This is a genomic window from Salarchaeum japonicum (assembly GCF_049705945.1).
GTDB lineage: Archaea > Halobacteriota > Halobacteria > Halobacteriales > Halobacteriaceae > Salarchaeum > Salarchaeum japonicum_A.
Genome location: NZ_JBNAMV010000004.1, coordinates 753,493 through 809,011, shown reverse-complemented (window position 1 = coordinate 809,011; position 55,519 = coordinate 753,493). Strand labels below are relative to the sequence as shown.

At 63.6% G+C, this 55,519-nt stretch carries 54 protein-coding genes and 1 tRNA gene (2 of these 55 running past the window's edge); 26 read left to right on the top strand and 29 right to left on the bottom strand.

What is annotated here, in order from left to right:
- On the bottom strand, positions 1–2,387 hold the 5' portion of the coding sequence (mutS, locus tag ACOZ4O_RS06000) for a DNA mismatch repair protein MutS (RefSeq protein WP_424524406.1). Its footprint begins 196 nt before the window's first position; the window shows 2,387 of its 2,583 coding nt (coding positions 1–2,387); the start codon lies at positions 2,385–2,387; its stop codon lies beyond the left edge, outside the window.
- A gap of 90 nt (positions 2,388–2,477) precedes the next feature.
- Here mutS and ACOZ4O_RS05995 point away from each other — a divergent pair, with 90 nt between their 5' ends.
- The gene (locus tag ACOZ4O_RS05995; protein ID WP_424524405.1) at positions 2,478–3,239 is read left to right on the top strand and encodes an NAD+ synthase; all 762 of its coding nucleotides are present in this window, start codon (positions 2,478–2,480) and stop codon (positions 3,237–3,239) included.
- Here the strand turns inward: ACOZ4O_RS05995 and ACOZ4O_RS05990 are convergent.
- Positions 3,236–4,480: an MFS transporter gene (locus tag ACOZ4O_RS05990; RefSeq protein WP_424524404.1), complete on the bottom strand. Its 1,245-nt coding sequence runs from the start codon at positions 4,478–4,480 to the stop codon at positions 3,236–3,238. The two genes, ACOZ4O_RS05995 and ACOZ4O_RS05990, sit on opposite strands and share 4 nt — an antisense overlap.
- A 459-nt stretch (positions 4,481–4,939) precedes the next feature.
- Here ACOZ4O_RS05990 and ACOZ4O_RS05985 point away from each other — a divergent pair, with 459 nt between their 5' ends.
- Together ACOZ4O_RS05985 and ACOZ4O_RS05980 are read left to right on the top strand one after the other, a co-directional pair.
- Positions 4,940–5,146: a cold-shock protein gene (locus tag ACOZ4O_RS05985; protein WP_424524403.1), complete on the top strand. Its 207-nt coding sequence runs from the start codon at positions 4,940–4,942 to the stop codon at positions 5,144–5,146.
- Positions 5,147–5,318: 172 nt separating this feature from the next.
- Positions 5,319–5,669, top strand: coding sequence for a thioredoxin family protein (locus ACOZ4O_RS05980; RefSeq protein WP_424524402.1), 351 nt, complete (start codon positions 5,319–5,321; stop codon positions 5,667–5,669).
- A gap of 43 nt (positions 5,670–5,712) precedes the next feature.
- Here ACOZ4O_RS05980 and ACOZ4O_RS05975 read toward each other — a convergent pair whose 3' ends face one another.
- The gene (locus ACOZ4O_RS05975; RefSeq protein WP_424524401.1) at positions 5,713–6,354 is read right to left on the bottom strand and encodes a DsbA family oxidoreductase; all 642 of its coding nucleotides are present in this window, start codon (positions 6,352–6,354) and stop codon (positions 5,713–5,715) included.
- Between the two features lie 116 nt (positions 6,355–6,470).
- On the opposite strand from ACOZ4O_RS05975, the gene ACOZ4O_RS05970 reads away from it, so the two are divergent.
- Genes ACOZ4O_RS05970 through ACOZ4O_RS05960 form a run of 3 tightly spaced genes read left to right on the top strand, consistent with a single transcriptional unit; the run spans position 6,471 to position 9,210 of the window.
- Complete coding sequence (locus ACOZ4O_RS05970) at positions 6,471–6,896, top strand: GtrA family protein (protein ID WP_424524400.1); 426 nt, start codon at positions 6,471–6,473, stop codon at positions 6,894–6,896.
- Between the two features lie 36 nt (positions 6,897–6,932).
- Positions 6,933–8,672, top strand: a complete 1,740-nt coding sequence (locus tag ACOZ4O_RS05965; RefSeq protein WP_424524399.1) for a MutS-related protein — start codon at positions 6,933–6,935, stop codon at positions 8,670–8,672.
- Between the two features lie 28 nt (positions 8,673–8,700).
- Positions 8,701–9,210, top strand: a complete 510-nt coding sequence (locus ACOZ4O_RS05960) for a CNNM domain-containing protein (protein ID WP_424524398.1) — start codon at positions 8,701–8,703, stop codon at positions 9,208–9,210.
- A gap of 7 nt (positions 9,211–9,217) precedes the next feature.
- On the opposite strand, the gene ACOZ4O_RS05955 is transcribed toward ACOZ4O_RS05960, so the two are convergent.
- The 6 genes from ACOZ4O_RS05955 to ACOZ4O_RS05930 form a co-directional block, all read right to left on the bottom strand.
- Entirely contained in the window at positions 9,218–9,793 is a 576-nt protein-coding gene (locus ACOZ4O_RS05955) for a 50S ribosomal protein L15e (protein ID WP_424524397.1), read from the bottom strand.
- Between the two features lie 140 nt (positions 9,794–9,933).
- Positions 9,934–11,058, bottom strand: coding sequence for a DUF5305 family protein (locus ACOZ4O_RS05950; protein ID WP_424524396.1), 1,125 nt, complete (start codon positions 11,056–11,058; stop codon positions 9,934–9,936).
- Positions 11,059–11,113: 55 nt separating this feature from the next.
- The gene (locus ACOZ4O_RS05945) at positions 11,114–12,265 is read right to left on the bottom strand and encodes a S26 family signal peptidase (RefSeq protein ID WP_424524395.1); all 1,152 of its coding nucleotides are present in this window, start codon (positions 12,263–12,265) and stop codon (positions 11,114–11,116) included.
- A gap of 174 nt (positions 12,266–12,439) precedes the next feature.
- Positions 12,440–13,792: a DUF1102 domain-containing protein gene (locus ACOZ4O_RS05940; RefSeq protein WP_424524394.1), complete on the bottom strand. Its 1,353-nt coding sequence runs from the start codon at positions 13,790–13,792 to the stop codon at positions 12,440–12,442.
- Positions 13,793–13,955: 163 nt separating this feature from the next.
- A complete protein-coding gene (locus ACOZ4O_RS05935; protein WP_424524393.1) occupies positions 13,956–14,507 on the bottom strand; it encodes a hypothetical protein in 552 nt (183 codons plus the stop codon).
- Positions 14,508–14,536: 29 nt separating this feature from the next.
- Positions 14,537–15,166 carry a hypothetical protein gene (locus tag ACOZ4O_RS05930; protein WP_424524392.1) on the bottom strand — a complete coding sequence of 210 codons (630 nt, stop codon included), beginning with the start codon at positions 15,164–15,166 and terminating at the stop codon, positions 14,537–14,539.
- A 595-nt stretch (positions 15,167–15,761) separates the two neighbouring features.
- On the opposite strand from ACOZ4O_RS05930, the gene ACOZ4O_RS05925 reads away from it, so the two are divergent.
- Both ACOZ4O_RS05925 and ACOZ4O_RS05920 read left to right on the top strand, forming a co-directional pair.
- Entirely contained in the window at positions 15,762–16,337 is a 576-nt protein-coding gene (locus ACOZ4O_RS05925; protein WP_424524391.1) for a DUF7344 domain-containing protein, read from the top strand.
- Positions 16,334–16,786: a hypothetical protein gene (locus ACOZ4O_RS05920; RefSeq protein ID WP_424524390.1), complete on the top strand. Its 453-nt coding sequence runs from the start codon at positions 16,334–16,336 to the stop codon at positions 16,784–16,786. The genes ACOZ4O_RS05925 and ACOZ4O_RS05920 overlap by 4 nt, the downstream gene beginning before the upstream one ends.
- Positions 16,787–16,992: 206 nt before the next feature.
- On the opposite strand, the gene ACOZ4O_RS05915 is transcribed toward ACOZ4O_RS05920, so the two are convergent.
- A complete protein-coding gene (locus tag ACOZ4O_RS05915) occupies positions 16,993–17,901 on the bottom strand; it encodes a serine/threonine-protein kinase RIO2 (protein WP_424524389.1) in 909 nt (302 codons plus the stop codon).
- 231 nt (positions 17,902–18,132) lie between these two features.
- On the opposite strand from ACOZ4O_RS05915, the gene ACOZ4O_RS05910 reads away from it, so the two are divergent.
- The 4 genes from ACOZ4O_RS05910 to ACOZ4O_RS05895 are packed head-to-tail and all read left to right on the top strand — an operon-like array spanning position 18,133 to position 22,634.
- Positions 18,133–19,134 (top strand): TAXI family TRAP transporter solute-binding subunit, encoded by a 1,002-nt coding sequence (locus tag ACOZ4O_RS05910; RefSeq protein ID WP_424524388.1) that lies wholly within the window; start codon positions 18,133–18,135, stop codon positions 19,132–19,134.
- A gap of 8 nt (positions 19,135–19,142) precedes the next feature.
- The gene (locus ACOZ4O_RS05905; protein ID WP_424524387.1) at positions 19,143–21,452 is read left to right on the top strand and encodes a TRAP transporter permease; all 2,310 of its coding nucleotides are present in this window, start codon (positions 19,143–19,145) and stop codon (positions 21,450–21,452) included.
- A gap of 41 nt (positions 21,453–21,493) precedes the next feature.
- Positions 21,494–21,811: a tRNA-binding protein gene (locus ACOZ4O_RS05900; protein ID WP_424524386.1), complete on the top strand. Its 318-nt coding sequence runs from the start codon at positions 21,494–21,496 to the stop codon at positions 21,809–21,811.
- Between the two features lie 28 nt (positions 21,812–21,839).
- Positions 21,840–22,634, top strand: coding sequence for a lipoate--protein ligase family protein (locus ACOZ4O_RS05895; RefSeq protein ID WP_424524385.1), 795 nt, complete (start codon positions 21,840–21,842; stop codon positions 22,632–22,634).
- Here ACOZ4O_RS05895 and ACOZ4O_RS05890 read toward each other — a convergent pair.
- Positions 22,627–23,163 carry a redoxin domain-containing protein gene (locus tag ACOZ4O_RS05890; protein WP_424524384.1) on the bottom strand — a complete coding sequence of 179 codons (537 nt, stop codon included), beginning with the start codon at positions 23,161–23,163 and terminating at the stop codon, positions 22,627–22,629. The two genes, ACOZ4O_RS05895 and ACOZ4O_RS05890, sit on opposite strands and share 8 nt — an antisense overlap.
- A 78-nt stretch (positions 23,164–23,241) precedes the next feature.
- Between ACOZ4O_RS05890 and ACOZ4O_RS05885 the strand changes: the two genes are divergently transcribed.
- From ACOZ4O_RS05885 to ACOZ4O_RS05875, 3 genes are all read left to right on the top strand, one after another.
- Entirely contained in the window at positions 23,242–24,075 is an 834-nt protein-coding gene (locus tag ACOZ4O_RS05885) for a deoxyribonuclease IV (RefSeq protein WP_424524383.1), read from the top strand.
- A 163-nt stretch (positions 24,076–24,238) separates the two neighbouring features.
- Positions 24,239–25,045: a class I SAM-dependent methyltransferase gene (locus ACOZ4O_RS05880; RefSeq protein WP_424524382.1), complete on the top strand. Its 807-nt coding sequence runs from the start codon at positions 24,239–24,241 to the stop codon at positions 25,043–25,045.
- Between the two features lie 52 nt (positions 25,046–25,097).
- Positions 25,098–26,186, top strand: a complete 1,089-nt coding sequence (locus ACOZ4O_RS05875; RefSeq protein ID WP_424524381.1) for an aminopeptidase — start codon at positions 25,098–25,100, stop codon at positions 26,184–26,186.
- Positions 26,187–26,297: 111 nt separating this feature from the next.
- Here ACOZ4O_RS05875 and rbcL read toward each other — a convergent pair whose 3' ends face one another.
- The gene (gene rbcL, locus ACOZ4O_RS05870) at positions 26,298–27,545 is read right to left on the bottom strand and encodes a type III ribulose-bisphosphate carboxylase (protein WP_424524380.1); all 1,248 of its coding nucleotides are present in this window, start codon (positions 27,543–27,545) and stop codon (positions 26,298–26,300) included.
- Positions 27,546–27,663: 118 nt separating this feature from the next.
- Between rbcL and ncsA the strand changes: the two genes are divergently transcribed.
- Complete coding sequence (ncsA, locus tag ACOZ4O_RS05865) at positions 27,664–28,632, top strand: tRNA 2-thiolation protein NcsA (RefSeq protein WP_424524379.1); 969 nt, start codon at positions 27,664–27,666, stop codon at positions 28,630–28,632.
- A 62-nt stretch (positions 28,633–28,694) separates the two neighbouring features.
- Here the strand turns inward: ncsA and ftsZ are convergent, their stop codons facing one another.
- The 3 genes from ftsZ to ACOZ4O_RS05850 form a co-directional block, all read right to left on the bottom strand.
- The gene (gene ftsZ / locus ACOZ4O_RS05860; protein WP_424524378.1) at positions 28,695–29,894 is read right to left on the bottom strand and encodes a cell division protein FtsZ; all 1,200 of its coding nucleotides are present in this window, start codon (positions 29,892–29,894) and stop codon (positions 28,695–28,697) included.
- 3 nt (positions 29,895–29,897) lie between these two features.
- Positions 29,898–30,062 (bottom strand): ribbon-helix-helix domain-containing protein, encoded by a 165-nt coding sequence (locus ACOZ4O_RS05855; RefSeq protein WP_145844010.1) that lies wholly within the window; start codon positions 30,060–30,062, stop codon positions 29,898–29,900.
- 158 nt (positions 30,063–30,220) lie between these two features.
- A complete protein-coding gene (locus tag ACOZ4O_RS05850) occupies positions 30,221–30,757 on the bottom strand; it encodes a double zinc ribbon domain-containing protein (protein WP_424524377.1) in 537 nt (178 codons plus the stop codon).
- A 118-nt stretch (positions 30,758–30,875) separates the two neighbouring features.
- Between ACOZ4O_RS05850 and ACOZ4O_RS05845 the strand changes: the two genes are divergently transcribed.
- Positions 30,876–30,949 (top strand) — tRNA-Tyr (locus ACOZ4O_RS05845).
- Positions 30,950–31,261: 312 nt separating this feature from the next.
- Here the strand turns inward: ACOZ4O_RS05845 and ACOZ4O_RS05840 are convergent.
- Positions 31,262–32,584: a M48 family metalloprotease gene (locus ACOZ4O_RS05840; protein WP_424524376.1), complete on the bottom strand. Its 1,323-nt coding sequence runs from the start codon at positions 32,582–32,584 to the stop codon at positions 31,262–31,264.
- A 73-nt stretch (positions 32,585–32,657) separates the two neighbouring features.
- On the opposite strand from ACOZ4O_RS05840, the gene ACOZ4O_RS05835 reads away from it, so the two are divergent.
- The gene (locus tag ACOZ4O_RS05835) at positions 32,658–32,960 is read left to right on the top strand and encodes a winged helix-turn-helix domain-containing protein (RefSeq protein ID WP_424524375.1); all 303 of its coding nucleotides are present in this window, start codon (positions 32,658–32,660) and stop codon (positions 32,958–32,960) included.
- Positions 32,961–33,407: 447 nt separating this feature from the next.
- Here the strand turns inward: ACOZ4O_RS05835 and ACOZ4O_RS05830 are convergent, their stop codons facing one another.
- The 5 genes from ACOZ4O_RS05830 to ACOZ4O_RS05810 form a co-directional block, all read right to left on the bottom strand.
- A complete protein-coding gene (locus ACOZ4O_RS05830) occupies positions 33,408–35,408 on the bottom strand; it encodes a hypothetical protein (RefSeq protein ID WP_424524374.1) in 2,001 nt (666 codons plus the stop codon).
- 405 nt (positions 35,409–35,813) lie between these two features.
- Entirely contained in the window at positions 35,814–36,545 is a 732-nt protein-coding gene (locus ACOZ4O_RS05825; RefSeq protein WP_424524373.1) for a M48 family metallopeptidase, read from the bottom strand.
- Positions 36,542–39,511 (bottom strand): type I restriction endonuclease subunit R, encoded by a 2,970-nt coding sequence (locus ACOZ4O_RS05820; RefSeq protein ID WP_424524372.1) that lies wholly within the window; start codon positions 39,509–39,511, stop codon positions 36,542–36,544. Before ACOZ4O_RS05820 ends, ACOZ4O_RS05825 begins: the two co-directional genes overlap by 4 nt.
- A gap of 2 nt (positions 39,512–39,513) precedes the next feature.
- Entirely contained in the window at positions 39,514–40,851 is a 1,338-nt protein-coding gene (locus ACOZ4O_RS05815; protein WP_424524371.1) for a restriction endonuclease subunit S, read from the bottom strand.
- Entirely contained in the window at positions 40,848–42,410 is a 1,563-nt protein-coding gene (locus ACOZ4O_RS05810) for a type I restriction-modification system subunit M (protein WP_424524370.1), read from the bottom strand. The genes ACOZ4O_RS05815 and ACOZ4O_RS05810 overlap by 4 nt, the downstream gene beginning before the upstream one ends.
- Before the next feature lie 629 nt (positions 42,411–43,039).
- Here ACOZ4O_RS05810 and ACOZ4O_RS05805 point away from each other — a divergent pair.
- Positions 43,040–43,525, top strand: coding sequence for a hypothetical protein (locus ACOZ4O_RS05805; protein ID WP_424524369.1), 486 nt, complete (start codon positions 43,040–43,042; stop codon positions 43,523–43,525).
- A 259-nt stretch (positions 43,526–43,784) separates the two neighbouring features.
- Here the strand turns inward: ACOZ4O_RS05805 and ACOZ4O_RS05800 are convergent, their stop codons facing one another.
- The 3 genes from ACOZ4O_RS05800 to ACOZ4O_RS05790 all read right to left on the bottom strand — a co-directional run bounded on the left by ACOZ4O_RS05800 (position 43,785) and on the right by ACOZ4O_RS05790 (position 45,839).
- Positions 43,785–44,312 carry a hypothetical protein gene (locus tag ACOZ4O_RS05800; RefSeq protein WP_424524368.1) on the bottom strand — a complete coding sequence of 176 codons (528 nt, stop codon included), beginning with the start codon at positions 44,310–44,312 and terminating at the stop codon, positions 43,785–43,787.
- Between the two features lie 109 nt (positions 44,313–44,421).
- Positions 44,422–45,444: a tyrosine-type recombinase/integrase gene (locus tag ACOZ4O_RS05795; RefSeq protein WP_424524367.1), complete on the bottom strand. Its 1,023-nt coding sequence runs from the start codon at positions 45,442–45,444 to the stop codon at positions 44,422–44,424.
- Positions 45,445–45,713: 269 nt separating this feature from the next.
- Positions 45,714–45,839 carry a hypothetical protein gene (locus ACOZ4O_RS05790; RefSeq protein ID WP_424524366.1) on the bottom strand — a complete coding sequence of 42 codons (126 nt, stop codon included), beginning with the start codon at positions 45,837–45,839 and terminating at the stop codon, positions 45,714–45,716.
- An 89-nt stretch (positions 45,840–45,928) separates the two neighbouring features.
- On the opposite strand from ACOZ4O_RS05790, the gene ACOZ4O_RS05785 reads away from it, so the two are divergent.
- From ACOZ4O_RS05785 to ACOZ4O_RS05755, 7 genes are all read left to right on the top strand, one after another.
- On the top strand, positions 45,929–47,083 hold the full coding sequence (locus tag ACOZ4O_RS05785) for a M24 family metallopeptidase (protein WP_424524365.1): 1,155 nt from the start codon (positions 45,929–45,931) through the stop codon (positions 47,081–47,083).
- Between the two features lie 39 nt (positions 47,084–47,122).
- Positions 47,123–47,896, top strand: a complete 774-nt coding sequence (locus ACOZ4O_RS05780) for a P-loop NTPase (protein WP_424524364.1) — start codon at positions 47,123–47,125, stop codon at positions 47,894–47,896.
- Positions 47,893–48,387: a hypothetical protein gene (locus ACOZ4O_RS05775; RefSeq protein WP_424524363.1), complete on the top strand. Its 495-nt coding sequence runs from the start codon at positions 47,893–47,895 to the stop codon at positions 48,385–48,387. Before ACOZ4O_RS05780 ends, ACOZ4O_RS05775 begins: the two co-directional genes overlap by 4 nt.
- A 54-nt stretch (positions 48,388–48,441) precedes the next feature.
- Positions 48,442–49,035, top strand: a complete 594-nt coding sequence (locus ACOZ4O_RS05770) for a thioredoxin family protein (RefSeq protein ID WP_424524362.1) — start codon at positions 48,442–48,444, stop codon at positions 49,033–49,035.
- A 102-nt stretch (positions 49,036–49,137) separates the two neighbouring features.
- Entirely contained in the window at positions 49,138–50,856 is a 1,719-nt protein-coding gene (locus ACOZ4O_RS05765) for a sugar-transfer associated ATP-grasp domain-containing protein (protein ID WP_424524361.1), read from the top strand.
- The gene (locus ACOZ4O_RS05760) at positions 50,856–51,107 is read left to right on the top strand and encodes a hypothetical protein (protein WP_424524360.1); all 252 of its coding nucleotides are present in this window, start codon (positions 50,856–50,858) and stop codon (positions 51,105–51,107) included. The genes ACOZ4O_RS05765 and ACOZ4O_RS05760 overlap by 1 nt, the downstream gene beginning before the upstream one ends.
- A gap of 213 nt (positions 51,108–51,320) precedes the next feature.
- Positions 51,321–52,700, top strand: coding sequence for a glycosyltransferase family 2 protein (locus tag ACOZ4O_RS05755; RefSeq protein WP_424524359.1), 1,380 nt, complete (start codon positions 51,321–51,323; stop codon positions 52,698–52,700).
- On the opposite strand, the gene ACOZ4O_RS05750 is transcribed toward ACOZ4O_RS05755, so the two are convergent.
- The 5 genes in view from ACOZ4O_RS05750 to ACOZ4O_RS05730 are tightly spaced (at most 31 nt apart) and all read right to left on the bottom strand, a layout consistent with a single transcriptional unit that may run on beyond the window.
- Positions 52,697–53,626 (bottom strand): glycoside hydrolase family 26 protein, encoded by a 930-nt coding sequence (locus ACOZ4O_RS05750; protein ID WP_424524358.1) that lies wholly within the window; start codon positions 53,624–53,626, stop codon positions 52,697–52,699. The genes ACOZ4O_RS05755 and ACOZ4O_RS05750 overlap by 4 nt on opposite strands.
- A 31-nt stretch (positions 53,627–53,657) precedes the next feature.
- Positions 53,658–54,170: a DUF7261 family protein gene (locus tag ACOZ4O_RS05745; protein WP_424524357.1), complete on the bottom strand. Its 513-nt coding sequence runs from the start codon at positions 54,168–54,170 to the stop codon at positions 53,658–53,660.
- Positions 54,158–54,559: a DUF7262 family protein gene (locus tag ACOZ4O_RS05740; RefSeq protein WP_424524356.1), complete on the bottom strand. Its 402-nt coding sequence runs from the start codon at positions 54,557–54,559 to the stop codon at positions 54,158–54,160. The genes ACOZ4O_RS05745 and ACOZ4O_RS05740 overlap by 13 nt, the downstream gene beginning before the upstream one ends.
- Positions 54,552–55,214, bottom strand: coding sequence for a DUF7263 family protein (locus tag ACOZ4O_RS05735; RefSeq protein WP_424524355.1), 663 nt, complete (start codon positions 55,212–55,214; stop codon positions 54,552–54,554). Before ACOZ4O_RS05735 ends, ACOZ4O_RS05740 begins: the two co-directional genes overlap by 8 nt.
- On the bottom strand, positions 55,211–55,519 hold the 3' portion of the coding sequence (locus tag ACOZ4O_RS05730) for a DUF7266 family protein (protein ID WP_424524354.1). The gene runs 135 nt beyond the window's last position; only the last 309 of its 444 coding nucleotides appear in the window; its start codon lies off the right edge, out of view; it ends in the stop codon at positions 55,211–55,213. Before ACOZ4O_RS05730 ends, ACOZ4O_RS05735 begins: the two co-directional genes overlap by 4 nt.

Here is a 55,519-nt window from a genome sequence, read left to right as displayed (position 1 = left end):
TTCACCACGTCGTCGGGGACGCCCGCGGCCTTCGCCACCTCGATGCCGTAGGACGCGGTCGCCGCGCCGTACGCCACGTCGTGCCGGAACGCCACCTCGTCGCCCTCCTGGGTCGCGGGGAAGTGGAGGTTCACCGCCTCGTCGAGATTGGTCGCGAGGTCCGTGAGTTCGTGGTGGTGGGTCGCGAACAGGGTCTTCGCCCCGGTCTCGTCGTGGATGTACTCGGTGATCGCGCGCGCGATGGCGAGGCCGTCCGCCGTGCTCGTCCCGCGCCCGACCTCGTCGAGGAGGACGAGCGAGTCATCGTCCGCGTCCCGGAGGATGTCCGCGAGCTCCGTCATCTCCACCATGAACGTCGAGCGGCCGCCCGCGATGTCGTCGCTCGCGCCCACGCGCGTGAACACACGATTCAGAACGCCGAGTTCCGCGGACTCCGCGGGCACGAAACTCCCGACCTGCGCGAGCACGCAGACCAGCGCGACCTGCCGCATGTACGTGGATTTCCCGCTCATGTTCGGGCCGGTGATGACCGCGATTCGCTCGTCGTCGCCGAGGTGGACGCCGTTCGGCACGAACCCGTCCTCCGTGCGCTCCACGACCGGATGCCGCCCGCCCTCGATGTCGATGGGCGCGCCGGCCTCCCGCATCTCGGGCCGCGAGTAGTCGTACTCGGCTGCAACCGTGGCGAGCGAGCACAGCGCGTCGAGTTCCGCGACCGCGGCCGCAACGTCCTGCACGCGCTCGGCCTCCGCCGCGACCGACTCCCGCACCGCGACGAACAGCTCGTACTCGCGGTCGTCCGCCCGCCCCTCCGCGCGCACGATTTCGTCCTCTCGCTCCTTCAGTTCGGGCGTCACGTACCGTTCCGAGTTCTTCAGCGTCTGCCGTCGCTCGTAGCTCTCCGGGACGTGCTCGGTGTTCGCCTTCGTCACCTCGATGTAGTAGCCGTGCACGCTGTTGTGCCCGACCTTCAGCGACTCGACGCCCGTGCGCGCTTTCTCCGACTCCTCGAGGTCCCGAATCCACTGCTTGCCCTCGCGCTCCGTCTCTCGGAGGTCGTCCAGTGTCTCGTCGTAGCCGTCCCGGACGACGCCGCCCTCCGTGAGTTCCTGCGGCGGGTCGTCCACGATGGCGTCCCCGATTTCCTCGCGCACGTCCGAGAGGTCTTGGAGGCGCGCGCGGAGGTCGCGGAGCTTCCCGGAGTCGGCGTCCGCGAGCAACTCGCGGAGCGTGGGAATCACGTCGAGCGTCGTCTGCAGCGACCGGAGGTCGCGGGCGTTCGCGCGCCCCCGCGACACCCGCGAAATCAGCCGTTCGATGTCGTACACGTCCCGCAGGGCCTCCGCGAGTTCCTCGCGCGTCCGGAGGTCGCCGCGGAGTTCCTCCACGCCGTCCAACCGGGCGTCGATGCGGTCTCGGTCGACGAGCGGCCGCCGCAGCCAGTCCGTGAGCTTCCGGCGGCCGAGCGCACACGAGGTCTCGTCCAGCACGTCCACCAGCGTCGTGCCCTCGCGGCCGTGCACGCTCCGCGGTTCGAACAGTTCGAGGCTGCGGAGCGCGACCGCGTCGAGCACCATGTAGTCGCGCGGGTCGTAGCGCGTGAGGTGGTTCAGGTAGTCGAGTTCGTCCTGCTGGCCGGCGCGCGTGTACTCCGCGTACGCGAGGAGCGCGCCGCACGCCCGAATCTCGCTGTCGCCCGCGAGGCGTCGTTCGGGCGCGCCGAAGTACGCGTCGAGCTTCTCGCGCGCCCGCGCGGAGTCGAAGGCGTCCTCGCGGAACCGCGTCACCATGCAGTCCGCCGCGAACAGGTCGGTGTCGACGCCCGGTTCCACCACGGCCTCCGCGGGCGCGAATCTCCCTACTTCGTCCCGGACCTGCTGTCGGGAGTCCGCGCTCGTCGCAACGAAGTCCCCCGTTGACACGTCGAGGAAGGCGAGCCCGTAGGTTTCGCCGCCGGTGAGCGCGGCGACGAAGTTGTTCTCGTCGCCGCCGAGGAGTTCGTCCTCCGTCACGGTGCCCGGCGTGACGATTCGGGTGACCGCGCGGTCGACGAGGCTATTCGTCGCGTCCGCGTCCTCCACCTGGTCGGCGACCGCGACCCGGTAGCCAGATTCGAGCAGCGTCTCGATGTAGGGTTCGGCGTTGTCGATGGGGATACCCGCCATCGGATAGGTGCCCGTGGAGTCCTCGCGGGCGGTGAGCGTGATTTCGAGCACGCGGGCGGCCTCCTCCGCGGCCTCGCAGAACGTCTCGTAGAAGTCCCCGACCTGAAAGAGGACGAGCGCGTCGTCGTAGCGCTCGCAGAGGTCGAGGTACTGAGAGAGCATCGGCGTCAGTTCCTCGCGGCGCTCCGCCATCTTCTCGGGAGCGCCGAGCGCCTCAGTCATACCCGGAACGCAGGGGGTTCGGCCGGAAATAGTCGTCGCACTCCCCCGATTCCACCCCAGACTTACGGACTGCGCGGTTCAGGGTGCGGTATGGACTACGCGCGCGTCGAAGCCCGCATCCACGACTTCCTCCGCGACCGCCTCGACGCCGCGGGCGCGGACGGCTACGTGCTCGGCGTCAGCGGCGGCCTCGATTCGGCGCTCGGCGCCCGGGTCGCCGCGGACGCCGTCGGCCCCGAGAACGCCCTCGGTCTGATTCTACCGGGCGCACCGAGTTCGACGGCGAACATGCGGGACGCCCGCGACCTCTGCGACTTCCTGGGCATTCCGTACGAGGAGGACGACATCCGGCCCGCGGTCGCGTCCATCCGCGACGGACTCTCTGGGGACTTCGACGAGACCACGGTCGGGAACGTCCGCGCCCGCGTCCGAATGACCTACTGCTACGAGGCCGCGAACGCCCGGAACTATCTGGTACTCGGCGCGGACAACAAATCCGAGTACGAACTCGGCTACTTCACGAAGTACGGCGACGGCGCGGTCGACCTCGCGCCCTTCGGCGACCTCTACAAGACCGACCTCTACGAGTTCGCCGAGTACCTTGGACTCCCCGAGACGTTCATCGAGAAACAGCCAACGGCGGAACTCTGGGAGGGACAGACCGACGAGGATGAACTGGGAGCGTCCTACGAGGTCATCGACGCCGTGCTCCGGCGCTATCTCGACCGCGACCTCACTGTCGCGGAGATCGTCGCGGACACCGGCATCGACCGCGACCTCGTCGAGCGGTTCGTCTCCCGTCACGAGTCCACCGAGCACAAGCGACGACGCCCGCCCACGCCCGGCCTCTAGAGGCCGAAGTCCTCGGGGTCGGCGTCGGCGACGGCGGGAAGCCGGCGGAGGCGGGGGCGGAGGAGGACGTAGGCGGCGGTGAACGCGAACCCGGACGCGGCGAGCGCCATCGTCGCGCGCACGCCGACTGCTTCTCCGAGCAAGCCGCCGAGGAGCGACCCGAGCGGGAGCGTCGCGCCCGACGCCGTGCCCTTCGTCGCGGACACGCGCCCGAGCAAATCGGCGGGGAAGACGCGTTGGTTCAGCGTGGACGAAACGACGCCGCTCGCGCCCGCGGGAACCCACGCGAGGCAGAACAGGGCGACGGTGAGCGCGGGCGTCGGCGCGAACACGGCGGCGAGCCAGCACGCCGCGCCGACACCCTGCATGAGCAGGACGCGGCCGAACGGCACGCTCTCGAGTCGCGGCCCGACGAGCGACCCGAGCAGTCGCCCGACGCCGAGCGCGCCCAGGAGGAGGCCGTAGAACAGCGGGCCGCCGATGGCCGCGCCGAACGCCGGCAGGACTGCGAGCGTCACGCCCGTGGTGAAGTTTGCGACCGCCGTGGTGAGGACGAGTTCGACGAACACGGTTCCGCGGAGCACGTCGATTCCCTCCCTGAGGTCGTCGCGGTACGACCCGAGCACGTCGCGGACGGACGGCGCGTCCGCTGTGGGTTCGGACGTTGGTGCGTTCAGTCGAACGCCGGCGAACAGGAGTGCGGCGAGCGCGAACGTCCCCGCGTCCGCGAGGAACAACGCGGTCGCGCCGACTGTCGCGACGACCGCGCCGCCGAGCGCGTCGAACACCATATCGAGGCCCAGCGTGACGGTGGCGAGCGCGGCGTTCGCGTTCGAGAGACGGGCGTCGTCGACGATTCGCGGGAGGACGGCGGTCTCCATCGGCGCCATCGCGAGCGACGCCAGCATCAACAGCGGCGCGACGGCGAACAGCAGTTCGACACTGAGATGACCGGCCGCGGCGGCGAGCGGCAGCGAGAGCACGACGACGCCCTGCGCGAGCTGCGCGCCGACGAGCACGCCCTTCAGCGGGAGGCGGTCGACGAGCGGGCCCGCGAGTATCTGGAGGAGCCACGGTAGGAGGAGGATCGAATTCAGTGCGCCCGTGACGCCCGTGGAGCCGGTGAGGTCGAACGCGAGCCAGAGCACCGCGACGGTGTAGAGGCTGTCGCCGGCGTTCGTCACGAACTGCCCCGCGAAGAACCGGCGGAAACTCGGGTTCCGCCAGACCGAGTCGGTCACGACCCACCTCCCCGGACGCGCGAGCGACGGCTATCGTGGTGGGTTTCGAGCGATACGCTGGTCGGTGCGTCCCGGCGGGACGCGGCGTGTGTCTGCATGTCGTGTGGTCGACGGCGAGAACTGCGACTCCCGGTCGGACGCGACGGGGAGCGTGGCGAACCCGAGTGCTGCGGCTATCGGGCCGCCCGCGCGGCGGGAGGAGAACGAGGACTGTGGACCGGCCGCGGCTGTCGAACCATTCGACTCACCGGGCGTTCAACACTATCCGGTAAATATTTGGTGGTCTCGCGGACGCGCCGCTCGGCGTCGCTCCGCGTCCAGAACGGCAATTGCGCCTTTGGATTGAGAGTGACAATCTCAAAACATCGCTCGTCTCTGGTGGACAAATGTCCTGCAGCGGGTCGTGGTACCTTGACCCTCGCAAGCCTTATCCGGGGAGCGGCCTTGTATTTGATTGTAATGGCAAACGGTAACGTTGAATTCTTCAACGACACAGGCGGCTACGGTTTCATTTCGACTGACGACGGCGACCTCGACGACGACGAAGACGTGTTCTTCCACATGGAAGACGTCGGCGGCGAAGACCTCACCGAAGGGACTGAGGTCGAGTTCGACATCGAGTCCTCCCCCAAGGGCCCCCGCGCAGCGAACGTCGTTCGGCAGTAATACGAGACACCTGTCGCACTAGCGACAGACCCGACATTCAATTCTTTCAGACGCCATACCACCGAGCGACCGCGTTCTCCACGTCCTACCACTTTCGACGCCTCGCCGAGCGTCGCCGACGGTCGAGTGCCGCGGGCGCGCCGCCTAAGCCTGTTCGGCGCCTATACGGCGTATGAGTCTCACCGAGAAACCCCGGCAGCTCGAGACGAGCGACGACCTCGACGCCCTCCTCGAATCCGAGGACGTGGTGCTCGTGGATTTCTACACGAAGGGCTGTACGCTCTGTCAGTCCATCGAACCCATCGTCGGGAACGTCGCGCGCGCCACCACCGCGACCGTCGCGATGTGCAACCCCCAGACCGACCTCGACCTCGTGGACGAGTACAGTATTCGGAGCGTCCCGACCCTCCTCCTGTTCGAGGACGGCGAGGTCGTCGGCCGGCTCGCGGAGGGCTTCCAGGGCACCGAGGCGGTCGTCGAGTTCGTGACGGAGAACAGCTCCGCGGAACGCGTGTCGGAGTAGCGCGCCCGAAAAAGAACGCGGTCGTGGGGCGCGTTCGAGCGCGTTAGCGGCCGTTGACGAGGCGGTCGAGCTGTTCCGGCGGGACGGAGCCGCGGGCGGCGTGGTCGTCGTAGACGAACGTCGGGATGCCGGTGATGCCGATGTCCGTGGCGTCCTCGAACCGGTCTTCGAGTTCGGCCGCCAATGCGTCGTCGGTGATGGCGTCCCGAACCTCGTCGCCGTTCACGTCGACGGACTCGGCCACGTCCGCCAGCACGTCGGGGTCGTCGATGGGACGGCCCTCCACCCAGTGCGTGTCGAACAGCGCGTCGTAGAACGCTCGGAAGGTCTCGTCGTCGTACGACTGCTTCACGTAGAGCGCGGCCTGCTGGGCGTCCCACGAATCCACGTCGGGAGCCTCGTCGAGGCCGAGCATCTCCTCGGCGTCGTACTGCTCCTTGAGCTGCTTGACGTTGTCCTTCACGTTCTCGAAGTAGTCGTCGTCCTTCCCGTCCTCGACGCTGTCGTCGATGTCGCCGTCGGGCCCGCGCTTGTACCCGCGGAGGTCGAAGAAGCGCCAGTCGACCGTCGGCGGGTCGTCGGCGTCGTCGAGGTACTGTCGGAGGCTGGCGCGGCCGAGGTAGCAGAACGGGCAGACGAAGTCGGAGTACACCGCGAGGGTGTCCTCGGGAACGATGTCGCTCATACGCGTCCTACTCCCCGCCCGCCGAAAAGGAACGCGGTGGCGGCACGCCGCTCTGGGAACCACTCACACGACCACAAAACATTTAACCGAAACGAGTCCCGAGCGTTGGGGCACGAATGGAGCGCATCGAGACCGCACTCGCGTCCGCCGTTCGCGGCACCCCTCTCGCGGAGTACGTCGCGCCCGAGCGGGCGGTTCGGGTCGCGGAGTTCGGCGGCGTGGGCGCGACCGGCGCGCTCGTCAACCTCGCCGTCCTCCTCGCGCTCGCGGACGGCGACGCCATCCTCGTCCCGGCGCTCGCCGCGTTCCTCGCGGGCGTCCTCTGGACGTACGGACTCAACCGCCTCGTGACGTTCGACTTCGACGGCGGCGCGCTCGAACGCATCCCGCACTACGTCGGCGTCTACGCCGTCGGCTACGTCATCTACGCGGGTCTCCTCACAATCGGACTGGCGCTCGCGCTCCCCGCGTGGCTCTCCGGTCTCGCCGCGACCGGCGTCGGCGGCGTCTGGAACTACTGGGGGAGCGAACGCATCGCGTGAGAAACGACTAAACGGACTTCTCCTCTCTCCTCCGGTATGCGACTGGAGGACTACTGGGGCGTCGGCCCGAAGACCGCCGCGCTCCTCACTGACGCGCTCGGAACCGAGGCCGCCGTCGCCGCCATCGAATCCGCGGACAGTCGGACGCTCGTGGACGCCGGCCTCGCCCGGGGTCGCGCGACCCGCATCCTCCGGCGCGCGAACGGCGGGGCCGGCATGGACGTGCTCGCCACCGAGGACGCCCGCGCCGTCTACAAGGACATCGTCTCGCTCGCCGAATCCTACGCCGTCACCGACCACGCCGCCGACCGCATCCGCGTTCTCACGCCGCTCCTCGACCGGGACGCTGTCGACTCCCGTCTGGACCGCGTGACCGCGGCCGTCGAGTCGTGGCGCGCGCTCGACGACGACACGAGAACCGACGTGCTGGACGCGTTCGAGCGGTACGACGACGCCGGCGGCACCGACCGCGCCGCGGTGGACGCCGCGCTCGTCCTCCGGGAGACCGGCCTGCACGACGGCGTGTTCGCGCCGCTCGCGGACTGCGACCCGGACGCGCTCGCGGACGCCGCGGACGCCCTGCAGTACCTCGACGGCGAGCGCGTCACCGCGGGGGCGGACGCCCGACTCGACGAACTCAGGGACGCGCACGCGGACGCCGAACGCCTCGAACGCGACACGTTCGACGTGCTGGAGGAAATCCGCGGCTCCGGCGTTCGCGGCACCGAGGAGTTCCGGGAGGCGTTCGTCGCGTACGTCCGCGAGCAGACCGCCATCGACCCGTCACGGGCGCGCGAGGCGATGGGAGAAGGTGCGGCCGACGCCGCGGACTTCCTCGCGGCCACCGCACGCGACCTCGAAACCGACCTCGCCCAGGCCGTCGAATCCCGCGAGGACACGGTCCGAGCGGACCTCCAGGAACGCGTCGACGACGCACGCGAGGACGTGGACGCCGCCGTCGACGCCGTCTCCGACATCGCCTTTTACCTCTCGCTCGCCCGGTTCGCCGACGCATTCGACCTTACCCGACCCACCATCGTGGACACCGACACGCTCGCCGTCGTCGGCGCGCGGAACCTCTCCCTCCGCCGGGACGGCGTGGACGTCCAGCCGGTGACGTACGGCGTCGGCGACCACACCACCGGGGACGCGCCGAGCGGCGACCGCGTCACCGTCCTCACGGGCGCGAATTCCGGCGGGAAGACCACGCTCCTCGAAACCCTCTGCCAGGTCGCCCTGCTCGCGCAGATGGGACTCCCCGTGCCCGCGGACGCCGCCGAAGTCGGCCTGGTGGACGCCCTCGTCTTCCACCGCCGCCACGCCAGCTTCAACGCCGGCGTCCTCGAGTCCACGCTTCGCTCCGTGGTCCCGCCGCTGTCGGGCGACCGCCGCACCCTCATGCTCGTCGACGAGTTCGAAGCTATCACCGAACCCGGGAGCGCCGCCGACCTCCTCCACGGCCTCGTCACGCTCACGGGACGGGAGAACGCGCTCGGCGTCTACGTCACCCACCTCGCGGACGACCTCGCGCCCCTCCCCGGGAACGCCCGCATCGACGGCATCTTCGCCGAAGGCCTCACGCCCGACCTCGAACTCGCCGTGGACTACCAGCCGCGCTTCGACACCGTCGGGAAGTCCACGCCCGAGTTCATCGTCTCCCGACTGGTCGCCGAAACCGAGAACCGCGAGGAACAGGCCGCGTTCCGCACGCTCGCGGACGCGGTCGGCCACGACGCCGTCCAGCGCACGCTCGCCGACGCCGACTGGACGCAGTAACTACAGTCCTCCCGCTCTACGCTCCCGTATGGACTGGACACTCCTCCCGATAGTCGGCGGCGTCGCCGTGTTGCTCGCCGTGAGCGCCTTCTTCTCCAGCGCCGAAATCGCGCTGTTCTCCCTCCCGATCGAACGCGTCCGCGAACTCGCCAACACACCCAACGGCCGCCGCCTCGCCGAGACCCGCGAGAACTCCCACCGCCTCCTCGTCACCCTCCTTGTCGGGAACAACGTCGTCAACATCGGGATTTCGAGCATCGTCACCGTCGTCCTCGTCACCTACCTCCCGCCGAGTTACGCCGCAGTCGTCGCGACCCTCACCGCCACCACCCTGGTACTCGTGTTCGGCGAAATCCTCCCGAAGACCTGGGGGCTCGCGAACGCCGAATCCTGGTCGCTGCGCGTCGTCGGGCCGATGCGCGCCATCGAACTCCTCCTCTACCCGCTCGTCGTCTTCTTCGACGGACTCACCGGGACGCTCGCACGGCTCGCGGGCGGCGAAACCGAAATCGAACGCGAATACTTAGACGAAAAGTAAGCCGTAGTCAGTCGGAGTTCACGCTCGGGCGCGTGCGCTCCGTGCCCTTGCCCTTCTTCGAGAGACCGCGCCCGCGCTTGCCGGCGGCGGTGAGACCGCGGTGCGCGCGGTTCTCCTGCGAGTTGTTACAGATCCAGTTCAGGTCGTCGTCGTTCTGGATGGCGGGATGCTCGGGGTCGAGGAAGATGACCTCGAACCACTTCTGCGAGCCGTCCTCACCGACCCAGTACGAGTTCAGAACGCGGAGGTTCCGGTACTTCCGGGTCGCGCGCTCCTCCGCGATGCGCTGGAGGTTCTTCGAGCGACCGATGCGGTTCACGCCCTGGCGCTTCGTCCGACGCCCGGCCTTGAACCGCTGCTTGCGCGCCGTCCCCTTCCGCACGCTGACGCGTGCGACGACGACGCCTTGCTTCGCCTTGTAGCCCAGGTCGCGGGCCTTGTCGAGGCGAGTCGGGTTGTCGACGCGGACGATAGCGCCCTGGTCGCGCCACTTCTGCTTTCGCTGCCACTGCAGCTCGGCGAGCTTGCCCTCGCCGGGCTGCTTCCACGCGTCCCGAATGTGGGAGTAGAAACTTCGTGCCATGGTTATCAGTCGGGCGCTTGCGATTCAGTTCGCGAACGCGAACCACATTTCGTCCCGTCGAAACGGGTGCCCGCTGGAGCCCGTGGCCAGCGAGTTACCCGTGCTTCGTGGAGCGCGAGTAAAAGGACTACGGAACGCGGCTACGACTCGTCGTCCTGCCGGAGACCGTCGTACACCGTCTGGAGGTCGAGAGGGTCGCTGCCCCGTGTTTCGGGGTCCTCGGGCGGTTCGTACCGCACCACGAGGTCGCTCGTGACGGCGTAGAACGCACCGGTGGTTCGGTCTTCGACCACGCCCACTCCCGAGTCGATGGCGAAGTCGACGAGATCCCCGAGGGAGTCGGCGTCGGCGTACTCCCGTTCGCGAACCGACGCGGGGAGGTCAATTCTGACTACCCACTCGTCGAACTCTTCGCGGTTGGAGAGAAAACGCAAACGCTCTCGTTCTACGTCGCTCAACGCGAGGCTGCCGCGGAGGCGGGCGGGGACGAGCAGCCCCAGTAGAGCGACGCTCGTGAGGAACGCGAGCGGTCCCCCCGCCTTCCAAAGCACGCCGCGGTCGCGCGGCTGGGAGACGGTTTCCGTAGTCGTCACGCGTTCGGACTGAGAGCCCGCACCGCTCACCGAGTAGGTCGCGTCTCCGTTGGCGAGGGAAAGTCGACGCGTGAACGTGAGCGTGGTCGGTGAGCCGCTAGCGCGACTGTGGGCCGTGGCGTTCACCACGACGACCGTTTCGAGTGTCCCGTCGCCACCGAGCGAGTCGCGTATCGCGGCTGTTCGCTGTCGCACTTGCGTCGTGTTCAACGACACGTTCAGCGACGCGGTCCCCCCAGGGTTGACGGTCTCCTGATTCGTTTTCAGGGTTGTTCGGTTCGACCAATACGTCGTGCTCTCCCCGACGGACTGGATGAGGAGCGACGCGTTCATCGAGACGTTCGCGGGAGCGTCGGTCCGCGGACGATACGATGTCAGAAACCGCACATCGAGGGTTGGCGAGGCTGACCGATAGTACCGCTGGCGGTTCTCGAGCGTTTCGCCGACCGGGAACGCGGGGTTCTCACGGGTCACCGTGGCCGAGTGGTCGAACGAACTGACGAGCCGCCACTCCTCTACGGTCTGCTCCGATTGCACTGACCCCGGGGCGGTGTACGCGACCAGCGTCGCGTACCCGCCGACCATTCCGACAAGGACGAGAACAACGATGGCGACTGTGAACCACGACGAAGCCACTTCGCGCAGTCGAAGAAGGTATCTCCCATCACCCATCACCCCTCTCTGTGTCGCTCATTCACAAAGAATTGTCGGTGGGGCGAATATATCGCTAGTCGAACATTCTGTCAAACAGCGACCGGTCGTGGCGTGACTCCCGGGTGCGGAGGCGGACGCGACGTCCGCGCAGAAGCACGTATCCGATTAGGTAGAGACCACCACCGAGCAGTGCGTCGATGACGACGATCGGAAGCCACGGGTGGACGTCGTGGAGGCCGTCGATGACGGAGCCGGGAAGGACGGCGAGGTACCGGTGTTCGGTGACGAATCGACGATAGTAGCCGGTGTCAGGGGGTGCAGACAACGTCACATTTGTCCGCGCCGTTGACCGACCGTCGACGTACAGCCGTTCTTGTGAGATGCTCACACCGTTACTCGCAGGCTCGACATACGCGACGACCGGAATCAGCCCTCCGTTACCTACCGTGTACGGGAGCGTGCTCGATTCACCCGCCCGGATGACCGTCGGGCTGTCGGACTCGAACTCCGCGCTCACTACACCGAACGATTGCGTGCCCGCAGGGACGACCATCGCCGCCGTCGCGGTGACCACGATGACTGCGGCGAGCACGAGGAGAACGCGCCCGCTGTCGAATCCGTCGCCCCGGTCGCGCGTCCGCTCTCGCTCCCGTACCGGACTCCTCGACGCGAGTACGTCGTAGCCGTACAGCATCACGGAGAGCGCGAGTAACAGGTACGAGAGGCCGCGCGTCCCCAGGAACGCGCGCGACCCCGTCATCACTGCGAGGCGACGCTGAACGTCTTCGAACGAATTCTGAACACTCGTAATCCCCGTCCCAAGGTGTGGTATCCGTACGACGCGTCCGTTCACCTGGAGAGCGACTGCGACTACCTGTGCGTCCTTCACGACAGGCTCGCCGCCCGCTTGGTCAGTGAACGGGTTCGCGTCGCCTTGCGTGTAGTACCCCTGAGGCGTCTCACGGACGACTCGGTGGGTTGTCAGCCCGCCACCCCCTACCTCCTGTGCACGGAACGTCACCACATCTCCCGTCTCGACATCGCCGGCCAATGCCGCCGGAATCGCGATGAATCCATCGCCCGGATTCAGCGTGCCCGTCATGCTTCCAGTCTCGACGTAGCCGAACAGCACGGGTGTACCGAGAATCTGGCCGGCCACGAGCGCGACGACGACGAACACGAGCGCGGCTTGGAAGGACAGTCCGACCGCTCGTCTGAACGACATCACGGGAGAGTCACCCGTGTAATCAAACTATTCCGACAAAAACCCTCGGGGTCTATCCGTCGTGCCCGACGACGCCGACTTCGACGGCGGTGTGCGGCGCGACAAACGTGAGCGACCCGCGAACCGCCCATCCCGAACCCCGTCCCTCCTGCCGGGCGTGTCGGCGCGGACACGTCAGTTCTCCCGGCTCCGCCACCGCGCCAACGCGAGCACCACGACGACGAACGCGGCGACGCCCGCGAACCCGACGACCTCCCGGAGGCGGAATCCACTCTGCTCCGCGGGCGGGCGTTCGGTCGTCGAACCGGCGGTTTCGGTCGTTGTCGTCCGCACCGTCGACGTGGATCGTTCGTCCGCCCCCGCGTTCGTCGTCGTCGGCGTCGTCCGGGTCGTCGTCTGGTCGGCCGTCACGCGAACCGTCGCCGTCGCGTTCCCGGCGCGGACCTCCACCTCTCCCGGTTCGCTCGGGCTGAACACGGCTGTGACGTTCGTCCGCTCACCCGCGTCGAGCGATACCATCTGGGTCGCGACGACGGACTCACCCGCCCGCACGACTATCGTTCGGTTCCCGCGCCACTCACCGCGGTTCGCGACCACCGCGGACACCGCCACAGCGTCGTTCACCGCCACGGTGCTCCGATTCACCGACGCGTCCACCACGTCCACCGACGGTCGTCGAACTCCCACGACGAACGTCGAGAAGTTCGGCGTCTCCGCCTCCAACACAACTCTATCGCCGCTCCGGCCGACGACGCGAACCGGTCGCGTGCTCTGCGCCCCCTCGTGGAGATGCCGGACGACAAGCTGGTCAGTGGAGACGTTCGCGTCCTCGAACGCCGACGCGTTCATCTCGAACCGGAATACGCCCGACGCTTCAGGGGCGGACGCCTCCACCGCCACGGCTCCGAGCGCGTCGAACCCGCGGTCGGACTCGTTCGACGCGTCCACGCGACGCACGGTCAGGTCGAACGCGCCGTTCTCCCGCGACGACACGCGCAGCTCTTCAAGCGTCATCCGGCCGAATTCGGAGACGAGCAACGACTGCCCGTCAAGCGTCACTGGCTCACCCGCTCGCGCGTCCTCGACTGAGAACTGACGACGTCCGTCTGACCGCACGGACTGAATCGACACCGAACCCAGCGTCTGCGTCTGTGTAGGCGGCTCCGCCACCCGCGCGTGCACGGTGATATTCTTTAGCAGGTCGCCTGGTATCGCTCCTGTCGAATTCACCTGCAACCCGACCGGAACAGAGCCGTCCGGACCCACCACCACCGCGTCCTCGACAGACTCGATAGGGTGATTCCGCGCGTAGAACGACACCGCGTCCGACTCGTGCGTAATCCACACGCGAGCGTACTCGGAGCCCCCGTACTCGATGGAGAACACGTCGTCGAACGTCGTGACAGCGCTCGGATTGAGACCAGCGGCGTCCACTTGCGGGTTCGCCCCTGAGACATCGACGACGAGATCCCCCTCCTCCACGTAACTGTAATTCCCGTTCGAACCCGCCGCCGGCTGTAAACTCACGTCACCACCGACAGAATCCTCTGCCGAGAAGAGCGGCACCGCCGCTGACGGCACAACCAGCACACCCAGCAGCCCAACGACTGCGACCACCACGGCGACGCGTTTCATCCTAGAAGACCCACCGACGGAATCGAACCGTCGAAAAGACCGTCGTGGGCGGGGGTTAGTCGCTCGATGCCTCAGCGACGATAGTGATATCCGTATCGTACGTCTTCGTACTCGCGCCAAACGTCAGGACGCGAATTCCGACGTTGATCTGGTCGCCCACGCCGAGCGTCGGTGGGTCGTCCCGTAGCGCGATCTTGGACCGGTCGGTTACGTCGTACAGTTCGACGTCGATGTCGGACGACTCCGGCGACTCCGAATACACGTCCACGGGCTGTGTTCCGTGGTTCGCGATTCCGAAGAGGCCGTCGTCCGTCGTCGCGTCCGCGTCGTCGTCGAACTCGTACACCGAATCCACGCCAAGACCGATAGACGGGTCCTTGACTCTCCGGTCGTTCGACGGCAACTTCAACTCCACGACGCCACCGTCTCCACGGCTCCGACCGCCCTTCCCGCGCTCGGTGAGCTGTAACAGCGCGTCGTAGTCGTCAGCGACTGACACGGACAGGGACCGTTTCGCGCTCACACTCGAGAACGCCCCGGTGCCGAGGCCGAGGCTCGCGCTCGCCGTGAGCGCGCCGAGTCCGGTGAGCAGATTTCTTCGTTTCATGTCTATACTTGGGGATTAATAGGGGCCGGTTAGATTTCGCCCGTGTCTTTCGCGACGAGCTTGAATTTCTTACTGTAGTCGACGTCCTTGGTGCCGTACGAGAAGAGCTCGACACTGAGGCTCTGTCCCGGCTTGAGCACAGGTACCCCTTCGTCGCCTGATGGATTAGTACCTCCCTTCAGGTTGTTCTCATCGAGATTGCTCGTGATGGAGAGAGCGCCCTTGTTCACTTGGAAGGTGGTACCATCGCTCGTGTACTTTCCATCCGAGTTTGCGAACGACCCGTGCGCAGAGAACCGGACACCGTCCGGTCCTCCCTTCGTGTAGACGACGACATCTTGCGTACCGTTGTTCGTCACCCGGAACAGATCCAGGATTTTTGTCGTCGCGTTTTTGTTGAGGCCAACCCCCTCCTCAGTTTGATCGTTGTCCGTGTCCGTCGAGATATCGATCGAAATCGTATCCCCGGAAACGTCAACGTATTCGCTGTTCGCTGAGCTACTAATCTTCTCGATTCCTAGAAGTGCGTTTGCGTCGCCCGCCGTCTGAACCTCCAGACTACGTTTTGCGCTCACGCTCGTGAACGCGCCCGTACCGATTCCAGCCGCCCCGGCGGCGGTGAGCGATCCGAGTCCTGCGAGGAACTTGCGTCGTTGCATGGTTGTTTGTGGTACGCCCCTTCAGGGGGGCGCACTCAGTTCAACCCATCAACCCCTTTGTAAGTAGTATTGACACGCCAGATGTGTTTCAGGAGTGACTTGACGTGTCGTCAGGCTGTTCGTTCGGAACCGCTGGCGGACACTGAATCACGCTAAACGACGAATTAAACGTCGTATTTCGGTGGAAGGGAGTCGGCCCGCGATGTTGGGGCGGCTACGACGACGTGCCCGTTTTCCAGCCACGCGTCGAGCCACCGCAGTCTCCCGACGCGGGCGCTGCGGTCCGACTTTCGTGGGCTGTCGGACCACCGAGTCATCGAATCGCGGCATGGATGGCCGTGCGGAAGCGTGTGCGACGTGTCCCTTCTTGAAACACACGTCACCTAAGTCGCCGACGGTTTCGAGCGGTCAAGGCTCTGATGAACGGCGGACTGCCGTAGATACTTTACAGGAAATCAAGGAGATTATAAATTCTATCCACTGTATTGGGTCACTCTACTCTGCAACCCATCTCATGTCGAATAGTTTACTTCACACTGGTCTGGATATTAACTAACTCTAACACTTATTACGGATCTTTCTATACCTATCTCTTGTGTCCTCGGAAGCCACCGGAGGTTCGAGCACACAGGGGGAGCTCACGGAGGATGCGCTCTTCTCGGTGCTCTCGAACCGCCGCAGACGATACGCAGTTCACGCGCTGAAACGTGAGAAATCGGCTGTTGAACTCGGGGATCTCGCGGAACAGGTCGCGGCGTGGGAATACGACACGCCCATCTCCGAAGTCTCCTACGAGGAACGAAAACGCGTGTACACCGCGCTCCAGCAGTCCCACCTTCCGATGATGGACGACGCGAACGTCGTCGACTTCGACAAACGCCGTGGTGTCGTCGAACCCACGCCCGCATTGGCCGATGCGGATGTCTACATGGAAGTCGTCCAAGGCCGCGAGATACCGTGGAGCCAGTACTACCTCGGATTGTCCGGTGTGGCCCTCGCGCTCACACTCGCGGTCGCGGTAAACGCGTGGCCGTTCACCTTCCTCTCAAACTTCGCGTGGCTCGTTGCGACCGCAGTCGCGTTTACCGTCTCCGCGGCCATCCACACTGTCTACGCGAACGGTCTTCGAATCGGCGAGACAGAACGACCACCTGAACTAGAGAATAAATGAACACCTCGAAAGCGATCAGTGTCACGCTCGCCGTGATCGCTGTCGCCGCGCTCAGCGTCGGCACAATGGGGTTCACCAGCGTCTCCGCCGACCGCCCAGTCTCGGTCAACGTCGTCGAGAAGGACGACGCGTACGTCGGCGTCGTCGCCTGCGAAAAGAGCAACGGTAATGGAAACGGCGCGAATCCCATGCGCGTCTGGGTGACCAACCGCTACACCGACGCGTTCACCGTCGAACGAATTGAGGGTGACAGAACCACGACGCCGACGAAGAAAATCCAGACGGGTAAACGCGTGCGAATCAACCCAGCGTTTGGTGCGGATACGGTTACTGTCTACGTGAACTCTAATGGGTTCTCCGCCACGGTCACCGCCGACGTCTACGCGAAGTCCGAGTGTCCGCTCTCTCCGAACGACAAAACGAACACGGGTAAAAACGGCAATAAGTGAGTCACGGCCGCAAGAACAGTGCGGTTAGTGTGAGAACGGCTACGGGAAGCGGGCCCTCAGAGACGACCCGATACGGAGACTCAGTCCTTAACGACGAGCCGGACCGAGTTCGTTGAGCGAATACGGTAGCGAACGCAATCGTCGTGACCGACTGGTCTCCCGGAAGTTATCACGGGATATCGCTCAGAACCGAGAAACGTCACCTATCAGGCCGTGTAGTTCTCGATTCGCTCGAAGGTGTCGTCTGTGACGGCGTCCGCAACCGCATCCACATCTGGGTCGGAGATGGCGTTCGGGTACTTTCGCTGGAAGTAGGAGACGATGTTTCGCACGTCGCGTCCGAGGAGTTCGCGCGCGTTCTCGTGGTCGGTGGGGACCGACTGCGGCCAGTCGAACAGCGTGATGCCGGACTCGTGGACGAACACGTTGTACTCGGAGATGTCCGCGTGCACGAAACCCTTCGTGTACGCGAGCGCCATCTCCTGGAGTATCAGGTCGAGCACGCCCTCCGCCTGCTCGGCGTCGAGTTTCGCGCGGTTCAGTTCCACACCGTCGATCTTCTCCATCACGATGGCGTGCCGGTTCTGGTCGACCGGCCGCGGGACGCGCACGTCCGGGTAGAGTGATTCGAGCGCCTCGTGTTCGCGCTCGGCGGCTTTTCGCGCGGTGTAGAACCAGGAGACGTGCTCCTTCTCGCTCGTGTAGTCGCGTTCCTTGTTCACCTCGCGGAAGTTCGTGTATCCCTCGCGGTGGAACTTGAGCGCCATCGGCTTGTACGACTGCACCTCGAACACGTCCGACTCCTTTCCGACGCCGAGCGGCGCGCCGAACCCCTCGACGGTGTCGCGCTCCGCGAACGTCTTCAGCGCGAGCACGTCGTACCCCTCGAACGTGAGCCGGAACCCCTCGTACTGGATTGTCTGTCGCTCCACCAACCCCCGGTCCTCAACGCGGTCCAGTCGGTAGTCCACCTCCTCCTCTGTGAGGCGCGCGAACTCCGGGAGTTTCTCGCGCGCCACCCACTCCGAGAAGCGCATCCCGTGTTCAACGCCCGAGAGGAGGTTGAAATCCTCCTGCTCCAGCTCCGCGACCTCCTGGGCGACGTTCTGAACCATCTACCCGGGATTCGGCCGCGTCGGGTAAAAACACCGCGGAGCCGCCGATAAATTCTATATGGCGATACAGAAACCCTTGTTTCCTCGGGGCTCGCGCGGCCGGCTGGCTACCGAGATTCGAGTGTTAAAAGAGTTTAGTGACTGTTGGACAGTACCAATCTATATACGTTACCAACGTTAGAACACGACACAGGTATGACTGCCAATTTGAACACTAACCGTAGAACCTTCTTGAAAACTTCCGCGGGAGCCCTCGCACTCACGAGCGTCGCCGGCTGCATGGGGGGCAGCGGGAGCGGTGACGCGCCGGGCGCGGACGGCGAGATGATCATGACCACGTCCACCGAAACCACGTCCGCGTACGCGATGAGTCAGGCAATCGCGAACCGCGTCAACCAGAACACGGACGCGGTTACAGTCGACGCCCGGCCGAGCGAGGGGACGAACGCTAACATCGGCCGTCTCTCCCGCGACGAATCCGACATCTCCTACATCCAGAACTGGACCGCGAGCAAGGTCGCGAACAACGAAGCCCCCTTCGAGGACATCGACTTCACGCCGAACCAGGTGTTCCACCTCTACGACCTCGCGTGGCTGCTCGCGTCCCCGAACGACGGATGGACGTCCGTCTCCGACATCCAGTCCGACAGCCGAGTATCCCCGACGCCGCGTGGCTCCGGGACCGCCGAGATGCTCCAGCACTCCCTCGACTACGTCGTCGACGACTACGAGCGCGTGAGCATCAGCTACGGCAATCAGGCGAGCGCGATGAGCGAAGGCCGCCTCGACGTGGGCGCGGCGACCTTCATCAACAAGGCCGTCGAACCCGGCTGGGTCCAGCAGATGAAGAGCACCGTCGGCCTCCGCGTCCTCCAGTGGCCGGACGAGGCGGTCTCCCAGCTCGAAGACGACCCCGCAATCATCATGTCGGACATCGACATGAGCACCTTCGAGGGCTACGAGTACGCCCCCGACACGCTCCACACGCCGACGCTCGCGTACAACTTCGTCGTGCGCAACGACTTCTCCTACGACACCCTCTACTCCTTCCTGGAGACGCTGTGGGCGCAGCGCGAAGCCCTCCAGGAGGACAACGCGCTCCTCGGCGGCCTCGCCGACGGCGAGTTCTGGACGGAGAACGCGTACGACACGCTCCCGTTCCACCCGGCCGCCGCTGACTTCTATCAGGAGAAGGGCGTCTGGTCTGACGAGTTCGAAGTCGGCGAAGAGTAGCGCACTCGATGTTCGACTCCCTTCGACTGAGCGACGGCACGACTGTCGCCGAACTGCGCGAATCCTTCGGGAGCCGACCGGTCAGCGAACGCGTTATCATCGCCACCGTGTCCGCGCTCGCCGTTCTGTTGACCGCGTCCACGCTCGCGTTCGCGTGGTTCCGACCCATCGTCCGCGTGCGCTGGACGAACATCTTCCTCGGGCTCGGGCTCGTCATCTACTACCTCAACCTCTCCGTACAGGCCCAAGAGGGTGACTCCCGACTGCTCGGGTTCGTTCCCGACCGCTACCACGACCACGTCGGACGCCTCGACTCACACCTCTGCGTGCTGTCCGCGTTCGCGGCCGCCGCAGTGAGCATCTACGTCGAACTGAACTTCACGCGGCTCTACGAGAGCGCGATTGTCGTCGGATTCCAGCAGATGGACATCGTCGTCGGCCTGGTCGTCGTCGCGCTCGTCATCGACGCGACCCGGCGCGCGTACGGCTGGGCTATCGCGCTCGTCGGCATCGGCTCCGTCGTGTACGCCATCATCGGCCCCGTCCTCCCCGGATTCCTCTCGCACTCCGGGTTCACGTGGGCCGACGTGGCGACGTACGGCGCGGTCCGCATCAACGGCGCGTACGGCTTCATCACCGAAATCGGCGCGACGTGGGTCGCCGTGTTCATCATGTTCGCGGGGCTCGCCCGCGTCTACGGCGCGCTCGACGTCATCCTCGGCCTCGGCGAGCGCCTCGGCCGGAACCTCAAGAGCGGCGTCGTCCACGTCGCCGTTCTCTCCAGCATGGCGATGGGTTCCATCACGGGGAGCGCGGCCGCGAACGCCGCGACGACCGGGAGCTTCACCATCCCGATGATGAAACGCCAGGGCGTCCGCGAGGACTACGCGGGCGCTATCGAGAGCGTCGCGTCCTCCGGCGGACAGATAATGCCGCCCGTGATGGGTGTCGCCGCGTTCCTGATGGCGGACATCCTCGGCGTCTCCTACTTCCGCGTCATTCAGGCGGCGTTCCTCCCGGCGCTCCTCTTCTACTTCAGCGTCGGTATCGCCATCCAGTTCGCCGTCCTCCGACACGGCTGGACGACCGAAAACGAGACCGACAACAGCATTCTCGCGTCGCTGTTCAGCGTCCGCACGCTCACAACCGTGCTCTACACCGCGCTTACCGTGGGCGCGTTCTTCGTCGCCCGCAACACCTTCGGGTACGGTCCGCTCACGGCCGCCGCCGTCGCCGGTGCGGTGCTCCTCGTGGTCCGCCTGCTTCAGGCGGTCGCGCTCTCGGACGCCACGGTCGACGATTTCGTGGGGGCGCTCCGCCGGTTCTTCGCCGGAACGCACTTCCTCGTGCCGATGGCCGTCCTCCTCTACACGCTCGTCGTGATGCGGCTCTCGCCGCTCGCCGCCGGCCTGTACACGACCCTGGCGATGGTCGGGACGATGTACGCCCGGAACGTCCTGCTCGCCCTCATCGGCGACGGAGAAATCGAGTCCGCAGACACGGACGCGGATGTGGACGCGGCCTCACAGGGCGTGCCGTCCGCGCTCGTCGCGACCACCGTGGACACCCTTCGCGGGTTCAAGCGCGGGTCGCTCGACATGGCGCCGCTGGTCGGCGTGCTCGCGTCCATGGGTGTCATCATCGCGATGCTCACCCAGACAGGACTCACGCAGACCATCAGCCTCCGCATGATATCGCTCGGCGGCGGGGTGCTCGTCCTCGTCCTGCTCATCGCGATGGTATGCAGCATCCTCTTCGGCATGGGGATGCCGACGCCCGCGGCCTACATCCTCGTGCAGGCGCTCATCACGCCCGCGCTCGTCGACCTCGGCGTCGGCTCCATCACCGCCCACCTCTACGTGTTCTACTTCGCGATGCTCTCCGCCATCACGCCACCGGTCGCTGTCGGCGTCGCCGTCGGCTCCCGCATCGCGGACAGTAGCTTCATGCAGACAGCGATGCAGTCGCTCCGCATCGGCGCCGCCGGGTTCCTCATCCCGTTCGCGCTCGTCGTGAACCCCGCGCTCATCGACTGGACGCTCACGGGCACCCCGCTCGCCGTGTTCGGGGTGTTCCTCGGCGTCGTCTCGCTCACCGCGGCCACCATCGGCCACGACGGTGCGCGGACGCTCACGACGCCGTGGCGCGCGGTCTTCCTCGCGTTGGCCGCCATCTGCCTGTTCGGTCCGGCGAGCGAGGCGGTGGTCGGTAGCTCCGGCGCGCTCGCAGTGCAGGCCGGCGCGGCCGTCCTCGCGCTCGCCTTCTTCGCCGTCGCGAACCTCCGCGGCGCGGACGCCGCGACGCCCGCGAGCGCGTAGCGACCCGAACCGTTTTCTTCCCTTCTTTCATTCGCTCCGCTATGTCACCGCTCGACACTGAGGTTCGAGTCGGCACCGTCGAATCCGCGCAGCCGTTCCCGGAAACCCGGAAACCCGAGATGGTGAAACTCACCGTTGACCTCGGCGACGACACCGTGCAGTCCGCCGCACAGCTCGGCTACCACCACGACCCCGACGCGCTCCCCGGCACCCAGGTCCTGTGCGCGCTCGGACTGGGGACCGTGAACATCGCGGGCTACGAGTCCGAGGCGCTCACGCTCGGCGTTCCCGGAGACGACGGGAACCCCGTGCTCGTCCGACCCGACGGCGACGTGCCGCCCGGCGGCGAACTCTACTGATTAAGTCGCGCGAGCCCTACGCTCCAGTATGACCCCGGCGGACCGCGAGTGGCGGCTCATCGAGGAAGAAACGTGGCACGGCCCGACGAACATGGCGCTTGACGAGGTCGCCGCGCGCACCGCGGCCGAGGACGGTCTGCGGACGGCGCGCGTCTATCGCTGGGGGCCGAGCACGCTCTCCCTCGGCTACAACCAAGCCCCGGAGAGCGTGGACTGGGACTACTGCGAGGACGCCGGCGTCACGGTCACGCGGCGGCCGACCGGCGGCGGCGGCATCTACCACGACTACACCGGCGACATCTCGTACACGCTCGTCGCGCCCGCCGACGAACTCCCCGGCGACCTCATGGACGCCTACCACGTGCTCTGCCAGCCGATTCTCGACGCGTTCTCCCGCATGGGCATCGACGCCGACTACGTCGACGAGTCGATGCCCGAACTCCACCGGCCCGCGTGCTACCTCCGCGAACTCCATCCCGCCCACGACATTGTCGCTGACGGGAAGAAGATCAGCGGGAACGCCCAGTACCGTCAGCGGGACGCCGTCATCCAGCACGGCTCGCTCTCCTACTCGCTCGCGACCGACCGCCACCTCGGCGTGTTCAGCGACCCGCCCGCGTCCGAGACCTTCGAGGACCGAGTCACGTCAATCCGCGAACTCGCGGGCATCTCGCGCGACGAGGCCGTATCAGCCGTGGAGGACGCGCTCTCGGACTGGGCTGACGCCGACCCCGGCGAGTGGCGGGACGACGAACTCGCGGACGCTCGCGACCTCGCTGGAGAAAAGTACGCGACCGACGCGTGGACGCGCGAAACTAACTGAACCCGAACGACTCCTCCTCCGCCGGCGGCCCGAGCACGTCTTCCACGGCCGCCCGAATCTCCTCCAGCGGCGGCGAGTCCCGCGTCGGGTCGAGCGGATGTTCGCCCACCCAGCGATACCTGATGACGCCGTCCTGGTCGATGAAGAACACGGAGCGCTTCGAGCGCGCCGCGACCCTGAGCGCCCGGTACTTCACGCCATACGACTCCGTGATGCTGAGGTCGCGGTCCGAGTACAGCGGGAACCCGAGATTGAGGTAGTCGATGAACTTCTTATGCGTGTACGTCCGCGACCGACTGACGCCAACGACCTGTACGCGACCCCCGGTCGCGAACCAGTCGTAGTCGCGGAACGAACACCACTCGTTCACGCAGTCCGGACTGAAGTCGTTCGTGTAGAACGCCAACAGCACGGGCTTCTCCGCCAATAGGTCAGAGAGCGGCGTTTCTTCTACGTCGCCGTCTGGTGTGACGAGCGGCGCGCTGAACATGGGTGCGTCCGCCCCCACCTCCAGCGGCGAGTCCGGCATACCTCGACGAAGGAGCGTAATGACCTAAAGCGTCCCGGGTTCCGAAGCGTTTTCGTCCACCGGTCACGCACAGTCCGTATGCTCAGAGTAGGCGCACACGTCTCCATCGCCGGCGGCGTCGACAACGCCGTCGAACGCCAGGTCGATGTCGGTGGGAACTGCGGCCAGATATTCACGCACTCCCCACAGGTCTGGCAGGACCCGAACATCGGCGACGACGAGGCCGCCGCGTTCCGCGACGACACCACCGCGGAACTCGACGGCCCCTGGGTGATTCACTCCTCCTACCTCGTGAACCTCTGCACGCCGAAGGACGACCTCCGCGAGAAGTCCATCGACTCCATGCAGAAGGAAGTCGACGCCGCCGCCGACCTCGGCATCGAGTACGTGAACGTCCACCTCGGCGCGCACACCGGCGCGGGCGTCGAACAGGGCCTCGACAACGCCGCGAGCGCGCTCGACGAACTCGACATCCCCGAGGGTGTCACTGTGCTCGTCGAGTCCGACGCGGGGTCCGGCACGAAACTCGGCGGCGACTTCGCGCACCTCGCGGGCGTCCTCGACCGCTCCAGTCAGGACCTCGACGTGTGCCTCGACACCGCGCACGCGTTCGCCGCCGGCTACGACCTCTCCACGCCCGAGGGCGTCGACGAGACGCTTCAGGCGTTCGACGACGAGATCGGCCTCGGCCACCTCGAGTGCGTCCACCTCAACGACTCGAAGCACGAGTGCGGCACCAACAAGGACGAACACGCCCACATCGGCGAAGGACACATCGGCGAGGACGGCATGACCGCGTTCGTCAACCACGACGCCATCCGCGACGTCCCGCTGGTCCTCGAAACCCCGAACGAGGACGGCCGCGGGTTCGCGTGGAATATCGAGAAAGTGCGGGAACTCCGCGACGCGTAGCGTCGCGACCCCTCGAGCGTTCACGAGAGCGAAGCTCTCGTTAGCCAACCAGAACGCGGAGCGTTCTGGTGACGCCGCAGGCGTGAGACTACGCGAATTGTAGATTCGTGAACGGCGGCCGGGAGGCGGTCCGTTTTTCTCATCCGGGGTCGTACGCGTGGGTGTGCGACGGTTTTCCGCGGAGTACTTGACGGATACGCGGCGGGGGATGTGGGAGGACCGGGAGGCGCTCGCGCCGCTCTCCCTCCACGACCGCGAGCGAATTCTGGACGTGGGTTGTGGGACCGGCGAGCTGACCCGCGTGCTCGGCGAGGAGTCCTCGGCGACGGTCGTGGGGGCGGACGCGGACCGCGAGTTGCTCGCGCACGTTGACGCCGACGGTCGGATTCAGGCGGACGCGACGCGGCTTCCGGTTCGGGACGACGCGTTCGACCTCGTGACGTGCCAGGCACTCCTCATCAATCTCCCAGACCCGGTCGTCGCCGCTCGCGAGTTCTCGCGGGCGTCCAGCGACTTCGTCGCCGCCATCGAACCCGACAACAGCGAGGTGCGCGTCGAATCGACGGTGTCGGACGAAGCGTCGCTCGCTGAGTCCGCTCGCCGGACCTACATCGAGGGCGTCGAGACGGACGTGACGCTCGGGCAGAGCGCCGCTGCCGTGTTCGAGGACGCCGCGCTCACCGATGTGGTGACGCGACGCCACGAACACGTCCGAACCGTCGAACCGCCGTACTCGCGCGCTGAACTCGAAGACGCACAGCGGAAAGCGACGGCGAGCCGGCTCGCCGACCAGCGCCCGACACTCGAAGCCGGCGGAATGACTGGACGCGAGTACGACCGTCTCCGCTCCGCGTGGCGCGAGATGGGGCGTGCGGCAGTCGCGCAGATGCAGGACGAGTCGTATCGCCGTCGTGCGGTAATCCCATTCTACGTCACGGTCGGCCGCGTTCCCGAATCCTCGGAGACGTAACAGAACGCGCGTTCTGGGAGGGCTTTTGTATCCCCGCGGACACGGAATCCGTATGGACTCTCGTATTGAGCGACACGCCGAACTCATCGCCGACCACTGTGTCGACATCCAGGAGAACGACGACGTCTACATTTCGGGCCCCGCGGCCGCGAACGACCTCGTTGTCGCCTTGCACGCCGAAATTGGAAAGCGCGGAGCGAACCCGATGCTCTCGTGGCGGAACAGCGCCGCCTCCCGCGCCTACCACCGCGAGATGGACGCCGACGACTACACACTCAGCGAGCACTCGCTCGCGGCGATGGACGAAGCGGACGCACTCATCGGTATCCGGGGTGACGAGAACACCGCGGAGACGAGCGACGTGCCGCCCGAGAACCTCTCCGCCGCCCAGCGCGCGAACCAGGAAACGCAGGAGGCACGACCCGACCGCTGGGTCGGCACGCAGTACCCGACGGCGGGCAACGCCCAGAAGGCCGAGATGAGTACTGAGGCGTACGCGGAGTTCGTGTGGAACGCCGTCAACAAGGACTGGGACGCCCAGCACGAACACCAGCAGCAGCTCGTGGAGATTCTCGACCCCGCGGAGGAAGTGCACATTCGCTCGGGAGACACCACCGACCTCACGATGAGCGTCACGGGGATGCGGGCGGTAAACGACGACGCCCGGAAGAACCTCCCCGGCGGCGAAGTGTTCACCGCGCCCGTCCCCGACTCCGTCGAGGGGCACGTGACGTTCGACAAGCCCGTGCTGTACATGGGTCGCGAGATACAGAATGCGTACCTCGAATTCGAGGGCGGCGAAGTCGTGGACTATGGCGCCGACCAGAACGCGGACGCGCTCGGCGCCATCCTCGACACGGACGAGGGCGCGCGACGGCTGGGCGAGCTCGGTATCGGGATGAACCGTGATATCGACCGGTTCACGTACAACATGCTGTTCGACGAGAAGATGGGCGACACCGTCCACCTCGCTGTCGGGCGAGCCATCGACGAGTGCGTCCCCGAGGACGCCGAGGTCGACGGAAACCAGTCCGCGACGCACGTGGACATGATTGTGGACATGAGCGAGGACTCCGTCATCGAGGTTGACGGCGAGGTCGTGCAGCGCGACGGCACCTTCCGCTTCGAAGACGGCTTCTAGGGGCTGACAGGCGGCGGACTGGTTCGACCGGGCTGTGCCGCGCTCCCGCCTCGTCCCCCGGCCGACTGTGGTTACGTCACACCGCCCGCTGGCCGCGGCTTCCTATATGAACTATCGGGGCGTCTCGGTTCCCCACTTGTCGAGCGCCGTCCGGAGTTCGGGATGGGTGTCGGCGTACTCCTCGATGTCGATGCCGTCCACGGCGGCGTCGATAGATTGACGGAGGGCTTTCGCGCCGGCGTGCGTGCCGTCGGGGTGTCCGTGGACGCCGCCGCCGGCCTGGATGCCGATGTTGGTGCCGATGCGGTCGACGAGCTCCGGGACGAGCCCGGGATGGAGGCCGCCGGACGCCATCGGGAGCACGTCGTTCATTCCGTGGAGGTCGCTGTACAGCCACTCGTTGATGCCGGCCGTGTCCTCGTTCTCGAGTTTTCCGAGGTCCGCGGTGCCGGTGTGGATGTGATCGACGCCGCAGAGCCGCGCGACCTGCGCGAGCGCGCGCATCGACACGCCGTGGTCGGGGACGCGGTCGAACGCCGCGTGCATCGCGCGGTGCGCGTGAATCGCCAGCCCCTCCTCTTCGGTGACCTCGCGGACTTGTTGGACGGCGGCCCAGCCCGCGGTGACGACGTCAACCATCACGAACTCGCAGCCGGCGTCCGCGGCCATCTGCACACGGTCGAGCATCTGGTCGCCCGTCCCGGTGACGTTCACGAGGTAACTCTTCTTCTCGCCCGTTTCCTCCTCGGCTTGGTCGCGGCGTTCGAGCGACTGGTAGAGCCGGTCCTCGTACCGATTGAACGACTGGTCGGTGAGGTTCTCGTCGTCCTTGAGGAGGTCGATGCCGCCCGTCCACGCCTCGTATCCGATCTGGGCGTGCTGGTCGGTGCTCAATCCGACTTTCGGCTTCGGGACGGTAGCCGTGATTGGTCGGTCGGCGGCGTCCAGCAGTTCCGAACGCACGCTCGTCCCGTACTGTGGCCCCGGGAACGACGTCGCCAGCGGCTCCGGCCAGTCGCAGTCGACCAGGCGGATGCGCTCGACGGCCTTCATGCCGAGGATGTTCCCCGCGATGCAGGAGAGCACCTGCGGCATGTTCCCGTGTTCGAAGAGCGCGTCCGGATACGCGACCCTGATTCTGTCGCCGTCAATGTGGAAGCAGGTCGCGCTCAAGTCGGTGATGTTCCCCTCCACCTGGAGTTCAGCCCACGTGCCGTTCGAACTCTCGGAGGCGACCCTGCTCCCCGCGGACTCCATGTCCATGTCGCTCGCGGGCGTGACGCGGAAGTCACAGACGAGTTCGTCGTCGGCCGGTTCGTAGTCGAGGTCGAGGAAGTCCTCGTACGTGATTCCCGTCATAGACCTGAAATTGCACTCCGCAGCATCAAAACACTGCCGCCGACACGCGATTTGATATCTCCGTATGTGGTTTATTCGGGTGCGAAACGGTGAAACGCGCTCCCCCGCAACCGACTCCATGGACTGCACCAAGTGCGACCGCGAGGCGGTGATGCACGCCGCGTACTCGGGGACGCATCTCTGCGACACCCACCTCTTCGAGTCCGTGGAACGCCGGGTGCGTCGACGTGTCCGCGAGGACGACCTGCTCCCGCGGGACGCGACTCCCGAGAACCCACAGACGTGGGTCGTCGGCCTCTCCGGCGGGAAGGACTCCGTGGTTCTCACGAAGATTCTCCACGACACGTTCGCCGAGGACCCCCGCGTCGAACTCGTCTGCCTCACCATCCACGAGGGAATCGAGGGCTACCGGGATGCCTCTGTGAATGCCTGCGAGGAACTCACTTCGGACCTCGACGTGCGCCACGAACTCGTCACGTACCGCGACGAGTTCGACCTGGAGATGGACGACGTGGTCGCGGACGACCCGGAAGACATGGCGCCCTGCGCGTACTGCGGGGTGTTCCGCCGCGACATTCTCGCGCGGTACGCCGACGAGTACGACGCCGATAAACTCCTCACGGGCCACAACCTCGACGACGAAGCCGAAACGGCGCTGATGAACATCTTCGAGGGCAACGTCGAACAGGTCGCGAAGCACTTCGACGCGTCGCTCGGCGGGTTCGACGAACGCGAGACGCGCCCGGAGATGGTGCCGCGCGCGAAACCGCTGCGGGACGTGCCCGAGAAGGAAGTCGCGCTCTACGCGCAGCTACAGGACCTCCCCGTGCACATGGCGGAGTGCCCGCATTCGAGCGAGGCGTTCCGCGGCGAAATCCAGGACCTCCTCCTATCACTCGAGGAGAACCATCCCGGGACGCGGCACTCGATTATAGCGGGATACGAGGAGCTGGCGGAATTGGCTGCGGAAAAGTATCGTGGCGGTGAGCCGGAGTCCTCGCTGGACTCCTGTACGGAGTGCGGCGCGCCGACGACGCGCGACGTGTGCCGGAAGTGCGCGTTGGTCGACGCCGTTCAGTCGGTCTGACGCACCCCGATGGCTCCCGCAGACTGGGGAACTGTGCGACGGGCGCGTGACCGGCTGTCCGATTATCTGATGACGTCGAGGCCGTTGTTCTGCTCGACTTCGTCCTCGCCGCCGTCCGAGTGCGCGCCCCATTCGGAGCCCGTGCTCCCGGTCTGGGTCTGCGCGTCCACGTCACGCGACGGGTTCGTGTCGACGTCCTGGAGTTCCTGCCGGGACTTGTCCGCCTGTTTCTGGGTGCTCGGACCCAGGACCTGCGCGGACTGGACGCCCGTCATGATTGCCATGACGCGGACCTTGCCCTTGTAGTTCTCCTGGATGCGCGCGCCCCAGATGACGTTCGCGGACGCGTCAAGGCGTTCCGTGATGTGGTCGGCGATGCCCTCGGCCTCTTTGAGCGTGAGGTCGGGGCCGCCCGTGATGTGGACCAGTCCGCCGGACGCGCCGCGGTAGTCCACGTCGAGGAGCGGATGGTTCATCGCGTCCTTCACGACTTCCTCGGTCTTGTTCTTGTCCTGGGTCTCCCCCACCAACATGACGGCGACGCCGCCCTGATTCATGATGGCGGTCATGTCCGCGTAGTCGAGGTTGATGAGGCTCGGCTGGGTGATGGTCTCCGAGATACCCTTCACGGTCTCGGCGATAATCTGGTCCATCACGCTGAACGCCTTGCCGATCGGGAGGTTCGGAACGTAGTCGAGCAGGCGGTTGTTGTCCAGCACGATGATTGAGTCCGCTTCCTCGCGGAGCTTTTCGAGGCCTTCCTCGGCCTTCACCGTGCGTGCGCGCTCGACGTTGAACGGCGTCGACACCATGCCGACGACGATTGCGCCCTGTTCTTTCGCGATGCTGGAGACGACGGGAGCCGCGCCCGTTCCCGTGCCGCCGCCCATGCCGGCGGTGACGAACACGAGGTCCGCGTCGCCGAGCACTTCCTTGATGGTGCCCTGCGCCATTTCGGTGGCGCGTTCGCCCATCGAGGGGTCGCCACCCGCGCCGAGGCCGTTCGTCAGGGACTTCCCGACGAGGATCTTGGTGTCGGCCTCAATCATCTTGAGGTGCTGTTTGTCCGTGTTGATGGCGACGGTGTCAGCGCCCTCGACGCCGATGTTGTAGAGGCGATTGACGGTGTTGTTGCCGGCGCCGCCACAGCCGACGATGACGATTCGGGGGTCGCCGAACTCGTCGCCGTCGCTGCTGGCGTCGCTCATGTCTCGCTGCTCTTTCTCGGCGTTCTCGAGGGCCTCGTTGACTATATCCTGCATTGTTTACACCTTGGCCCAGTTTTTCGGGCTGTTCTCTTGCTGTTCATCAAGCATCTCTCGGACGGCGGATCGGATGGCTTCGCTGCGATTGGGGTACTTACCCCGTTCGACCATCCGCTCGACCTCCTCGATTTGCTGCCGTGGTATTCGGAGAGTCACACGCTCCATTGTTTGTTTCCCCAGTAAGCCGGCGTTTGTCTTACACTGATTCCGGGATGCGGCGTACCGCGCCACAGCCGACGGGTTCCGTGTAAGACGACCGTCTTACGTGTCCCAACAATCTATGTAATCACGTAAATAGTTAATGGGGCCTGAGAACGAGTACCTCACCGCTCCACGATGCCCGTTGACGCGGCCCGACGGCCGCACTCGGGACAGAACGCCCACTCGGCCCGCAGCTCACCGCCGCACTCGCAGAACGCGCGTTTACTCGCGTTCTCCCCGCAGTTCGGACAGTACACGTGCTCCGCCGCCACGTCCTCGCCACACTGCGTGCACGTTCGCGACGACGCCGGCGTCTCCCGTTCCTGTTCCGCACCCGCGTCAACACGCTCGGAACGTTCGGTCGAACGCCCCGAATCCGTCGTCTGGCCGTCAACGGTGACGTTTACGTTGATATCCTGCGCGCCACCCAGGCGTTCCGCGACGAGTTCGTCCACACGCTCCGCGACCAGCGCGTCCAACGACCCGCGGTCGCCGTCCGACGACCGACGCTCCGCGCGCGACGCCCCTCGCTCCGCCCCCTCGGTACGCTCGTCGAGGTACTGGCGGAGCGCGTCCCGCATCACCTCGCTCTTCGAGGCGTCCAGGGACTCAACCGCCCGAACGAGGTCGTCGTCCGCACGGAACGTTATCTTACTCATCGACTCACCTCGAACTATCCACGTATCCCACATCAACCTACCGCCGCTGTCGGACACTGTCACACGCCGACCGAATGATAACCCTTTTATCCGAATCAGCAGCTATGAACGAGTGCGACCGCCCTTAGCTCAGACTGGTAGAGCAGCCGACTGTAGATCGGCTTGCCCCCCGTTCAAATCGGGGAGGGCGGACTTTCTCACCAAGCGGACTACATTCGCACCACAGCGCGGCGTTCACGCCGCGCACAGCCGAAATCCGCTCGTGAGTCGACCACGTACCCCGGTGAACTCTCCTAGTCAGGTCTCAGTTAGAGTAACGCAGGCCAACCTGTTATAGATTGGTCTCCCCCCGAGTGTAGAGTGTCGCACAGGTACTGTGGCTCAGGCCAACTGACTCTATGCGCGGTTTCTTCTCGGTGGAAGGGGTTGAGGACCTATCTGCGGAAAAATCCGTTGTAGGGTACAGAACCGTGGCGTGAGAGTACTTGTGGAACTCGGTCTATCTTAGCTACTCAATCGGTCTATCGAAATGTCCGTGTCGAGGGTCCGAATCAACTCGCAGAGGTCTCCCCCATTAACCAGCTTGACGTTCGAGTCGGATGCAACGTCCCGAGCGTCCGAAGTGAACCGACTGGTGGTTACGACGACAACGGCATCTACGTTGTCTTCCTGTAGGTGAAGTCCAGCGTACTGCTGAACCTCGCTACTGCTGACTGTATTCCCGGAACTGTAGCACTTTGCCTGAATTACTTGCTTTTGGTAATAGGGAGACTCGCGCTCAGCGACAACGTCTACCCCTCGGTCCTTCGAGGCGGTTGTCACCGAGGTCCGCCACCCTATTTCCTCCCAGAGGTCACCAACGAGGTGTTCAAACTCATACTCATCCATCGACTGAATCCGGCTGAGGAGTTCCCTATCGGTGAGGGATTCAGCCGACTCATCGGCATCGGTAGTGGTGAAAGTATCTGATCGCGTGGTCGTCGAAGGAGAATCCACGCTATCAGTCACTACCTCCGACTCTAGTCGTTCAATCCGAGAGATTCGCTTATCCAGCGGGGGATGTGTCCTGAATAGCCAGAGGTCCGCTATCCCGCCCGAAAAATCCACGAAATTGATGGCACTCCGGGTAGCGCTCGTGTCAGACACATCAACACGCTGCTTCTCGGACTGCAGTTTCGATAGGGCTCTTCGCATCCCGTCGTACTTTCCTGTCGCTCGGACGGCGTCTTCGTCAGCAACGTATTCGCGGTACCGAGACATCATTCCCACAAAAATTTGCAGGAAGAAGTGAACGAAGGCGCTCACGGCCCCACCAATGATGCGAACGAGCCACGGACGGTCGGAGTCTAATGAGGCGATGACGAAGAGGAGGAAAAGGCCTGCAGAAACAATACTCACAATAGAGGTTCCAAGCGCCATCAAAATCGAGTCTCTGTTCTTAAGGTGTGCGAATTCGTGCGCAAGAATGGGCTCAACCTCATCAGGCGACATCCGTTGGAGCAAACCCCGGTGGATAACAACCTTCCCACTGCCCTGTCGTCCGAGCGCAAAGGCGTTCATGTCACTTCTATCAGCCACATACAACGACGGTTTGCTAATATCGAACTCCTCAGCAAGATGCTCGGCCTGCCTATGTAGCTCCGGTGCGTCCTCCTTGGTTAGTTCGCCGGTGCTATCGCTCCACAGTGGCAACTGAACTTTGAGTAGATATTGTAGTAGGATAAGGACGGGGAGACCTGTCGCTGCTAACCATATGCCCCCGATTCCGGCTAGAATGATGCCTACGATTAAATAGACTACTAGTAAAACAGTGCTGGCAACAGCCATCCGAATAGTTAGTCCAAGCTCTCTCATGTGGCTATACCTGCGCATACACAATTGGATTATTTACTTGTTTGGCATGTCTGACCCCTCAGAGATTCCTGTTCTACCACTTTCGGAGCTACCGGTCAGCAGTTTCAAACAGATGGGTCTAGTGCCGGAGACGAAGGTACGTATTTTGGAGGCGTTGGAGGAGGAGCCAGCGCACGGGTATCTGCTCGCGGAAAAACTGGGTCTCTCCCACGGGTATATCTACACCCACCTGAAGGAACTCCGTGAAGAGGGAATGATTGAGGTCGTCGAGGAGTCCGAAGGGAAGAAAGTGTACGGATTAACTCAGAACGGTGAGTATCTCCTTTTGGCGCTCACTGATCTCGAATAACTGTGTCTGAACCCTCAGACCGACTGAGGGCCCCCCGTAGCCTGAATGGATTGCGCTCGCTCCCTACAAAGATGCCCTATACCGTCTCTGGGATAGCTGGCTGAACCTTCAGGCAACAGGATGTGCCTATATTGAAGTCGCTCTCTGCATTTGGGATGGGTTCGTCTGGACTCTCAGCCAGTACCAGTTTAAGTCCGAAACTCCGACGCCGGTAAGGTGGAGTCGTGCTGATAGTCGCTGGCATTCCAGTACTTCAGGCATCCCGTTACAGAATAGTTCACCTGGCGAACTCTGACGGCTGTTTCTTCCCGCTTATTAACTGGTCCTCCAGTTAATCAGCGCCGCTGTTGATTCCAGCTATCGGGCGGTGTGACTATGAGGGCCTATCCAGACCCCATGGTCTCTCAAATGTGGGTTCGGTTGTTCACCATCGTACTGGGATTTCATTCAGGACCAGTACCACCTCTCCATCTCGTTTTGTCTACTCCATCGACGCATTCGCTTCTGAGCCTCTCCCATCTTTTTCTGCTCTCTTTTCTTTCTCAAGGAACCAAGAGAAGGAGGAGGGCTATTCCCAACTCTCTCCTTTGTATTACTATAAGGGCGAAGTTTGGAATACCTGGTTGCTTTCCTGTGGTCCGGTAGAACAACTTCCCCGTATGGATTGATGGCGTCACTGCTTTGGTCGACCCAGATTATTGCACCTCCGGGTTCGTGTGGCCTCTCTCGCTTTTCAACAATCCCTTTCTTTGCGTATCCGTTCAACACATCGCGGACATACTGCGATGAGCACCCAACCTTTTTGGAGATTTTTCCTGTCGATGCCTGGCTTTGTTTCTGAAGGTGTGTGAGGATGTCAAACCTCGTTTCCGCGGATTTCCAGGGTGTGATATTTGTGTCTCGGGGGTTAGCTTCGACAGGTATCCAGTTAGGCATCGCGGCAGTATCGACATAAACAGTTGTTGGAGTACCCATACGGCCGAATCGGAAAAGGGCTTGAAGAACTCTATGTTCACGCATATGACGGAGAATCTCATCCCCAAACTCACCGTAGGACTTTTTGAGCCCTTGTTTCCCGTTAGATTTGATAGACTCGCCTGCGAGCGCTCCCCACCTCTTAACAAACTCATCACCATAGTGCGTAGAGCCCAAGATAACTCCAGTTTCTACGTTACCGAGGTTGTTTGACCCAATCAGATTCCCGAAATGGGTTGACTTCCAGTTCCCGAAGCTATCCAGCTCCGACTTCACGTCGTCAATTCCTTGTCTGGAGGATATCACTCCCACGTCTCCGTCAGTCGACATTTCCACCTCATGTAGTAATGCGGCGTCACGCTTCGGATTTGTATTCACACCAGAATACGGTCTGACATGGGTGGTGGTGGGGATGATTCGAATATTCTGTATTTCCGTGATGTACTCCCGGCGTTCTCTCTTATTGAGGACTGTACGAGGGTTTAGTCGCCGCTGCCGTCGATCGTAGAGCCCCAGTGCTATATTCCACATTGATTCGGTCGGTGTACCATCGAGACCGAGAATGGTTTCGGGCAAATCCGGCGGATTGAGAATATATATGTCGGCATTTCCTTGGTCGTACACCCCTACCTTCCACTTCCCGAGGATGGCTTGTTCCCATCCGTTTCCGAGGTCCTCTCCCTCTAATAGTGTCAAAACGCATAGGCCAGCCAGCTTGTGAACCGCCGGACTTTGCTCCTGGAACAACCCTTTTTCATCCATCAATTGGGTGGATGATAGCTTCCGGAGCGCCTTCCTTCGGCGTGCTGGATCTGTTCTGCCGTTAAGGAGGTCGTGGAAGTCCTGATAAGGGAGGTTGTGTGAGCCGAGGAAATCGGTTATGGCACTCGGGGTGTCTGGGATTTTTTCAAGATATGCTCCTGCCGGGAATTCGTCGTAGACAGGAATCCGGTTTTCGAGATACCGCTTGACGTATGCGTGGGTTGGATGTCCGACGAGGACATCATAGTCAGCCGGCGTGAAGTCGAGCGCATTTTCATACGGACAGTCTCCCTCGGTTTTGCAGGGAGGGTCTACGTGGCGGTGAATTCGGCGGGGAGTACCTCCGGCGTTTCGGAGCTTTTGGACTCTTCGTTGTTGGTCTTCTCCATAATCTCCCTGGAACGTAGGACACGTTTCATCTGCAGACGGAATCACTTTACAGCTTAACCCGGCCGCATCACACCATTGTTTATACTGAGCGTATTGCTCTTTGCGTCCTCGTTGAGTAAAGACCGTGACTGCTTCTCCGGTTTGCTCGATGGCCTTCACGAGTCCTCGGCTTTTTCCGGTAGCAGGGAGTGCTTCGAGGAGTACTGCGTCATTCCCGGTCAGAGCATCGGAAATGTGGGATACGACTCTTTTCCGAACCTGTTTGAGGCCATTGATCGAACTATTCGTCGGAACTTTGTGGTTGGACTTCTTATTGGACATTGTGGTATTCCTGTCTGAGGGTTCAGGCGACCACGCCTATTCGGGGACTGGTTCTCCCCGGTTTTCGGTGGCGTCTTAGTTAGTTCTCTAAGGGTCGAGCTGTCTGGCTGCTTCTTCAAGAAATTCAGACCAGGTGAGGTCGAGTTTGGCCTTTGTGACTCGGGCTTTGTCTCGAACTGAGGTCTGAACCTTCAAAGTTGCTCGCTGAGATTTTACCATGTACTACAATTAGTCCACAATATCTTATTACTTCGGGATAAATTGGTGGAATTTACACCCAATCCGTATTATTCAGCAAATTTCGTCTGAACCTTCAGACGGCGGACGTTGGAAAATCCCTGCGTCTGAACCCCCAGTCGCGCCCAGTGCGGTTGGAAACTTCCGAACCTCTGCTGGACTCTTCAGTCAAACTGTGAGGGTGTTCCCGTTCAATCGCAGCCACCTTCGGCGGTCCTCATAGTCGGGAACGACTGACCCGACGGTATTCCAGAAGCCCGGTGAGTGTTCGTCGTGTTTCTCGTGGGCGAGTTCGTGAACAACAACGTAGTCCTGAATCCGAACGGGTGCGAGGATCAACCGCCAGTGGAGCCGTACCGTCCCCTCGTGATACTCCCCCCAGCGGTCACCGAGATCAAGGACATCTACTGTGGCGTCTGTTGCACCGAGCTTCGAGGCGTGCGTCTCCACACGTTCCTCCAGTTCTCTCCTCGCACGTTCAAGATACCAGTCGACGACGGCCTGGCGCTTCCGTCGCACGCTCACATCGTCCCCCGGCTTGTCGAAGCGGTGCACTCGCAGCGTGAACGTGTTCCCGTCAAACGACAACGTCGGTTCGGGAACATCCCCTTCTTGAACCTTTAGACGGTACTGGCGGCCGCGATAGAGGAGTTTCTCCCCGCTCAAGAATTCCTTATCCAGCGGCGGGTCCTTCTGCTCACCGAGTCCGTAGAGGGTTTCGAGAATCCACGGCTGTTTCTCGTCGAGCGCGGCTTCGACGTCATCGTGGGTTGCGCTCATCGGCGCGGTCACGGTCAACTCCATCGAGGTATCGACCGACAGGCCGATTGTTTCGCGGTCCGCCGACCAGTTGACTTCGTAAGGGACGACGGTCTGACCGATGTGGTACTGACGCTTCATTCGTAGTGAGTACGCGCGAGCTCGATGATCTTGTTCGTGAGCGCGTCCCGCTCCTCCTCCGTGAGTTCCAAGTCCGATTTGTAGAGCTGTATTTTCACCCGCTTACGGAGTTTGTTCTGAACGTTCACCTTCCGCTTCCACTCCACCACGGACACGACCTCTTCGACTTCCGAGACGATTTCACCTGTTAGCGCCAGCAGGTCCTCCTCCTCGACATCCCGTTCTTCGGTCTGTAGGATGTCTTCGAGCGCGTGGTAGAACGACAACTCCGTCGAATCACTAAGCCCCTTCTCGCGGGCCTGCTGGTCGCGTGACCGCATCTCGTCCAAGACGTTACGCAGTTCCTCGATGACCTCTTGATCCGTTCGGCGCCCCTCCTTGTACTTCTCGATGAGCTCCTCCACGCGCTCTTGGAGCGATTGGTAGTGAACGGGGTCTTCGTCGTACCGGACGTTGATCTCGTGCTTGATCGCATGCTGCATCTCACTCGCCCGTGCTTCGTCATCCTGTAAGGACTCTATGTGCCTCTCGAACTCACCACTCTCCATCACGGACACCGGTTCGTCGTTGAGAACCTCGATACCGGACGACCGAATGTGGTCGTGGATGAGCTCCCGAACCTTGGCTCCACATCCTTCGAGGTTCATGGACTGGTCGCGGTAGCGCTCCTTCGCTCGACCGTAGACGTCACTGAGTCGTTCGAGGTCCTGCTTGTAGGGATTCGCTGCAGGGTCGGGGAGGACGATGTCCATGAGTTTCGAGAAGCGTTTGAACGCGTTCATGAACTCGATGCGGACGTCTTCGGGTTCGAGGGTCTGGACGCATGCCTCAGTGTCGTCGAGATCGTCGAAGAACGAGACTGCCTTGTTGTGCGCGGCTTCGAGTTCGGGTTCCTTGTTCTCGAAGGGAATCATCGCGCGGTCGACGTCGTCCGCGCTGAACATCGCGAGCGCCTCCTTCAGGTCGTCGGAGACGCCGTAGTAGTCGACGATGAGGCCGTGGTTCTTGTCCTCGAACGGTCTGTTTACGCGAGCGATGGCCTGGAGGAGGTTGTGTTCGCGGAGTGGTTTGTCGAGGTACATCACCTGCGCGACCGGTGCGTCGAACCCAGTCAGGAGCATGTCACAGACGATGAGGAGTTCGACCTCGCCGTCGGGGTCAACGAACTGCTCTTTGTACGTGCTGAGTTCGCTGTCGGACGGCGCCCACTGCTTCACGGTCTCGGGGTCGTTGTGGTCGTGGGAGATGACGACGCGGGACTCCGGGCCGTTGAGTTCGTCGAGCGTCTCCTTGTACTGGATGGCGGCGCGCTTGCTCGGGGTGACGACCATTCCCTTGAACGGGGGCGCGATCTGTTCCTCGAAGTGCTCGACGATGTCGAGGGCGACCCGCTTGATGCGGGATTCGGCCTCGGCGAGGTCTTTCTCGCGAGCGTAGCGTTTCTTGATCTCCGCTTTCTCGTCCTCGTCGTAGTCTCGGAAGACACGGTCGAACACGCGGTCGAGGTCTGCGCCTTCGAGGTGGATGTCGGCGAGGCGTCCCTGGTAGAGGATTTCGACGGTGGTGTCGTCTTCGAGCGATTGGTCGATGGTGTACGTGTCGACGTAGTTCCCGAACGTCCGACGGGTGTCGCGTTCGTCCTTCTCGATGGGGGTTCCGGTGAACCCGACGTAGAACGCGTTCGGGAGGGCGGTCCGCATGTTGTTCGCGAGCTGGCTGTACTGGGTTCGGTGCGCCTCGTCCACCATCACGTAGATGTCGTCGTCCCCTGAGAGCACGGGGAAGTCATCTTCCTCGTCCTCGGTCGTCTGGAACTTCTGAATCAGGGTCGTGATGGTTTCGCCGGCGTTGTGACTGAGTTTCTCACGTAGGTCCTCGATGTCCTCGGCCTTTCGCGGGTTCGGGAATCCGCAGCGTTCGAAGGTTGCATGTATCTGATTGTCGAGGGCGGACCGGTCCGTTACTAACAACAGTGTGGGGTCGGGCTTCTGTCGGCGGAGTTTAAGTCCCAAGAAGAGCATCGTGAGCGACTTCCCGGAGCCCTGGGTGTGCCAGATGACGCCGCCCTGGGCTTCGTGCTGGCTGCGCTTGTTGATGCGTTCGAGGGCTTTGTGGACGGCGCGGTACTGCTGGTAGCGCGCGACCATCTTCACCGGCCCCGATTGCTTCGTCTCGAACACCGTGAAGTGCCGGAGTTGGTCCAGCAGGCGCTCGTGGTCGAAGAGCGCGTACAGCATTCGGTGCTGGGGTGTGACGTAGTCGACGTCGAACAGTCCTGCGAGGTCGTCGTCTTCGAGCGGGTAGGGGTCACGCCACGGCTTGTACTGGTTCTTCGGCGTTCCGTACGTGCCCATCACCGCGCCCTCGTACCACGTCGCAACCGAGAACTGATTGTATCGGAAGAGCTCCTCTGCGCCCTCCCGTCCGGTCTTGGTGCGTTCGTTCTGGTAGCGATGGAGTTGTTCGAGCGCGTCGCTCCGCGGTTCGGCGACGGTCGGTGACTTGCATTCGATGACGCCGAGCGGAAGGCCGTTGACGAACAGGGTGATGTCGGGGCGAATGGTCTCGATGTCGCCCTCGACGCTGAACTGATTCAGCGCGAAGAAGTCGTTGTTCTCGGGGTGTTCGTAGTCGATGAACTGGATTGTTTGATGTTTCAGGCCGTGTCCGCGGTCCTGTTTGACGGACGTGTGCCGAACGAGCAGTTCGTGGATTTGTTCGTTTTCGGCCATCGTACTCGTCCCCGCGACCTGCTGAATCTCGCGAACCACCTGATTCAGATTATTCTCTGAGAGCCAGGGATTCAGATTCTCGACGGCGTCGCGGAGACGCGGTTCGAGTACAACCGACGAACGGGTTTCGCGTGGATCCTCCCAGTTCTCGACCTGCTGGTCGCAGACCTCCCAGCCGAGCGTGGCGAGGGTTTCGAGCGCGGGCCGTTCCGTGTCGACGTACTCGTTAGACATCGTTATTCGGTGTTCACGCGAACCTTGCCAGTGAGGAGGTCCTGCATTAGGCCGCGCTTGAGTTCTTGATAGGCCTGTTTGGTCTGACGCTCTTTCTCTCTTTTCTCGTTAGTAGTTGAAATAATGGATATGATGCGTTCTTGTTCTTCCTTCGGAGGGATCGGTATCTGTAGCTGTTTTATAATCCGGTTGTTGAGGTTTCTAACGACGCCGCTCTGAGTCATCGCCTCAATCTGGTCCTTGACTACTCTGGATTCGTCGATTAACAATGCGATAAAACGAGGGTCGCAGATACTTTTATCGAGCCGGAGCCGCATTAGTGCAGAGTCAATGATCCCTCGGGCTGCACCTTCTGGGAAAACAATCGCCTCTCCGACCGTCCCTGCACGAGTTATCAGTATATCTCCACTCTTTGGCTCGGCAGACTTCAACTCTTCAAATAGATCCTCTGTTATGTACTCACCGCCAAAGTCTATATCTCTCTTTGTTACTACTTCCTGAGTATAGAGTTTGTATCCTCCCTCCGACCTGTCCTCTTTATGGATTTTTCCACCCGGTGGCCCTCCTCGCAATGGCTTTCCCTCAGTTTCGTCTGATAGTAGGTCGGCGACTTGTTCAATCCTCCAATTCTTTGGGAAAGTAAACTCCTTAGGACCAATACGGCGCTCCTCTATACTGGATTTACCCATTCCATGCCGCAATAGGTTCTGAAGTAGCCCCTGCTTCAACTCTTCCGTCTCTTCGATAATCTCCTCCGTCCGCTGAATCTGCTCGTCGACCGTCGAGAGGATGTCGGCGATGCGGCGCTGTTCGGGGAGCGGAGGAAGCGGAACCTCTAAACCGCCGCTGAATACGTCACTCGGAACACGCTGCCGTCCTGTCGAACCTTCCATCAGCGAAATCGTCACCGAGCGGAACTCCGGGAGGTTTGCGAGGTAGTAGACGAACCGCTCGTTGGTCACGCCCTCCCGCGGGTGGAATACGAGGAATTCCGTGGATCCTGACCCGACTTCGGTATCGAGACCGTCGATGAACGCGATTTTTCCGTTCTCTGTGCAGGGCGTGATTTTCGCGTACACGGTATCCCCGTTCTTGAACCACGTCGTGGTGCAGTCGTCTTTCTCCCGTTGCGTCCAGTACTCGATGGTCTGCATCTCCTCGTCCACCGCGTCCATCGGGAGGTAGTCAAACGTGCCCTCGTCGGGCTTGTCGTAGCTGGGGTTCAGATCGATGGCTTCCTCGAACGGAACAGCCTCCCAGTCGTCCGGAATAGAGACTTGCCGGGGACCGAGTCGGGCTACTGTCCCCGATTCACGCTCCGTCTCGACAACGTCACTCATCGGTACTCCAGCTCCTCCATGTACTCCTCCAGTTCCGCGTCCGTCTCCTCACGTTCGCGCTTCAGCCGGTCCAACTCTTCCAGTTTCGCCGAGACGTCTATCGGTTCTTCGGGCTCTGTCGTGTCGACGTACCGAGGAACGTTGAGGTTCCAGTCGTTCTCCTCGATTTCTTCGATGTCGACGAGTCGGCTGTGGTGGTCCTCCTCGCGGCCACGCAGGTACGTCTCCGCGAGGTACTCGACGCCCTCGTCGGTGAGTTGGTTTTGGTTCGAGAGTTCCTCGAAAATCTGTGTGCCGGACTCCCGGAGTTCCTCGTCCTCCGCGTAGATGAAGAGGACTTTGTCCTCGCGCTCTTCGGGCTTGTCCTTGTTGAAGATGAGAAGACAACCGGGTGAGGAGGTGTTGTAGAAGAGGTTCTCTGGGAGGGCGATGACCGCCTCGATGAGGTCGTCTTCCAAGACCGGTTTTCGGATTTTCTTCTCCGAGCGCGACCGGAAGAGGACGCCGTTGTCCATCACGATACCAGCCTTCCCGGTCTCGTTGAGCGAGGCAATCATCAACTGAATCCACGTCCAGTCGCCACGGTTCGACGGCGGGAGGCCGTACGGGAAGCGGTTGTATGGTTCGTTGTCCTGCACCCAGTCCTTCGACCACTTCTTCTGGTTCCACGGCGGGTTGGCGACGACGCGGTCGAATTGTTCCAGTTCGTCGTGCTCGGTGACGAACTTCGGTTCGGTGATGGTGTCGCCCTTGGCGAGCTGGGCGTCCGGGAGCTCGTGGAGGAGCATGTTCATCTCGCCGATGGCCCACGTGTTCAGGTTCTTCTCCTGGCCGTACAGGGAGATGTCTTCGCGGTCGCCCCCCTCCTGTTCGACGTGCTGCGCGGAGTAGATGAGCATCCCGCCGGACCCACAGGCGGGGTCGTAGACGCGGTCGCCGGGTTCGGGGTCGACGCAATCGACGAGCAGCTGGACGACTTCGCGGGGCGTGTAGAACTCGCCGCCCTTCTTGCCAGCGTCGTCGGCGAACTGCCGGATGAGGTACTCGTAGGCCCGCCCGAAGATGTCGGGGTCGTCGAGGTCCGCGTTCCGGTATCGGTGTTTGTCGAAGTGTGTGACGAGTTCGTCGAGCGTCGCGTCACTGAGGCGTTCCTTGTCGTTGAAGTCGACAGTGGTGAGGACGCGGTCGGCGATCTCGTCGTTCTCGTCTTCGACGGCTTCGAGGGCTTTGTTCAGGGCCGCGCCGATGTCCGTGTCTTGGGCGGTGATGTGGTCCCAACGGGCGCGTTCAGGAACCCAGAACTCCTCGTGAAGGCCGCGGTCGTTCCGCACAATCTCTTCGTCGATACCTTCCTCTTCGACGACTTCCTCGGTTTCTTCGTCGAACCGGTCGTTGATGCGCTTCAGGAAGAGAATACCGAAGATGTAGTTCTTGTAGTCTGCGGCGTCAATACTACCGCGTAGAATATCAGCAGCCTCCCAAAGATGGGCTTCTAGGGTATCGAGTTCGAGTGTCCCATCTTCCTCGGTCCCTGGGAGGACGTCCTGCTCAGAATCCATGTACGCCGTCAATTACACTGGCCGTAGTTATCCTTTGCCTGTCGTCCTCCCGCTGGACCATGTGAACACAATTCGACCACGAGAGTTGTCGTCTGTTGATCGAAAGCAGTCTACTGTCTCCGACCAAGTTTCACGTCTGCGCTGGCCGCTTCACTTCCTGAACTGGTTTCGTGGAACCCCGGCGGAACGGTAACTGAAGGTTCAGACTTCCGGGACCCCCTCAAGTCACAGGAAAATCTGGTCGCACTCTCTCGGGGAAGTATTCTGCTTCACCTTTCGCGATATTGTGGGTTTCGGTTGTCAGCATACCCTGGGTCGCCGATGTTGATTAGAGGGTTGCCAGGGACGGTGCAGCGCACCATACACACACTCAGAAGAGCCTCGAACACCTTCCGAGGGGTATGGGGAATACAACTCCTCACTAGGCTCTACGGGTTCTGTGACGTCCTTGAGCGGTAGTGGTATATCAGAATATCAGGCGTATAGGGTCTGAAGAACGAGCAAGTGGGGTTCTCGGATGGTCGGGCAACCGTAGATGGTCGAACTGTTGGATGGAGAGACACCGAACTCGTGAACAGCGTAGAAAGAACACTACCCGGAATTATTTATCCCGGAGTTTTCTATTAGCTATGACTCGAATTGAGGTAGAAGCGAATACGAAAGGCGCAATCGGAGAGGCGCTAATTCTGGGGAACCGAGCACCCCCAGAACCGATAGTCGACGAACTTTTTGGATTTCTATCTTCGTTAAATGATGTCGGGGAGAACCCGAGACCGACTGCACGGGTTCGTAGGAATGTCTACTTCAATGCCACTGACGAAGACGGGGAAAAGCTGGTCTGGCATGCTGACGGGCGGATCACTATTAGCTGGAGTTCACAAGAAGCACAACAAGAAGTCGATCACGAGTTCGCACACAGCGACGTAGAAGCAGTGTTCCCAGTAGATGTAAAGACTGGGCCACATGCGACACTAGAGCGAAATCAGCGGAAAGTCGCACGTGCCATCGCGAAAACGCCGAATAATGTGTTTCCCACCGTGATCGGAGTCACCATCAACGAACTTCCGGAAGCATTCGATGCCAAGACGAAAATCTTCGGCAGGGATTTTGAATAGAACTGAGCGAGTACCGCGACGGACGCCAGTAGTTGGTAATACAGATCCCCAATTCGTTTCGAAAACGGGATTGAGAATTTGCTGAATAAGCACGCATACCTAGCGAGCGTTGTCCAAGTACAATCATCGAAAAATGCCCTATGGAGACTTCTATGGCCTCCTCCGTCTAATACGGCTCTGGCAGAAGCCTGAGTCGACGTCAACAATCGCCGAACAGAAATATAGGATGTTGGGGACTCGGGTGTGGTGGTAATCGGCGTTACAATTGGAGCTGGCCCTGTGTTTGGTCGGACGTATCTTGCTCTCGGTACACTGGTTCTTTTCTCACTACTGCGGTCATCCTTGCGTAGCCCTCTTTTCCCTTCGTTGATGCTCGCCAGACGCCATCCAGATATGGCACAGCCTCGAAATCATCTGGCTTGACAACTGCTGACTTCTCCAGATGTTGTAGCGCGTCACTGCGCCGCTGGAAGCATCGGTCAGCTATCCGCCTACTTCGGTCTTCGCTCACGTAGCACCGCCAAATGTAGTCCGCTACCTCTCTCGGAGAGTCCTCAGACAGCGTCTCACGATGCTTGTACCACACTCTCGGTCCCGTCCCTCGTCGTTGACAGAGCTCGACTTCACCGAGTACAACGAGTTCATCCAGGGCCTCTCTGATTTGGCTGTCGGAGTCCCGTAGTTCGCTCATTATTCGTGCTGCCGAGACCTTCTCGTCGGGAAGCGATTTGAGGCAGTCAATCAATTCTTCTGCACTCGCTTTCCGCGGCGTTTCGTCGTCGTTCATGCTATTCCTCCTCTGACGGTGGGATATGTTTCTTTGGTCGACACTACACGCGAAGCTTGCTTGCCCGTCTTCAATGGATTGACCGTCAATCTCTGTCCTGTGTTCGAACTCATATCTGGTCTACATACCCTCGCCGTTGTTCGACTTTCACTTCCTCACTCCGTTTGTCGTAGTGTTTGTCGAGCACGTCTTGGCCTACGTTCATTCGGTCGCTCACTACCTGTTCCGGGACATCCTCGGTCAGATGATGGGTGATGCTTCCCCGGCGTACTGAGTGGGGACTGACGCTTGATGGACATCGACTGTGATACCCGTACGTCGTTCCCTCGCAGTCGTCGGGGTCTCTGTCGTGTGGACACTCGTCGCCGTAGTAACAGGGGCGGGTAGCCTTGTAGACGGTCTCCCGGATGGTCGTCCCCGCGATGCGTCCCTGAGTGGTCGTTAGCAGTGGCTCACGGCCTTGCTCATCATTCTCTGGAGGCCGCTGGTGGTCTATCCAATCCTCCAGCATCTCGCACACGTCTCTCCGGAGCGCAATCAGCCGTTCTCCCTCTGACCCGTTCTTCAGGCTGGTCTCGGTGTCGGGCCGATGTCGAACTCGGAGGCGCTCTTTCTCCTGGTCTATATCATCGAGGTCAATCCCTCGGAGTGAACCGAGTCGTATCCCGGTATGCCAGAGTAGTTCGAGGATGACGTGGGTTCGAGATGCGTACTCGAAGCGGCGAAGGTATTCGAGAACAGCTTCCGCTTGCTCGGTGCGTAGTATCTCTTCGCGTTGTTCGTCGTCGTTCGAGAGAGTTGGGAGCAGGATTTTCTCGTGAAGGTCCTGAGGGACGGCGTCGATGGTCTCACAGAACTTGATGAATACCCGCAGGGTCTCAAGTTGGGTGCGTAGAGACACAGCGTTGAGGTCGCCGTCTTCCTTCCGCCACAGCCGGAACTCGTGAAGCTTGCGCCCTGTCAGGTCGTTCATGTTGTCGATTCCTTCCGTTTCGCACCACCGGATGAAGTGAACGAGTCGATAGTGGTGTGCTTGGAGCGTTCGTTCCGAGACCTCTCCCTCCCGTTCGTGTTTATACATCGTCTTCGCCCGTTCAGGAGCGAGGGGTTCGAGAGTGTGTTGTGCGGTCATAGTCTTGTTTTGAGACCTGACCGCGGAGAGTACGCGTGTACTCCGTAGCCCGGCTTGCCCCCGTCCCCGTGAGCGGAGCGAACGGGGAACAGCGAGACGACCAACGGGAGTCTCGCGCGTTTCAAATCGGGGAGGGCGGACTTCTCCTCCCGTCGATTCCACGCAGAAGCCGAAACTCCGTAAACGACGGGTATGGACACTTCTCGCTGCTGATTCCTATTTTGGAAGCGCCGCGTGCGAACGCGGGTTGAACAGGGGTCTTGGCGCGGTTATTCGTGGAGTGCGTAGAGTGCGGTGCCGGTGAGGAGGATGAGTGCGCCGAGGACGAACGTGCCGGGAATCGGGAGTGCGAAGACGGCGGCGCCGACGAGGAGGACTTTGGTGTGGGTGTTCACGTCTGGAGTATCGTCGTGTGGTCGGAAGGGCGTGGTGGCGGTTTTCCGGGAAGCGGGGTTTTTTCGGGGTGGTTGCGGTCGCTCCGCGTATGCATACGGAGGTTCCCGGGAGCGAGTTCGACCGGCGGTTGGACGCGGTTCGCGACCGTATCGCGGACGCTGGCGTGGACGCCGGCGTGTGGTTCGGTGCGACGAGCATCGAGTACGTGTCGGGGTTCGCGCACATCCAGACGGAGCGTCCGGTCGTGCTCGCGGTGACGCTGGACGAGGTGGCGATTACGGTGCCGCGGTTGGAGGTCGAGCGCGTCTCCGAGAACCCGCGCATCGACGCGGTCCACTCGTATTTCGACTACCCGCAGGGCGCGCCGGTGGAGACGGCGGCGGGGATGCTGGACGCCCTCGACGCGTCGTCGGTGGCGGCGGACATGGACGGCGCGCCGGGCGTGATGGGCTACGAGGGGCCGGCGCTCTCCGAGTTCGTGGACGTGGAGTCCCAGAACTGGGTGTCGCGGATGCGGTACGCGAAATCCAACGTCGAGGTCGAGCTGATTCGGGAGTCGGCGCGCTGGGCGAACCTCGCGCACCGCTACCTCGCGGAGCACACGGAGGCGGGCGCGCATCCGGTGACGGTGAGTCAGCGCGCGTCCATGGAGGGGTCGCGGGCGATGTTGGACGCGCTGGGCGACGAGTACGCGGTGCGCACGCGCGGCGACGGTCCCGTGCACGCGGGGTACATCGCGGGCGAGCAGACCCGCCTCCCGCACGGTCACACGGCCAACGAGCGTCTCAGCGAGGGCGACGTGCTGGTGACGGGTGCGACGGCGAACGTGGACGGCTACCACTCCGAACTCGAACGCACGATGTTCGTCGGGGAGCCAACCGACGAGCAGGCGGAGTACTTCGAACTGATGCACGAGGCCCAAACCATCGCCATCGAGGCGCTCGGCCCGGGCGTCGAACTCGCGTACGTGGACGACATCGTCGCCGAGTACTTCGAGGAGCAGGGCGTCGCGGAGCACGCCCAGCACCACGTCGGACACAACATCGGACTGGGCGCGCACGAACCGCCGTACATCGACGCGGGCGCGGACGGCACGATGGAACCCGGGCACGTCTACACCATCGAACCCGGTATCTACACGGATACGTACGGCTACCGGCACTCAGACACGGTTGCCATCACCGAGGACGGCACGGACCAACTCACGTACTTCCCACGGGATATCGAGTCGAACACGCTCTAACCCACGACTTTATTACTCGATACCGCGTCGGGAGAACTAATGGTCGAGGTGTTCGCGGTGGCGAGCGGCAAGGGCGGGACGGGGAAGACGACGAGCGCGCTCGCCCTCGGGATGGCGCTCGCGGAGCGCTACGACGTGACCGTCGTCGACGCCGACACCGGCATGGCGAACCTCCTCTTTCACGCCGGCCTCGCGGACGCCGACACGACCCTCCACGACCTCCTCCTCGGCGACGCGGACGCCCGGGTCGCCGACGCGACCTACGAGCGCTTCGGGCTTCGCGTCGTCCCCTGCGGCACCGACCTCGGCGACTTCCGCGCCGCCGACCCGACCCGTCTCAGGGACGTGGTCGCGACGCTCGCCGCCGACACGGACGTGCTATTACTCGACTCTCCGGCGACGCTCGCATCCCGGCGCGCCGTCCTCCCAATCGTACTCGCCGACCGCGTCGTCCTCGTCACGCAGCCGACCGTTCCCGCGCTGAGCGACGCGCTCAAGGTTCAGGAGTACGCCGCGTCCTACGACACCGACGTGGCCGGCGTCGTCTACAACCGCGTGCGCGACGAGGCGGGCGTCGAGCGCGTCGCCGCGCAGTCCAAACGCTACTTCGACGGCCCCGTCCTCGGGAGCGTCCCGGAGGACGACGCCGCCCGCCACGCGCGACGCGCCGGCGAACCGCTTCTCGCGCACGCGCCGGACAGCCCCGCCGCGGCCGCGTACCGCCGCATCGCCGACGAACTCGCCGTCAAACCCGGGAACGAGGCCGCGGTCGCCGACCGATTCCGGCGCGCCGTCGTCCCCGACGACGTATGAGCCGCCTCGTCTTCTCCCGCACCGTCCCCGACACCGCCGCCCCCCTCGAAACCGCCCTCGACGCCGCCCACACGGGCCGCGCGGTTCTCGAACCACAGCAGACGCTCCTCCTCGACGCCGCCGACCGTCTCACCCTCTGGTTCGCCGACGGCGTCCCGACGCACGCACGCCACAGCGACGGCCGCACCGGCGGCGCGGCGCTCGCCGCGTTCGCGAACCCAGGCCCCGTTCGCGTCGAACTCCACGCTGACCCCGCGCCGAACGCACCTTCGGAGTGCGGGGTCGCGCCGGACGCGCCCGCCACCCACCTCGCCGGCGACGACGTACTCGCCGCTCGCACCCGCGACCGCGCGCCCGAGGACGCGGACGCCGATGCGGAGTCGCTCGACGCCGTCGAAGCCTTCCTCGCTGATGACGCCGCCATCGCTGACATCCGCGAGCGCGCCCGCGAAGAGGCCGAACGCCGCGCCGACGAGTGGGGGTTTGAGTAGGCGACCGCGTCCGCGGGCCGAGCGCTTTTCCGGCCGCTCGCCGTTTCTTGAACTATGGCAGGCGAATCCACGCGCGTGCTCGACCGCGGCGACTCGGCGCCCGACTTCTCGCTCCCCGGAACGAACGGCGAGACCTACGAACTCGGCGACTTCAGCGACTACGACGCCCTGCTCGTCGTCTTCACGTGCAACCACTGCCCGTACGCGCAGGCGAAACACCCGACCCTGAACGTAATCGCCGACGACTACGACGACGTGGCCGTCGTCGGCATCAATCCGAACGACGCCGACGCCTACCCCGACGACTCCTTGGACGCGATGCGCGACGCTGCCAGCGACGGCACCGTCGACTACGACGCCTACCTCCGCGACGACTCCCAGGCGACCGCGGCGGCCTACGGCGCGGTCTGCACGCCCGACCCGTTCCTGTTCGCGAACCGCGGCGAATTCACGCTCGCCTACCACGGCCGACTGGACGACGCACAATCGCCGGACGCGGAGCCGTCCGGCGAATCCGGCTTCGAGATGCGTGACGCCATCGACACTGTCCTCGCCGGCGAGGACGTGACCCGCGAGTTCGCGCCGGCCCGCGGCTGCAGCATCAAGTGGACGCCTGGGAACGAGCCGGACTACTGGGACGACCTCTAACGCCGCGCGCCTTCTTCGCCTGGCTCGTCCCGCGTCGATTCCGCGTATCGCTCGGGGATGTTCCGACAGATTGAATCAGCTATCAGTTGCAAACTTTACGTAATGGAATGGAAGAGACGCTCGGGCCGTCTACTCGCAGTTGGAATGCTGTTATTCGGGTTGCTCGTTACGACCGCGTTCCTCCGAACGAACTTCTCGCTGTTCCTCCCGGTGGCCGAGGAACTCGAGTTCGTGTTCCAGTTGATGGTGGCTGGAACGGTCGTGGCTATCCTCCGTAACGAGGCGGGGATGAGCACGTTCGGGGTGTTCGGGCCGGTGATACTGGCGTTCTCGTGGGTAATCTTGGGGCCGTTCTGGGGGTTCCTCACCGTCGCCTACGTCTTCGTGGTGAGCGCGCTCGCCCGCGTCGCCATCAGCGACCTTGACCTCGGAACCGCCCACCGCGTCGCCTCGCTTCTCGTGGTTGCGGCTATCGGACTGTTCGTCCTCGAGGCCGTCGGACAGCTTCAGAACATCCCGTCCCTCCAGTCCGCGCTCATCTTCCCCATCGTAATCACGGCGTGGTACGCCGAGCGGTTCGTCGGCAGTGTGGACGAAACCGGGTGGCCGCCAGCAGCACGGCGCCTCGGCGCGACACTGGTCGCGATTGCAGCAGGATACGCCATCGTATCCTACGAGCCGCTCATCTCCTTCGTCATCCACACACCCGAAACGTGGGTGGCGCTCGTCGCCCTCAATATCTTCCTGGGCGCGGTGACCGAGACCCGCCTCAGCGAGTACGTCCGCTTTCGAGCGATTCGACGCTCGCTGGGCTCGAAGCGTCCGGGAGAAATACTCACGATGCGCGTTCGGAACCGCGAGTTCGTGGGGAAGTACAACCCCCGGTCCGTTATGGGGGCGTTCGACAAGGAGAAAATGAAGAAAACCCTTCACGGCCTCTCGATTCCGACGCCGCAGACCTACTTGGTCGCCGAGGGCCAGTCGGACTTCGACGAGCTCCGCGAACTCCTCGCCGAGACGGACAAACTCGCCATCAAACCGATGGGTGGGTCGGGTGGACGCGGGATTCTAGTGGTCCGTGGCCGCGACGATGCCACCGGCGAGTTCCTGACGAACCGAGGGCGAATGGACCTGGATGGCGTGGTGACCCACACCCGAAACATCTGCGTCGGAGGGGTCGCAGACTACGGCGCACGGACCAAAGCGATCGTCGAGGCGTTCATTACACCCGAGAAAATGCTCGCCGATCGGACCACCGGGGGTGTCCCGGACCTCCGAGTCATCACGCTGCAGGGGTTCCCCGTGATGGCGATGGTCCGACTTCCGACCGAAGAGTCCGACGGGACGGCGAACATCCACAGCGGGGCCGTCGCCGTCGCCGTCGATATCGAGACCGGGGAATCCTCCGGGGGGTACCAACAGACACACGACCGATTCATCGACGCCCACCCGGATACGGGCGCGTCCCTCGAGTTCACGATTCCGAACTGGGACGACGTTCTCGCGACCGCCTGCCGGGGCGCCATCGCGAGCAACCTCGGATACACCGGAGTAGACATCGTCTTCGACGAGGAAGCGGGGCCGATGATTCTCGAAATCAATCGGCGTCCGGGTCTGGGGATTCAGAACGCGAACATGGCTGGACTGCTTCGCCGACTTCGGTTTGTCGAAGCCAACGGGGAGCCGGACCAGTTTAGGTCCGCTGAGGAACGGGTCGAACGCGCCCAAGAATGGGCACGGACGAACTGGGAGACGTTAGCGAAACCGCCGGCCGAGCGCGACGCGCGGACCGAGATGCCGCCGACGGAGGTGTCCCAATAATGGCTCCGTTCACTATCGGACCACGAACGTACACACGCATCACTGCCGCAGCACTCTGCTCAACCCTTCTGTTCATCCCCATCCTCCTAGCGGGACTCCCGGCGTCCGGTCCGGGCGCGTTCCCCGGCCCGCTGGAGCGCGGAGATGCGGTCCTGCTGTTCTTCGTCAGCGTCCCGGTGCTGTTCGGCCTGTTCGCGGTCTACCGCGTCGCCCAGAACCGGGAGCTCATCGGCTCCCGCCAGCAGGACTAGTCCTTCTCGGTTCGTCACGTGCGGCCACGCGGATGGCGTGAAGCGTGGTGTCAGTCGGACCTACCCGCGAACTCGGCCCCATTTACGGCTGCAGGGCTGCAGCATCAGATGGACCGGGAACGACTCGGGCTACTGGGACGACCTCTAAGTTCATATCCTCCTGTCGCCTACGGAGGGTATCTACGGCGGGCACGTCCGCCCGTCCACTCTCTCATGACTCGCCGCCGCCAACTCGTCTTCACCGTCGTCGGAACGCTCGCCGCGCTGTTCGTCGCGGTCGACCTCGCGATTCTCGTGCTCCCGCCCGAGCTTGTGCTTCTCGACGGCGTCATCGGTGGATTCTGGGAGACGCTCCGTGAGTCGCCCGCGCTCGTAATGACGTTCGTGCTCTGGCAGCTCGTCCTCCTCTACACCATCCCCGTGAGCTTCTGGAGCTACCTCTTCGTCTTCTACCTCTGGAAGCACTACCGGCCGACCCGCCGCGGCGACGACGAGGTGTCCATCGAATGGACGCCGGACGCCGTGCAGGTGCGCGTGCTCACCATCGACAACGAGAACGTCGTGCAGGAAACAGTCGACTCGCTCCCCGACACCCTCAGCGACGTGGTCGTCGTCGCGGAAGCCGACATCGACGTGGACGGCGCAGACGTCGTCGTCGTCCCGGAGTCGTTCACGTGCGAGTTCGCGCAGTTCAAGGGCCGCGCCATCGAGTACGCCCGCATCCACCACCCGACGGACAAGGAGTACGTCCTCTACCTCGACGAGGACACCCGAATCCCCTCGTTCGACGGCATCCCCTCGAACGCCGACATCGTCCAGTTCCGCGAACGCCCCGTCCGCACCGGCGGCATCCTCCCCTACCTCGCCGAAATCCACCGCATCGGCTTCAACATCGAACAGCGCGCCTTTCCCTACCTCCGCGTCCCCTTCTACGCGTGGGGCGGCGGCATCGCCATCCGTCGGTCGCTCGAAGACCGCATCACGTGGGACACCGACACCATCGTCGAGGACTCCGTGTTCGCGTGGCGCGCCGTCCTCGACGAGGACGCCACGTTTGAGGTCGTGGACACGTTCTTCGAGAACCAGGCGCCGCCGTCCGTCCGCGCGATGATCGGCCAGCGCCGCCGCTGGCTCACCGGCACGCGGTCTAAGTCCCGCCTCCTCCCCTGGGATTACCGCATTCTCTATCACTTCCGCGACATCGGCTGGGCGGTGTCCGTCTTCGGACCCGTGTTCTGGGTGACCTCCGCGCTCACCTACGCCGGCATCGAGACGATTCCGCTCACCGTTCTCGTCCTGCCCGAGGTGTACGTCGCGCTCTCGCTCGTCCTGCTCGCGCACGTCTACCTCTGGTCGCTGCTCGGCCTGGTCTACTACCGCGAACGCCCCCACATCTGGCTGGGGCTGCTCGTGCTCACGCCGTTCGTCGTCCTCCTCCACTCCGCGGGCGCGCTCTACGGCATCCTCTCGCCCGCCCGCCAGTTCGCCGTCACGGAGAAAGTATCGAACACCGTGGAGAACGCCGCCGAAACCGTCGTCGAACTCACTCCCCTCGGGACCGACGGCGACGCGACCGACCGCCGAGACGACTAACGACCCGCTTCGCGGCCGTACGCCGAGTACGCCGTATATCTCTCCTCGCCTATCGTGACCACCGTGTCGCCGCGATCGGCGTCGAACACCGCCCAGTCCGTCTCCTTGTCGATGTTGAACCAGACCGCTAGCTCGACCGGGGAGTCGCGGACGTACGCGAAGAACTCGCGAATCCAGCGGTTCTTCGCGGCCACGTTGTGGCCGTCCGCCGTCACCGACGTGCTCGCGTACTCCGGGATGCAGACCGGATGGTCGCCGAGCGCGTCCACGCGAGCGAGCATGTCCTCGAACACCTCGCACGGGGACTGCCACGTGCTCCACGGCTCCGTCGCCCCCCAGTTGAAACCGTCCACGCCCACCCAGTCCACGTACGCCTCGCCGGGATACAGCGATTCGGCTGTGTGCTCGCCCACGTCCACGTGATTCGGCGCCCACACCCACGTCACGCGGTCGTCCGCGCCGACGGCGTCACGGACGTACCGCCACATGTCGGCGTACGCGTCCGCGCTACCGACGCCGCCAGCGGCGGGCGCCCACGGATACCAGTCGCCGTTCGGTTCGTGCGCGAACCGGAGGAAGAGTCGCCGGTCCTCACCCTCGTTCAGCCACTCGTCCAGTGCTCGCGAGAACCGCGCGAGGTAGTCGTCGTGCTCGCCCGCGACGATGCGCGACGCTACGTCCGCGGGCGTCTCCTCCGGTCCGTCGGTGAACGGCTCCCACGTCAACATCGGCGTCCGGCCCGCGTCCCGAATCGCGCGAAGCTGCCTGTCGAAGATACCGTGAAGCGGGTCGGTTGCGGTGTCCCACGTCGTGAACACGTTCTGCACGTCCAATCCCGTGCCCTGCCACTGTTCCATCGCGTCCGCCCGCGAGAACGACTCGACCTCCGATCCGACGAACGCACCGGTTCGCAGCGGTTCCGTCACACGCGGAGTTCGCTCCGCCCGACCAAAGCCGTTAGCGTTCGACCACGAGCGTGAGGTCCGCGGTCCGGGTATCGGAGACGACGCGCACCGCGAACGCCACCGCCACGAGATGCGTCTGGCCGTCGCGCTCCTGAACGACTACGCCGCCGTCCGTGCGACACGCGCCGAACTGCCGGTTCGGCCCGGCCGGACATTCCGCGGCGGCCCACGACGCCGCGATAGCGGGCGCGTACGACACGACGGCCGCGGTTCCGTCGGTCAGCCGCGCGGTCCGCAGCGCGTCCAGTCGCGGCGCGAGCGCGCCCCGCACCGACTCGACGGCCGGCGCTCGGTCCGCCCAGTCGTAGTCGACGAGGACGGGCGCACGCGCCACCGCCCGCGACAACAACCGCTCGGCGTCCGCGCCCGGCCGCGGTTCCACCGTCGTCCCCGCGTCGGGCGCGTACCCGAGCTGGAGGTAGGCCGCGACGACGGGGACGAGCGCGAGCGCGATTACCGCCGCCGCGACGAGCACGAGCTGGCCGCGGCGGTTCACGCGTACCACACCCAGATTGTCACGGTGCCGTACGGCGTCGCGTGCCGAGCCGTCCCGTACGCCACGCCGTCCGGCCGCGGATACCCGATGGTGCCGTGCGCCGTCTCCACTCTGTACATGAGGTTCTCCGGGAGCACGCGATTGATTCGCTCCGCGAGCGCGGTCGACTCGCGCTCGAACCCGCTCGGCGAACGCGTCACCTCCGTCAGTCGTGTCGCGTCCCCGTGACGGGGCGCGTCGTTCGCCAGCACCGCACCCAGGTCGGTCGCGTACGCGTCGAGCTGGGCGTCCCCCGCGACCGCGGGACTGCCGAGCACGAACCCCGTCGTCACCGCGAACACGAGCAGGACGCCGACGCCCGCCTCGACCGCGGAGAGCGAGAGCTGCGCCCTACGCATCGACGCTCACCCCGAGCACGCCCTTCTCCGTCCGCTCCACCGCGTACTCGATGGTGACGCTCCCCGCCGGCAGCCGGTCGGTCGCGTCGAACTTCACGGTGGTGGTGCGGACGCGCGACGAGTCGAGCGCGAACGTCCCGCGGAGGCCGTCGTCGTTCGACAGGACGGTGCGACCGTTCACGCGAACCGCCCGCACCCCGGTCCCCGCGGGCGGGTCGAGCGTCACGGTGACGCGGTCGGTGCGCCGCGGCAGTGTCACCGCCGCGCCGCGCTCGACTCGGGGTGTGAGCGTCCGGTTCTCGACGGTCGCGACGAGCACGAGCCGCCGCATCGTCCGCGGGTCAGCCACGTCACCCGATCGCGCGACGACCCTGCCGTTCAGCCGCACGACGGCGCCGCGCTCCCCGACGAGCGACCGCAACCGCGCCGAGTCGAACGCCGCGACGGCGTCCGCGCCGAGCACGTTCTTCCTGACTGCGAGCGGGCCATCCGCCGCGACGAGGCGGTCCGCGAGCGCCGTCGCGGCGTGGTCGGCTATCGGGTCGCGTTCGGCGGCCGCGAACGCGCCGTTCGCCACCGCGAGGCTCACGCCCGTCGCCGCGGTGACGAGCAACAGCGCGACGCCGAGCGCCGGGAGGTTCAGTTGCGCCCTCATCGCGCCTCCAGGCGAACGGTGGTTTCGCCGTGTTCGCGGGCGACCACCACGACCGCGGATGTGGCGCTCGACCAGTTCCCCGAGACATCGGTCACGGAGTCGGGGAGCGACAGCCGAACACGTGCGTTCACGTCGGGGTCCGGATGGTCGAGGACGAGCGTTCGGTTCTCCACTTCGACGCTGTAGGCCCGGCCGCGAATCGTCGCCGGGAGCGGGACGTCGGCGCGAACGGTCGCCGCCCGCACGTCCGCGGGTATCGCGTTTTCGACGTCCGCGGCCGCGGCGGCCAACGCTCGCTCCGCGAC

Coding starts and splice junctions, on each gene's coding strand:
- ACOZ4O_RS05915 (WP_424524389.1), bottom strand. CDS start 17,901: ATGGTTCAGAACGTCGCCCAGGAGGTCGCGGAGCTGGAGCAGGAGGAT.
- ACOZ4O_RS05920 (WP_424524390.1), top strand. CDS start 16,334: ATGAACACCTCGAAAGCGATCAGTGTCACGCTCGCCGTGATCGCTGTC.
- ACOZ4O_RS05740 (WP_424524356.1), bottom strand. CDS start 54,559: ATGCGTAGGGCGCAGCTCTCGCTCTCCGCGGTCGAGGCGGGCGTCGGC.
- ACOZ4O_RS05980 (WP_424524402.1), top strand. CDS start 5,319: ATGAGTCTCACCGAGAAACCCCGGCAGCTCGAGACGAGCGACGACCTC.
- ACOZ4O_RS05840 (WP_424524376.1), bottom strand. CDS start 32,584: ATGGCTGTTGCCAGCACTGTTTTACTAGTAGTCTATTTAATCGTAGGC.
- ACOZ4O_RS05965 (WP_424524399.1), top strand. CDS start 6,933: ATGCGACTGGAGGACTACTGGGGCGTCGGCCCGAAGACCGCCGCGCTC.
- ACOZ4O_RS05905 (WP_424524387.1), top strand. CDS start 19,143: ATGTTCGACTCCCTTCGACTGAGCGACGGCACGACTGTCGCCGAACTG.
- ACOZ4O_RS05825 (WP_424524373.1), bottom strand. CDS start 36,545: ATGAAGCGTCAGTACCACATCGGTCAGACCGTCGTCCCTTACGAAGTC.
- ACOZ4O_RS05755 (WP_424524359.1), top strand. CDS start 51,321: ATGACTCGCCGCCGCCAACTCGTCTTCACCGTCGTCGGAACGCTCGCC.
- ACOZ4O_RS05770 (WP_424524362.1), top strand. CDS start 48,442: ATGGCAGGCGAATCCACGCGCGTGCTCGACCGCGGCGACTCGGCGCCC.
- ACOZ4O_RS05835 (WP_424524375.1), top strand. CDS start 32,658: ATGTCTGACCCCTCAGAGATTCCTGTTCTACCACTTTCGGAGCTACCG.
- ACOZ4O_RS05815 (WP_424524371.1), bottom strand. CDS start 40,851: ATGAGTGACGTTGTCGAGACGGAGCGTGAATCGGGGACAGTAGCCCGA.
- ACOZ4O_RS05960 (WP_424524398.1), top strand. CDS start 8,701: ATGGACTGGACACTCCTCCCGATAGTCGGCGGCGTCGCCGTGTTGCTC.
- ACOZ4O_RS05890 (WP_424524384.1), bottom strand. CDS start 23,163: ATGCCGGACTCGCCGCTGGAGGTGGGGGCGGACGCACCCATGTTCAGC.
- ACOZ4O_RS05885 (WP_424524383.1), top strand. CDS start 23,242: ATGCTCAGAGTAGGCGCACACGTCTCCATCGCCGGCGGCGTCGACAAC.
- ACOZ4O_RS05975 (WP_424524401.1), bottom strand. CDS start 6,354: ATGAGCGACATCGTTCCCGAGGACACCCTCGCGGTGTACTCCGACTTC.
- ACOZ4O_RS05820 (WP_424524372.1), bottom strand. CDS start 39,511: ATGTCTAACGAGTACGTCGACACGGAACGGCCCGCGCTCGAAACCCTC.
- ncsA (WP_424524379.1), top strand. CDS start 27,664: ATGGACTGCACCAAGTGCGACCGCGAGGCGGTGATGCACGCCGCGTAC.
- ACOZ4O_RS05800 (WP_424524368.1), bottom strand. CDS start 44,312: ATGAACGACGACGAAACGCCGCGGAAAGCGAGTGCAGAAGAATTGATT.
- ACOZ4O_RS05830 (WP_424524374.1), bottom strand. CDS start 35,408: ATGTCCAATAAGAAGTCCAACCACAAAGTTCCGACGAATAGTTCGATC.
- ACOZ4O_RS05775 (WP_424524363.1), top strand. CDS start 47,893: ATGAGCCGCCTCGTCTTCTCCCGCACCGTCCCCGACACCGCCGCCCCC.
- ftsZ (WP_424524378.1), bottom strand. CDS start 29,894: ATGCAGGATATAGTCAACGAGGCCCTCGAGAACGCCGAGAAAGAGCAG.
- ACOZ4O_RS05875 (WP_424524381.1), top strand. CDS start 25,098: ATGGACTCTCGTATTGAGCGACACGCCGAACTCATCGCCGACCACTGT.
- ACOZ4O_RS05805 (WP_424524369.1), top strand. CDS start 43,040: ATGACTCGAATTGAGGTAGAAGCGAATACGAAAGGCGCAATCGGAGAG.
- ACOZ4O_RS05955 (WP_424524397.1), bottom strand. CDS start 9,793: ATGGCACGAAGTTTCTACTCCCACATTCGGGACGCGTGGAAGCAGCCC.
- ACOZ4O_RS05945 (WP_424524395.1), bottom strand. CDS start 12,265: ATGTCGTTCAGACGAGCGGTCGGACTGTCCTTCCAAGCCGCGCTCGTG.
- ACOZ4O_RS05780 (WP_424524364.1), top strand. CDS start 47,123: ATGGTCGAGGTGTTCGCGGTGGCGAGCGGCAAGGGCGGGACGGGGAAG.
- ACOZ4O_RS05950 (WP_424524396.1), bottom strand. CDS start 11,058: ATGGGTGATGGGAGATACCTTCTTCGACTGCGCGAAGTGGCTTCGTCG.
- ACOZ4O_RS05855 (WP_145844010.1), bottom strand. CDS start 30,062: ATGGAGCGTGTGACTCTCCGAATACCACGGCAGCAAATCGAGGAGGTC.
- ACOZ4O_RS05935 (WP_424524393.1), bottom strand. CDS start 14,507: ATGAAACGAAGAAATCTGCTCACCGGACTCGGCGCGCTCACGGCGAGC.
- ACOZ4O_RS05760 (WP_424524360.1), top strand. CDS start 50,856: ATGGCTCCGTTCACTATCGGACCACGAACGTACACACGCATCACTGCC.
- ACOZ4O_RS05900 (WP_424524386.1), top strand. CDS start 21,494: ATGTCACCGCTCGACACTGAGGTTCGAGTCGGCACCGTCGAATCCGCG.
- ACOZ4O_RS05895 (WP_424524385.1), top strand. CDS start 21,840: ATGACCCCGGCGGACCGCGAGTGGCGGCTCATCGAGGAAGAAACGTGG.
- ACOZ4O_RS05810 (WP_424524370.1), bottom strand. CDS start 42,410: ATGGATTCTGAGCAGGACGTCCTCCCAGGGACCGAGGAAGATGGGACA.
- rbcL (WP_424524380.1), bottom strand. CDS start 27,545: ATGACGGGAATCACGTACGAGGACTTCCTCGACCTCGACTACGAACCG.
- ACOZ4O_RS05850 (WP_424524377.1), bottom strand. CDS start 30,757: ATGAGTAAGATAACGTTCCGTGCGGACGACGACCTCGTTCGGGCGGTT.
- ACOZ4O_RS05785 (WP_424524365.1), top strand. CDS start 45,929: ATGCATACGGAGGTTCCCGGGAGCGAGTTCGACCGGCGGTTGGACGCG.
- ACOZ4O_RS05995 (WP_424524405.1), top strand. CDS start 2,478: ATGGACTACGCGCGCGTCGAAGCCCGCATCCACGACTTCCTCCGCGAC.
- ACOZ4O_RS05985 (WP_424524403.1), top strand. CDS start 4,940: ATGGCAAACGGTAACGTTGAATTCTTCAACGACACAGGCGGCTACGGT.
- ACOZ4O_RS05970 (WP_424524400.1), top strand. CDS start 6,471: ATGGAGCGCATCGAGACCGCACTCGCGTCCGCCGTTCGCGGCACCCCT.
- ACOZ4O_RS05795 (WP_424524367.1), bottom strand. CDS start 45,444: ATGACCGCACAACACACTCTCGAACCCCTCGCTCCTGAACGGGCGAAG.
- ACOZ4O_RS05930 (WP_424524392.1), bottom strand. CDS start 15,166: ATGCAACGACGCAAGTTCCTCGCAGGACTCGGATCGCTCACCGCCGCC.
- ACOZ4O_RS05735 (WP_424524355.1), bottom strand. CDS start 55,214: ATGAGGGCGCAACTGAACCTCCCGGCGCTCGGCGTCGCGCTGTTGCTC.
- ACOZ4O_RS05765 (WP_424524361.1), top strand. CDS start 49,138: ATGGAATGGAAGAGACGCTCGGGCCGTCTACTCGCAGTTGGAATGCTG.